Here is a 57,037-nt window from a genome sequence, read left to right on the forward strand (position 1 = left end):
TGTCGGTTGCAGCAAACGTCGAGAAGAGCAAACTTAAAATCCGTCAAGTGTCGGTTCGAGTCCGACTGGGGGCACCACGTAGATCCTCCTGCACATTGAATCGAAAAACCCCGCTCGTCCTCTTCGGGCGGGCGGGGCTTTCCGTGGAGCAGCGACTGACCACCAAGTGGCTACTGAGCCCAGACGGTCGTCCCTGCAGGAGCATTCAGCGTGTTGACGAGATCGATGCCGGCTACGACAGCCGCGCCGCCGCCGCCGAGGATCGTTCCGGCGACACCGCCGATTCCGGCGCCTGTTGCGAGGCCACCCAGGCACAGTGCCGCGGCGACGGGGAGTCCGACGATGGTCAAGCCCAGCGGAGCGCCGACAGCGCAACCGATTCCGGCGCCGACGATGGTGCCGAGCAGGCTGCCGACCTGAGTGCCGAGTCCGAGTTGGCTCTGGAAGTGCGCAATCGCCCGATCATTCTCCTCGGGCGAGGCGACGGGCGTCCATTCCTTTGCCGCAGGCGCACTCTCGGGTCGAGGTGTTGCCTTCGCCGAATCGGTGATCGGTGTCAGCGTGAGGGTCTTACCGTCTTCACTGATCGTGCGATCGAAGGGGAACTGTAGATCCCCGAGGTTGTATGCGAGAGGCAGGGAAACAAGGTCGGCTCCCTTGCTGTCCTGCAAGACGACGGACTTGCCGTCGCCGGACACCTTGAACAGCCCGGCGTCGATGGTGGTGACGATCGACTTGTCGACGACCTTCGCTTCGTAATTCACGTCGGTCGACGGATCAGCTGATGCGATCCCTGTTGATGCTCCGACTGCAGCGACCGCTAGAGCAGTCACAGCCGCCTTCTTGAAGAAACCCATAGTTCAACCCCGTGTTCGCCTGCGTGTGCTCGCAGAAACTCGACAACTTCGGACATTGGTAAACCCCCGACAAAGCCTTCGTATTAAAGCAGACCGAAGTGACGGAAGGGATAGTTGCGCTCGGGCCGACCGGAAGCGGCCGGTGTAATCGAATGTGCAGCGTGCAGTACCAAGTTGTCGAACATGTGTGCGAAAATGTGGAGATGCGGTTGACCGAGCAATCCCCGGACTGCTGCCCCAACGGACACCGGCTCACGGCGAACACATGCCTTGTCGGTTGGGAGGTCTGCGGGTGTGCCTCGACGGAGAATGGCGGACATAGGACCCATTACTGCAGGCGATGTGGTGAAACTGTCCGGACTCCGGAGTGTGTCGGCGTGGATCCGCAGAAAAGTCGGTGGAGTTGAAGTGCTGTTACGTTGTGTTTCAAAGAGATTCGCGAGAGCCTCACCCGGCGGATCGGTGCCGGGTGAGGCTTGTGGATCAGGTAGGCGGGGCGACGGGTGCGTCGCTGCTTCCTCCCGAGCTCCCGCTCGACGAGCCGGTGCCGAACAGTAGGCTGAAGAAGCCGGAGATTGCGCCGAAGAAATCGAACATGGGCGAGCCTTTCGCGAGGACGAATGCGGTCGCGACAAGTGGCCGACTTGTGGTGGTGTTCAGAGAAGTTCCGTCGACATTGACGGTAAAGGCGTCGGACGAAGGCCGACTGCCGGATGAAATGTACGATTCGTCCCCGTTTGATACAAGTCTTTCCCGAGTAACAGTTACTTGAGGCTTAAATTATCGGGGGTGCCTGCCTGATCTGGGGGGCCTGCCTGATCTGGGGTGCCCTGCCTGCTTGGGTGGGGCAACCAGGCAGGGCAGTGGTTGGCCGTCCCTCTCAATACCGACCTACGGCGAACCATCGGCGTTGAAACTACCCACAGTTCGTGACGTGCGCCACTTACGTACCGGTACCTTCGTTAGCCGAGGTCGGACGTTGCGGCGAAGGCGGTCGTCGACGTCCCCGCGGGGACGTGGTTCATCGAGAAATCGCGGTCCCGATCAGGGTTGACGACGCTTGCCAACAGGAGCATGGCGGCGACAAAGAGAACTCCTGCGGCGAGGTAGGCGATTCTCACGGGCAGGCGCGGGCGTCGATCTGAATTCGTGGACATTCACGTTCTCCATCGGTGCATGTTGGACGAACGCCTAGTTTAACGATCAACTAATGAAAGGGTGCGAACAGTGACGCAAGATACGAAAAGGCCCTCGATCTCGGGGGAAATCGAGGGCCTTTCCGGTCGAACGTCGGCGCCGCCAAGCACATAGCGTCACCGACCCACTATCGGTGTCGAGCGTGACCCCTCATGTCCGACCCCACTTCTCGACACTATCCAGTAACTTGCGACATTGTGGATGATTCGGACATTGTCGTTCGGATGGGGGAGATCCCGTCCGCAGCCCCTACTTTCGTCCGGCAGCCCATTTCATTCCCCAGTTGTAGGCCCGATCGAGATCTGACTGACTGCCGTTGATGTACTGAACTTCGCGCGTCACCGTCACGCCTTGACCTGAACTCTGGATGAGAGCGATCGCGCACAGTCGCTCCTGGTTGCTGGCGGAGTCGAGTCGCACTTCCACCTCCGGCCCGTTGGTGGGATACAAGGTGACGACGCCGTCCACCGCCGCCCAGTTGGGAGCGCCGTCGTAGATCATCGCGAAGATCAGGATTCGCCGGAAAGCGCTTGGGTCACCAAGATTGACGTGCATGTTCTCGCCGCCGGTGTTCGCACCACTGCGGTCGTCGCCGTCGAGGGAGATGTAGGGCGGAGAAGTCAGTGAACCGAAACTGTTACCCAAGGCCTGAACTACTCCCTTGGACCCGTCGGCAAGTTCGTAGAGGCATCCGAGGTCCAGGTCGACCGCACCAGAGCCTGCGCCGGCGAGCTTGGCGAGAAAACCGGTCTTCTTCGGTGGTGCCCCCTGTGACCAGTTGAGGTTCACGCGCATATTGCCTTGTCGTTCACCCGCCTTCGCGAGGTTGACCGTCGGTGCCGATTTGGTGAGCGTGATCTTGCTCAGGCTGACCGGTGCTTGCGACGGAGTGGACTCGCCGGAACGTCGGGTGTAGTCGATTGCCATCGTGATAGTCCTTGTCTGAACTCGAATGAGTCCGATCGTGTTACCCGTCGAGGAATCTCCACCGACGTGATCGGCGATCTCCGGCCATTGTCCCTCATTGCTGATTTCAACCCATGGGCATCAAACTTGCGGCGCCAACTTGCGGCAGACCAGCAGTTTGCTGATTACTGTGTCTGTGGGCAGACGCGACTCCGAAATAGGGTGGACGCACTGGTTGACACGGCAACGTCCAATTACGGAAGAATTGCTGAGTCGGACGTCCGATTCAATTGCGTCGTGGGAGCGGGAGGTAAGTGATGCCAGTCCTGTCGCTTCTGCAACCCCGCCAGAGAGAAAGACTGACGCCCGCCCAACGTGATGACGTAACTCGTGAGCAGATAGCCGTCACCTTCGGCGTGCTGCCATGGGCCGCTGCCGTCCACCTCGTCGTCACACTCGGGCTGACGTTGTATGTAATTCCCCCGGACGGCGGACCGCTGCCGCGTGTGTGGCCATTGCTGTCCGGCGTGATCGGGTTGGTGGGGATGTGCGTGGGTCTCGCCATTCATTTCAACCTGATCACACCCACGTACCGGATGTCCTACGCGTTTCTCATCGTCGAATTTGCTGTAGTCGGGATCCTGTATTCCTCGCTCGCCCTGGTCCTGTACCCGATCCTGGACGATTCCGGCGATCTGATCCTGATAGCGGTCACCACATCGATCACCGGTGCCGGAGCCGTGGCCACCGCGATGTTGCGAGTGGTGGGGGTCACCTGGGTCCTGTCCAATCTGATAATCCTCGGGGTGGCATTCTGGCTTCAGCCGGGACCCGAGTTCGAACGAATTCTCATTGGAATGATCGCCTATGGCGCGGCTCTGATCGGCGGCACGATAGTGGTCTCGGGCAACCTGGAATCTCGCTATCGAGCTGAATTGAGCGCCGCGTCGGAACGATCGGTCGTGCAGATGCTTCTCGAAGACTTCGAAGGCAACGCCGGGGACTTCGTGTGGGAGACGGACCAGAAAGGCAAGTTCAACCGAATCCCGACGCGGCTCGCGGTCGAAGCGGGGCTGGACTCCACCGAGTTGCAGGGAACGGCGTGGCAGGACCTGTTCATGGAGTTGGGCACCCTACGGATCCCCGGCGGGATCGATGCGCTCATGGAGTTGCAGCAGGCCCGCCACACGAAGACCGCATTCGTCGACGTGCTCGTTCCGGTCCGAGTTCACGGTGAAATTCGGTGGTGGCAGATCTCCGGACGCCCGCGCCCCGGCCGTACACCCGACGAGTTCGTCTGGCGAGGAGTCGGTTCCGACGTCACGGAAGTAAAACTGCAGAGTGACGAGATCGTGCGGATGGGTCGTGTGGACGCACTCACCGGTATGCCGAACCGGCACAGCTTCTGGACCGAGCTCGAGCGACTGCTGCGCGAGCCGTACACAAGCGAAAGTGGTCTCGCGTTGGCCATGCTCGACCTCGACAACTTCAAGTCGGTCAACGACACACTGGGACACACCGTTGGCGACGCGGTTCTGCGAGAGGTCGCGGATCGCCTGTCCGAAGCCGGCGGAGTGTCACAGTTGTTCGCACGTCTGGGGGGAGACGAGTTCGCGGTTCTTTTCACCGATGTGGGTGACAGCTCACAAGTTCGTACTCTGCTCGGCCGCTACATCGAAACTCTGCACGAGCCGATCACAGTGGCCGGTACGCGGTTGGAGATCGGATGCAGCATCGGGTACTACCTCCCCGACGAGCTGCCGTCCTCCGCCGACGAGATGATGGGCGCTGCGGACCTGGCTTTGTTCGCGGCAAAGGAATCCGGGCGCGGGGCCGTACGTGAATATCGAGACTCGATGAAGTCCGTGGCCGATCGGCGGGCCCGCCTGCTCGAAGATCTGGGAAACACTGTCGCGGAGAAGGACCTCGAACTCGAGCTGTTGCCCAGGATCGACGTGGTTTCCCGCGAGATCGTGGCCGTGGAAGTCCGCGTGATCTGGCACAACGCCCGCCTCGGTGCCGTTACGTCCGCCGAATTCATGAGCGTCGCAGACGACACCGGTTTGGCGTACTCACTGGGGACTACCGTCTTCGAGTTGGCCTGCGAGGCGGCGTCCCGCCTTCCTGATCACCTGCGGGTAGCCGTCGCGGTATCGACGCGTCAGCTCGAATCGGATTCCTTTGTCGTCGCGATAGGGGACTCGCTTCGACGATCAGGTGTCAGTGCACATCAGCTCGAGCTCCAACTCAACGAATCATCGGCGATCACCGACGAGTCCAAGTTTGCGTTGCACGCCATCGCGGACATGGGAATCGCGCTGACCGTGGACGAGTTCGGCGCCGGATTCTCCTCGCTCGCATCACTGTCCGGCCTTCCGTTCACCCGAGTCCGGATAGAACGCTCCATTTCGGGTGCAGTGCCTGGTGGACGGTCGATCCTCGAAGCTGTCGTGGATCTGGTCGACGCGTTGGGAATGGAGGTCGTCGTCTCGGGAGTCGACGGTGAGGAAGACTTGAAGTCCGTGGCCGCTGCAAGGGTGAGGACTGTTCAGGGATACATCGCCGGCGGAGCCATGTCGGTCGACGCGGTCGCAGCGGCGGTAGCAGGCCGACGTGGATGACCCGGCAGTACTCCGTAGGCGTCGCGTCGGGACGTCGGTGCGCAAACTCGGTCGCAGCGGCACGGAACAACACCTCTCGGATTACGATCGCCGTCGCCTACTCGATCGACGACTGCGGTTCACCGCGCGCGTACTGCCGTGGTCGTTTCTGACCGCGGCGGTTGCCTTGTCAGCGATCGTGGTGCTTCTGCCGGTGGATGCCGGATGGTTCACCTTCGCCTGGTCGAGCGTCATGCTGTTGTCGAGCGCTGGATTCAGTGTGTATTGGCTCCGGCGCTCGCGTCTCGGCGTCTCCGAGTCCCAGACCACCGAACTGGTGGTACTCACAGTCGAAATCATTGTCTGGGGAGTGCTCCTGGCGTGCTTGGCTCTCGTTCTCTTCCCGATGCTCGATCCTCGTGACGAGTTGGTACTGAGCTCGACCTTGATCGGTGGGATCGCGGTCGGCGTGTTTCCCACCATGATGTTTCGCGGAATCACTGTGGTCTGGATCAGCCTGGTGGGAGTCGGGTTGGCCGGGGCGTTCTGGACGGAACCGGGCACATCGCGTTTCGTGCTGATCGGGGTGCTGGTCGTCTTTGTAGGTTCGCTCTACAGCGGAACTTTGCTGTTGGCCAAACTTTTCGAGAGACGGCTACGCGCCGAACTCATAGCCGAGGACGAACGAGATCTCGTCGAGTTGTTGCTCAACGATCTCGAAGACGGAGCACAGGATTGGCTCTGGGAAACCGATTCGCGCGGTATCGCCAGTACCGTGTCGTATCGATTCGCCGAGCAGGTCGGTTTGCCGGCAGCACAGATTCGGGGCCGCACAATGCACGAGATCCTGATCGGGATCGGCGCGTCCCGAACAGATGTGGGCAGGAAGTCCCTTGATCTCCTCGCCGCGAATTTTCAAGCCGGGACGGCGTTTCGGGACCTCACCATGCAGGTCGTCGTACGGGGCGATACTCGCTGGTGGTCGATGTCAGGTCACCCGGGCAGTGGCGATGGGGCGACCTACGGGTGGCGCGGTGTCGGATCCGATATCACGCACTCGTATCACCAGCGCCAGAACATCTTGCGATTGGCAGAAATCGATTCGTTGACCGGGCTCAGAAATCGGTACAGCTTCAACGCTCAACTGTCTTCGCGGATTCGGGACGGACACAGGGTGTGGCTGGCAATTCTGGATCTGGACAACTTCAAGTCGATCAACGACCGGTTGGGACACCACATCGGAGACGACGTGCTTCGCGATGTTGCCGGCAGACTGCACAGCGTTCTGCGATCGAACGAGATCTGTGGCCGACTGGGGGGTGACGAGTTCGCCATCGCCTTCGACGACCTAGCCTTCGACGACATCGGGAGTGCAGATGAGGTGGAGAAGAGATTCCAAACGATTCTCGACTCATTCGAACGACCATTTTCACTGGTCGGCAACCAGATTCGCATTCGTGCCAGTCTGGGGTACGGCTCGATGCCCGACGACGCCGACAGCCTCGAAGACCTGGTGATTGTCGCGGACCTCGCGCTTTACCACGCAAAGGAGAGCGGTCGGAACCAGATTCGCGCCTTCGATGCGACTTTGCGGGATCGTGCGACGGGTAGGGCCAGGGCATTGTTGGATCTTCGTCGTGCGTTGATCGACGAAGAGTTCGAGTTGGTTTATCAGCCACAGGTCTCGGCCGCGACGGGAGTTGTCGTCGGGTTCGAGGCTCTGCTGCGGTGGAACCATCCGACTTCAGGTCTCGTCTCGCCGGGAGACTTCATTTCGGTCGCCGAGGAAACCGGCTTGATCGTGCCGATCGGTGCAGGTGTTCTGAGGGCTGCCTGCACGGCGGCGACAACGTGGCCGGAGGACATTCGGGTTGCCGTCAATGTTTCTCAGGTGCAACTGCGTTCGAGTCGATACGTCGACTCGGTACGCCGGACACTGATCGAGGTGAACCTCCACCCCAGCCGACTCGAGATCGAGGTGACCGAATCGTTGGTCATCGACGACGCCGACCGAGATGTGTTGGTACAGCTCTCGGCGCTCGGCATCGCCATTGCGATGGACGACTTCGGCACCGGGTTCTCCTCGGTTGCCAGCTTGGCCCGGCTGCCGCTCGATCGGTTGAAGATCGATCGGGCGTTCGTCGCACCGCTGGACGCGGATCCCTCGAATTCGAGGTTCGCTGTCTTGCGAGCCGTCATCGCGATTGCCAAGTCTCTGGGGCTGGACACCGTCGCCGAGGGCGTGGAGACGGAGAGGCAGCGCGCGATAGTGACCGAGTGCGGATGTGACGTGATCCAGGGGTACCTCGAGGGAATGCCGATACGGGCAGCCGAGATTCCGCACTATTTGAATGGGCGACTCGGCGGTTCGAGCAGGTGGGGTGTCGCGGCTACCACTGAGTGAGAACTTTGCGCCCGTTTTGCCGTTCGATGTGTGACGGTACGCCGAAGTGCTTCACATCGAACTGCAGAAGGGTGTCTTCGTGGTGGTCGGATCGGCGTACTCCCCAGGGCCGATGTTGGTGGGTAAGAAGGCAGTGGTCACAGGCGGTTCCCAGGGAATCGGCGCAGCGATTGTTCGAGCATTTGCATCGCATGGCGCGTCAGTTCTGGTTGTCGACGTGGCTCCTCTTGGCGACGTCGAATTCGACTCGGCTGCAGGTGGTTCGATCAACTATCTCGAGTACGACGTGCGGACGCGGGAAGTCCCCGCCGCGTTGACCGAGTTCGCCCCGGACGTCCTTGTGAACAATGTGGGTCATTTCCTGAACCCGCCGACAGAGTTCACCGGTACGGATCCCGGTTTTTGGTCCGAGGCCGGCAGCATCAATTTCGATCACGTCGTGCGTCTGACCCATGCCCTGCTTCCCGGCTTGATCGACCGCGGTTTGGGTGGATCGATCGTGAACCTGACGACGGTGGAGGCGCATCGAGCGATCCCGGGCCACACGATGTACTCGGCATACAAGGCCGCGCTGACACAGTTCACCAGGAGCCTTGGTGTGGAGATCGGTCGAACCGGAGTGCGCGTCAACGCCATTGCCCCGGATCTGATCGAGTCGGTACAGGTGCCGTATCGCACGATCGTTCCCGCCGACGACTGGGACAAGTGGCCGGGGTGGGCACCGTTGGGCGGACCGGGCCAGCCGGTCGACATTGCCGGCCCCGCACTGTTCCTGGCTTCCGACCTGGCGAGATACATCACCGGAACCGTGATCCACGTCGACGGCGGCTCGCACGCTGCCGGAGGCTGGTTCCCCACAGAAGAGGGTGGCTGGACCAACCGGCCCCGAAAGGCTTGACACATGACAACTTTCAGTCTGAACGTTCCCAACTTCGGCACCACTCTCGCGGAGGACTCCTACGCGAAACTCGTGCAGGTCTGTCAGAACGCGGAAGCTGCCGGCTTCGACCGGGTCCTCGTCACCGATCACGTGGTGATGGGCTCGGACAACTCGGCGTACACGTGGTCGGCGTTCCCCACCGAGCCCGACGCCAACTGGCTCGAGCCGCTGACCGTCCTGGCTTTTGTTGCCGGACAGACGAAGACAATTCGCTTGGGGACCGGAATCGTCATCGCGGCGCTGCGCGGGGGAGCGGTACTGGCCAAGACGGCCGCGACACTCGATCTGCTCTCCGGGGGCCGACTCGACCTGGGCGTCGGAACAGGTTGGCAGGAACGTGAATACGAGGCGGCAGGTATGGACTTCGGTAAAAGGGGACCACTGCTCGACGACGCTCTCGCAGTGTGCCGGGCCCTGTGGAGTTCGGCGCCGGCGAGCATCGACACCCCTCGTCTGAAGTTCGACGACGTGTACTGCGCGCCCCGTCCGGCCGCTGGAATCCCGATCTGGGTGTCCGGTTCGCTCTCCAAGGCCGTTGTACGACGCGTCGCAACCTGGGGTGACGGGTGGATTCCGATCATGGGTGCCGCGGACGACGACCTACGTGAAGGGATCGACGTCATCGGCAAAGCGATGGCGGATCTCGGACGCGATCCAGCGGAATTGCAGGTCCGTGGGCGACTGACCGTCGTACGCGGGTCCGACGGTTCGATCGACCTCCCGGCGACGATGATCGGCGCCGAGCAGCTGCTCGAATCCGGTGCCACCGATGTGCTGGTTGCGCTGGCAGCAGTAGATCCGGATCCGGATGCGGCGATGGCAGAGTTCGGCGAGCTGGTGGCGGCCTTCGCAAAGGTGACCCGCTGACGATTGCGTCGAGGCGGTAGTTCTATCGTGCGAAGTGTTGTAGTGCAGCCTGATCGAGGAGAGAACACATGACCGAGAGCATCGTCGTGGATACGAGCCTGGAAGCGTTGCTCGACGCCCGGATCAGCTGCCGCGCCTACGAGGACCGTCAGGTGCCACGTGAGGTGATCGAGGAGATCCTTCGCCTGGCGCAGAAGACGCCGTCGTGGTGCAACACGCAACCGTGGCAGGTCGCGATCACCGAAGGGGAGGGCACCGAGCGATTCCGCGCCGGCCTCGGTGAGTACGTGATGGCCAACGCCCAGGAGTCGGACTTCGAGTTCCCGCGCGCGTACCAGGGCATCTACAAGTCGCGTCGGTTCGACTGCGCGATGGCGCTGTATTCGAGCGTCGGAATCGAGCACGGTGACCGCGCCGGATCCGCGGCACAGACGATGAAGAATTTCGAGCTCTTCGGCGCTCCCCACGTCGCGATCATCACCACCGACGAGGCATTGGGCACCTACGGCGCAGTCGACTGCGGGTTGTACGTGAACAGCTTCCTGCTCGCGGCCCAGAGTCTGGGGGTCGCCACCATTCCGCAGGCGGCGCTCGCGGGCAGCTCCAAGTTCATTCACGAGCATTTCGGTATCGACGACACTCGCAAGGTTGTCTGCGCGATCTCGTTCGGATACCCCGACGCCGACCACCCGGTGAACGGATTCCGCACCGAACGCGAAACCGTCGACAACGTCGTGCAGTGGATGTCGAACTGACAGGGATGTCGAACTGATCACCTGCTGGTCGGGGGATTGAGTGTTGCGTAGTTCCACCTGAAAGACTGGTGGCATGTCCGACACACCCGAACTGTTCGATCGTCTGCGCCGATTCCCCGATGTCGAGGCACCCAATCTCTTTGCCGTCGATGCGGCTGATCGTCTGATCCTCGACGAGGCCGCCGACGCTCTTGCCGCGGCACCGGCGGGCACCGTCGTCGTGATCGGCGATCACTACGGTGCGCTGACTGCCGGTGTTGCGCTCGTGCACGGAATCGCCGCCGTGCGCGTTCACCAGGATCCGCTCACCGGAGAGCTGGCCCTCGCGAACAATGCGCGCGAACTCGGATTCAGTGACGCCTTCACCTCGCACGGACTGGACGAGGAGTTGCTCAGCGGCGCCCGCGTCGTGCTTATGCAATTGCCGCGTAGCCTCGCCGAACTTGCCGAGATCGCCCAGCTGATCGCGCTTCACGCCGACCCGGCGGTTCGTGTCTTCGCCGGTGGGCGTGACAAGCACATCACCCCGGCGATGAACAAGGTTCTCGGCGAATCGTTTTCCGACGTCAGCGCCTCGCGTGGGCGTCAGAAGTCCCGCGTACTCAAGGCTTCGGAACCGAAGCCCGATGTTGCTATCACGTTCCCGGTGACCGAACGCCTCGACGAATTCGACCTCGACGTCGTTGCTCACGGCGCAGTGTTTGCCGGTGCGAGCCTGGACATCGGCACCCGGTTGCTCCTGGAGAACCTCGGAAAGATTGCGGTCGATCCGCTGAGCGACGTGATCGATCTGGGTTGTGGCAGCGGCATTCTCGCGGCGGCGATCGCGCGGAAGTTCCCGGACGTGCACGTGATCGCAACGGATCAGTCCTCGGCAGCCGTCGCTTCGGCTCTGGCGACCGCGTCCGCAAATGGCGTCGGCGATCGAGTGAGCGGCCTGCGCGACGACGCCGTGAGTTCGTTGCCCAGTGCGAGCGCGGATCTGGTTCTGTTGAACCCGCCGTTCCACGTCGGCGCGGCGGTCCACACCGGCGGAGCACTCAAGATGTTCGAAGCTGCCGGCCGTGTCCTGCGTCCCGGTGGCGAGTTGTGGACTGTTCACAACGCGCATCTGGGGTATCGCGAACCGTTGAAAGCCGCGGTGGGTCCGAGCGAGGCGATGGCGAAGAACGCGAAGTTCATCGTGATGAAGTCGGTCAAACCGTCCTAGTATCGAAAAGGGACGAGTGTCGAAGAGTGTTGATCTTCCGGAAATGCGCCGGGAACTACAACCGAAGCTTCGACGTTGTAAATTACGAGTGCTTTACTTTTAGTCAGGTACACGGACCGTGTCGGAAACTCGGATCCGTCCGGCGAACCCGCGACGCACCCGTCGTAGGCCACCACGATGAAGGGATGATCACGGTGCGCACCACCAGCAACCCGGTGTTCCGCAATCTGCCCAAGCAAGAGGGCAACGGATACGCCTCGTTCGGATCTGCGACGGCGGGCGCCTCGCAGGCAACCCAGCAGTTCGGTCAGCCGCAGTACGCTCCGGCCGAGCCGTACCAGACCGGTCCCACCTCGCGGGCCATGACGATCGACGACGTCGTCACCAAGACGGGCATCACGCTCGGTGTGCTGACGATCTCGGCACTGGTGTCGTACTTCCTGGTCAACAACAACGCCGACCTCGCAGCCCCGCTGGTCATCGGCGGCGGTCTCGTCGGCCTCGTTCTGGTTCTGGTCGCTACGTTCGGCCGCAAGATGGACAACCCGGCAATCGTGTTGGCGTACGCCGCGGCCGAGGGCCTGTTCCTCGGTGCGCTGTCGTTCATGTTCACCTTCCAACTCCAAGGCGCTGACGCGTCGATGCTGATTGCGCAGGCGGTCCTCGGAACCTTCGGCGTGTTCTTCGGCATGTTGGTCGTCTACAAGACCGGTGCGATTCGGGTGACACCTCGTCTGACGCGAATGATCATCGGTGCGTTGATCGGTGTTGTCGTTCTGGCGCTCGGTAACCTCGTCGCGAGCTTCTTCACCGAGGGCGGACTGGGACTGCGTGACGGTGGAACCGTCGCCATCATCTTCAGCCTCGTCTGCATCGGCATCGCAGCCTTCAGCTTCCTGCTCGACTTCGACGCCGCTGATCAGCTGATCCGCGCACAGGCGCCCGAGAAGGCAGCCTGGGGCGTCGCATTCGGCCTCACCGTCACCTTGGTCTGGCTGTACGTCGAGATCCTGCGTCTGCTGAGCTACTTCAACAACGACTAGTTCTCGAGTCGATCCGTAACACGAAGAAGGGCCCCGCGAGGGGCCCTTCTTTTGTCGTCTGTGGACGGTTACGGTGCTTGGATACCTAGCAACTGCTTGGTTTGGAACGAAGGGGAGCGAATGTCGACAAACACCTCTGAACCCATCCTGGTCGCGGATGCCGGAGCAGTGCGAACGCTGACCTTCAATAATCCGAGTCGCCTGAACGCATTTGATGCAGCCGGTTTTCGAGCGTTCACCAAAGCGCTCGACGACGCGGCGTCGGACGAAGCCGTGGCCGTGGTGATCGTCGAGGGCGCAGGCAAGGCATTTTCCAGTGGCGTCGACCTACGCGCACTCGCCGAACCAGGCGCAGACAACGCCGACTTCGGCCACGCATTCGCGCCGCTGATCGTCGCGCTGGTGGAGTTCCCGAAGCCATTGATCGCCGCGGTACACGGCGCTGCCGTCGGCATCGGCCTGACCATGCTGCTTTACTGCGACGTCGTCTACGTTGCCGAGGACGCACGTCTGCGGGCACCGTTCACTTCGCTGGGTACCGCTCCCGAAGCTGCCAGTAGTTGGTTGCTGCCCAAGGTGATCGGAACGCAGCGAGCCGCCGAGCTGATCCTGTCGGCCCGGTGGCTCAGCGGCGTCGAAGCGGCCGACTACGGACTGGCGAACGTGGCCGTACCGGCCGAAGAGGTTCACATCCGTGCTCGGGAGAGCGCCGAGCAGATTGCCGCCAACGTCGGACCGGCAGTTCTTGCCGCCAAACGACTGCTCCGTCACGGATGGGCGGACGAAGCTCGCGCTGCCGTGCAGCGTGAGGACGACGCTGCGCGAGAGTTGATTCGCGAGTTGGGGAGTTTTGCTCGGAAGTTCACGACTACCTGAAACCCGACCACACGAAAGCGGCCGCCCGGCAGAAGCCGGGCGGCCGCTTTCGACGTGCTCAGGGGATCAGCTGAGGCGCTCGATCACCATTGCCATGCCCTGTCCGCCGCCGACACACATGGTCTCGACGCCGAAGGTCTTGTCCTGCTCCTGCAGGTTGTTGATCAGGGTGTTGGTGATACGGGCACCGGTCATACCGAAGGGGTGACCCAGCGCGATCGCGCCACCGGAGATGTTGAGCTTGTCCTCTTCGATGCCCAGTTCGCGAGCGGATCCGAGGACCTGCACTGCGAATGCCTCGTTGATCTCGAACAGGTCGATGTCGGAGATCGACTTGCCGGCGATCTTCAGGGCGTTCTTGACGGCCTGGATCGGGCCGAGGCCCATGATCTCGGGGGACAGGCCCGAGACGCCGGTGGAGACGATGCGAGCGAGCGGGGTCAGGCCGAGTGCCTTTGCCTTGGTGTCGGACATGATCACCAGTGCGGCTGCGCCGTCGTTGAGCGGGCAGGCATTGCCGGCGGTGACGGTGCCATCGGGGCGGAAGACGGGCTTGAGGCCGCTGATGCCCTCGTAGGTGGTGCCGGCGCGGGGGCCGTCGTCCTTGGAGACGACGGTGCCGTCGGCGAGCGTGACGGGCGTGATCTCACGCTCGAAGAAGCCGCGCGCGATGGCTTCCTCGGCGCGGTTCTGGCTGCGAACTGCCCAGCGGTCCTGGTCTTCGCGGGTGATGCCGGTGGCCGAAGCGACGTTCTCGGCGGTCTGGCCCATGCCCAGGTACACGTCGGGGATCAGGCCCTCTTCGCGAGGATCGGTCCAGGCGACTCCACCTTCGGCGAGCTTGGCGCTACGGGCCTGCGCTGCGTCGAAGAGCGGATTCTTGGTGTTGGGGAGGCCGTCGGCGTTGCCGGTGATGAAGCTGGAGACGGACTCGACGCCGGCGGAGATGAAGACGTCGCCCTCGCCTGCGCGGATGGCGTGCAGCGCCATGCGGGTGGTCTGCAGCGAGGAGGAACAGTAACGGTTGACCGTGACACCGGGGAGGAAGTCGTAGCCGAGCTGGACGGCGACGACGCGGGCGATGTTGAAGCCCGACTGACCGGCGGGCTGGCCGCAACCGAGCATGAGGTCGTCGATCTCGGTGGGGTCGAGCTCGGGGATCTTTGCCAACGCGGCGGCAACCATCTGAGTTGCGAGGTCATCCGGGCGGATGTCCTTGAGCGAACCCTTCATTGCGCGGCCGATGGGCGACCGTACTGCTGAGACGATTACTGCCTCGGGCATGAAAACTCCTTTTGTGTACTGCTCGAGGGCGGCTTGAAACGCCGTCGAGCAGGGCAAGTTGAATGCAGCTTCGACTTACAATTTACGTTGCCGCTCCCAGATGGTGGTCACGCAGTCTCACTCAGTTGACGTCGGGGCGCTGACCTGCAGGTTTGGTGCGTCTCGCGAAGGCTTTCCACTGGGTTGCCGCCGCCGTCAGTCGGGCCGCGACGGTGCGGGCTTGCGCCGCCTCCGAGACGTGGGGGAGTTCGGGTAGCGGGCCACCCTGCCATTCACCCAGAGCCGACGCGAGAACCGGGACGATCTGCTTCGCCGCGAGTTCGTATCCGGCCGCGGACGGATGGAAACGGTCGGCCGAGAACATCGTGTCGGGCGAGGCCAGGAATTCCTTGGCCAGCAGGTCGGCCAGTGGAACGGGATGACCCCCGGCGTTTCTGGTCGCGGCCGCCTGGGCGAGTGCGAGGCGATGGCCCCATTCGCGCACCACGGAGCGCAGAGGTTGCGGGATCGCCGTGACCACCCCCAGATCCGGGCAGGTGCCGACAACAACGACGGCGCCGCTCTCGCGTAAGCGTCGAACCGCGTCGCCGAGGCGTTTAGCCGACGCGTGAATCGCGTTCTTGGCGGTGACGTCGTTGGCGCCGATCAGGATCACCGCAGCGTCCGGGGGAGGACCGGCGACGAACATGGCGTCGACCTGCCCACTCAACCCGCGGGAGGTGGCGCCCCCGATGGCCTTGGTGCTCAAACGGATTCGCTTCCCGGTTTCACTCGCAAGCAGCTTCGCGACCTGAACACCCGGAACTTCCGAGGCCGTCAGCGCGCCCACGCCGGCCGCAGACGAATCGCCGAAGATCATCAAGTGGAGATCGAAGGGCACGGCCCGCCACCAGAGTTCCGGGTTGTCGGCGCCGGGCGCGTACACCCCGTCCGCCTCGGGTGGCTTGGCGATATTGCGACCGATCACCCCGCGGGCCGCCCCCGCCTGCGACATCAGATAGTTGTAGCCCAACCAGGAGAGCGTGCCTGCACTCGATCCGGCCACCACCGTGGCCACCGACGCTTTCAGTCCGGTTCGACTCACACTTGCCAATCTAGCCGGATTGCACCACCTTCGCCCGACGTCCGCGCGCACCGTTTTCTTTCATCTGGGAACATGGACGAATGCGCATCGCGGAACACGTCGTCGACCTCATCGGCAACACCCCACTCGTCAAGCTCACGTCCGTCACGGGCGAAAACTTCGGCACGGTGGCAGCCAAGGTCGAATACCTCAACCCTGGCGGTAGCTCCAAGGACCGCATCGCCGTCAAGATGATCGACGCAGCCGAGGCTTCGGGTGAACTGAAGCCGGGCGGCACCATCGTCGAGCCGACCTCGGGCAACACCGGAATCGGCTTGGCGCTCGTGGCGCAAAAGCGTGGATACAAGTGCGTTTTCGTCTGCCCAGACAAGGTCAGCGAAGACAAGCGCAACGTCCTGCGCGCCTACGGCGCCGAGGTGGTCGTGTGCCCCACGGCCGTCGCGCCGGACAACCCGAACAGCTACTACAGCGTCTCCGACCGTCTCACCCGTGAGATCCCCGGCGCCTGGAAGCCCAACCAGTACTCCAACCCGGGCGGACCGGAGAGCCACTACGAGACCACCGGCCCCGAGATCTGGGCCGACACCGACGGCAAGATCACGCACTTCGTCGCGGGCGTCGGCACCGGCGGCACCATCACCGGCACCGGCCGCTACCTCAAGGAAGTTTCGGGCGGCAAGGTCAAGGTCATCGGCGCAGACCCCGAGGGCTCCGTCTACTCCGGCGGCACCGGTCGTCCGTATCTGGTCGAAGGCGTCGGCGAAGACTTCTGGCCGTCGGCATACGACCCGTCCATCCCGGACGAGATCATCGCCGTCTCGGATGCCGATTCCTTCGAGATGACGCGTCGCCTCGCCCGCGAGGAGGGACTGCTGGTCGGCGGTTCCTGCGGTATGGCCGTCGTCGCTGCCCTCGAAGTAGCCAAGCGTGAGGGCCCCGACGCCCTGATCGTCGTCCTCCTCCCGGACGGTGGCCGCGGCTACCTGTCCAAGATCTTCAACGATCAGTGGATGGCGTCGTACGGATTCCTGCGCACCCCACTCGACGGCAAGACCAACGTCCCCACCGTCGGCGACGTTCTGCGTGGTAAGTCGGGCGAGCTGCCGGACCTCGTTCACACCCACCCGTCGGAGACCCTGCGCGACGCGATCGAGATCCTGCGCGAGTACGGCGTGTCCCAGATGCCCGTCGTGGGTGCGGAACCGCCGGTCATGGCAGGCGAGGTCGCCGGAAGTGTGTCCGAGCGGGATCTGCTGAGCGCGGTCTTCGAAGGCCGTGCGCACCTTGCGGATTCCGTCGAGAAGCACATGAGCAAGCCGTTCCCGCTCATCGGTTCCGGCGAGCCGGTCTCGGCTGCCACGAAGGCGCTCGGGGACACCGACGCACTCATGGTCGTCGACGACGGCAAGCCGGTCGGTGTCATCACGCGCCACGATCTCCTGGGTTTCCTGAGTTCGGATTCCTGAGTTCGGATTCCTGCGCCGGCACCGGCGCCATTAGGCTGGGGACCATGAGTGAGCAACGCAGCAAGGCCGACAACATCAGCTGGCAGGGTTTCTCCACGAAAGCGGTGCATGCGGGTTACGAACCCGATCCGCTGACCGGTGCGGTCAACGTGCCGATCTACGCGAGTTCCACCTTCGCCCAGGACGGCGTCGGTGGAATGCGCAGTGGCTTCGAGTACGCGCGAACGGGTAACCCCACCCGTCGCCCACTCGAGGCGAACCTCGCCGCGCTCGAATCTGGAACCTACGGCCGAGCGTTCAGTTCGGGAATGGCGGCCACCGACTGCCTGCTCCGTTCGGTACTTCGACCCGGCGATCACCTGGTCATCCCCGACGACGCGTACGGCGGAACCTTCCGTCTCATCGACAAGGTGTTCACGCAGTGGGGGATCGAGTACACCCCGGCTCCGGTGTCCGACGTCGATGCGGTGCGCGCGGCGATGAAGTCCAACACCAAGCTGGTCTGGGTCGAGACGCCCACGAACCCGCTGCTCAATATCGGTGACATCGAGCTCCTTGCCGAGGTCGCCCACGAGGGCAACGCAAAGATCGTGGTGGACAACACCTTCGCCTCGCCGTACCTGCAGCAGCCGCTGCAGCTCGGTGCCGACATCGCGCTGCACTCCACGACCAAGTACATCGGCGGACACTCCGACGTGGTCGGTGGCGCTCTCGTCTGCAACGACGAAGAACTGGACACCGCGTTTGCCTTCCTGCAGAACGGATCCGGCGGCGTTCCCGGCCCCTTCGACGCGTTCCTGACGTTGCGCGGAATCAAGACACTGGCGCTGCGCATGGAGCGTCACAGTGACAACGCGGAGAAGGTCGTCGAATTGCTCGACGGCCACCCCGCGGTTGCCGGCGTCATCTACCCCGGACTGGCTTCGCATCCGTCGCACAAGGTCGCGGCCAAGCAGATGCGACGCTTCGGCGGCATGATCTCCGTCCGCCTCAAGGGCGGCAAGGCGGCAGCTCTCGACCTGTGCTCGCGCACCGAGATCTTCACGCTGGCAGAATCTCTCGGCGGAGTCGAATCCCTCATCGAATTCCCCGGTGCGATGACCCACGCCTCGACGGCCGGTTCCGCTCTCGAGGTTCCCGACGATCTGGTTCGCCTGTCGGTCGGCATCGAAGACGCCTCCGATCTGGTCGGCGACATCGAGCAAGCGCTGTCCTGATCTTCGCTCTACAGTAATTCGACTTCGAATCTGCAGTGCGCCTTCACACCTCACGAGGGTGTGGAGGCGCACTTTCTGGAGGCATGCGTGAATCTCGAACAGATAAAGGCTGCACAGCAACTGCTCGCCCCGGTCATGCGACGCACCCCGGTCGTGGCCTCGCGAGTGTTGTCCGAAACCACCGGCTTCGCCGTGAGTTTGAAATGTGAAAATCTGCAGCGCACCGGCTCTTTCAAACCGCGCGGTGCGTACAACCGCATTGCCAATCTTTCCGCAGAGGAACGGGCAGCGGGCGTGGTGGCGGCCAGTGCCGGTAACCATGCGCAGGGAGTTGCCTGGTCTGCAACAGAATTGGGAATCAAGTCGACCGTCTTCATGCCGACGGGTGCGCCGCTGCCGAAGTTGGTGGCCACCAAGGCATATGGAGCTCAGGTCCACCTGCACGGTTCGACTGTCGACGAAGCGCTCGTGGCCGCTCGCGAATTCGCGGACCGAACCGGAGCAGTTCTGGTCCACCCGTTCGACCACGAGGACGTCGTGGCGGGGCAGGGGACTGTGGGGCTCGAAATCCTCGAGCAACTGCCTGAGGTCGGCACGATCCTCGTTCCCACCGGCGGCGGCGGTTTGATCGCCGGAGTGGCTGCAGCCGTCAAAGCTGTGCGCCCGCAGGTCCGCATCGTCGGAGTGCAAGCCGAGACCGCGGCTGCCTGGCCGGCGTCGTTGGCAGCCGGGAAGCCGACCGCCTTGGCGTCGATGTCCACGATGGCAGACGGTATCGCCGTTGGCTGCCCGGGCGAGGTTCCGTTCGCCGAAGTTGCCGCCCATGTCGACGCCGTGGTGACGGTCAGCGAGGAAGCGCTGTCCAAAGCGCTCCTGCTGTGCCTCGAACGCGCCAAGCTCATCGTCGAACCGGCCGGCGTCGCGGCCGTCGCGGCCTTGATGACCTGTACTCCGGAGGAGCTGGGACTGACAGGGCCGGTGTGCGCCGTGCTTTCCGGCGGCAACATCGATCCGCTACTTCTCACGCACGTCATCTCGCACGGTCTGCGAGCGGCCGGACGGTTCCTCGGAGTTCACATCACCATCGACGATCGGCCGGGCGCACTGGTCTCGTTGCTCGAAGTGGTTCGAGCGAACGGCGCCAGCGTGGTCGATGTCATCCATTCCCGTACCGGTGGCGAACTTGCACTCGACGAAGTGGAAGTCTTCCTCACCGTCGAGACGCGTGGTCCGGACAACAAGGCGGAACTTCTGACGGCCTTCGACCGCGCCGGTTACGCAGTACGACTGCAGAACTGAGGCGAGTTACTCGTCAGGCCAGCCGCCCAGAACCGTCACGCGGTACTCCTGGTCGACCAGCCTGGCGGGTACGTCGAGTTGATGTAGCCAGTCGATGGCCGAACCGCCCATGCCGACCGCAACCCGACTGAATGCGGCGGCCTGAGCGCAGGAGGATGCAATCACCGACACCGTGCGCCACATCGGCGTCGCCGTCGATTCGCGGTGCAGTGGCTTGACGGTGCTGGCCGTGGCGATCCCGCAGTCGGACGGAAGTGCTACCTGGCAGGTCGGGTCGCCGGGCAGGTCTTGCACCTGAATCTGCCAGCCGTCTTCCGGCGCCGGGCCGGCAACCGCGATGTCCCCGCCGAGGCCGACCAGCACGCCACACCCGAGAAGAGTCGCAGTGGACGCGGCACAGTGGTCCGCTGAACTGGCGCGGGCCGTCGCGGACAGATCGAGAACGACGTCGTCCGGGCTGTACACGCGGTTGTTCTCGACGCGAATCTTCCACCAGGAGTGAGGGTCTGCCGACCCGGCCGTCGGCGTGAGTTTGCCGTCGGTCAGTCGTGCGACAGCCAACGCGTCTTCGAGGAAGTGCGCGAACATCGGGGTCACGGCGACGCCGTCGACGTTGCTCGCGGCGCTGACATAGGTACGAATCTCGGAGTCGGCACGATCTCGATTGGTGGCGGCGTCGGCAGCGGTGAGGTACCCGCGAACCAGGCTGGCCGCGGAGGGAAGGACTTCAGGGTCGGTGACGACGACCCGGGCCTGAACCCCCCACGTGAGCCACTCGGAGGCCGAGCGCGGAGTACTCACGAACCGTTGGAGACGGCGTCCGGGGTTCCGAATCCGGCGACCACGACGGGCCGCTTCGCTACGGGATTCTTGGTGTGAGAAGCCGACGTGTCCGGTGCGAGTGCCGTGGCAGTGGGAGAAGAAACGAGTGAAAGTCCGCCGCTTGCGAGTGCTCCCGCCACAGCCGTGGCTGCGAGGGCGAGGCGAACGGGTCGATACACCGTAGTGCGTCCCCGGGCGGGTCGTGGCCGATCGTCGCTCATGGACTCAGCTTGCACGCCGAACCTGAGAAAAGCCTTGGCGTCTGTAGTCATTTGCGTAACGCCCGCCGAGATAAATGAGACATTGGTTACAGGAGTCGCGAGACTGAGCCGTGTCGAATGCATGTTCGAAAGAGTAGATGTTCGCACCGACAAGTTTCGGGTACGACCACGTACGTGGATTTTCAGAGGTTTATCGGAGGTTCGGATGGCAGTCGGTGTCCTGGCGATCGCTGTGTCGATCGGCACCGCACTGGGCGTGATGAGTGGAACTCTCGGAGCGCCCGCACAAGTCGAGAAGAACGAGTCTTCGAATGCTGCAGTCTCACTTGCAGCCTGGAACGGACCGGCACGAACTCAGGACACACCTGAGGGAATCGTGCCTTCCGTACCCTCCAACTTTCCGGGAGCGACATTGGCGCCCGTGGGAGCGGTGGCAGTGTTCGCGCCGTGGATCAAAAAGGCCGGTGCTCTGTGCTCGGAGATCACGCCCGCGGTGATCGCCTCGCTGTACTCGGTCGAGAACGGATTCAAGTACGGACCCGATACCGACATCTCACCGGAAGGTGGGCGCGGGCCTGGCCGCTTCACCACCGCAGCGTGGACGGCATACGGCAAGGACGGTGACGGCGACGGAAAGATGGACATCCTGGGCGTTGCCGATCCGGTGATGACAACCGGATACCGGTTGTGCGATCTCGTGAAGCAAGCGCAGTCCTGGCAGAAGTCCGGTGAGGTCGAGGGCGATACCGTCGACCTCGCGCTCGCTGCCTACGACGTCGGGCCGGACGCAGTTCGCGAAGCGGGCGGCGTTCCGGCAGACAAGTCGGGCGAGGTTCCTGCGGAGCAGGCGGTCGCCGCTCCGTTCGTCGCCCAGATCAAATCGTTGCAGGACTCGTTCGCCCTGATGCTTGCGCCCTTCGACTACAACAACCTCGCCGCAGCGGTGGGCGGCGTCGTCGAGGCCGGTCTGAAGTTTCTCGGATTGCCGTACGTGTGGGGTGGCGGAAACATCAACGGGCCGTCGATGGGCGGGTTCGACTGCTCGGGGCTGACGTCGTACGCGATCCACGCGGCCACCGGGGTGACTCTGCCCCGGACCTCGGAGACGCAGTGGGGTGTCGGCGTCGAGATCCCGCTGGATCAGGCGCAGCCCGGTGACCTGTTGTTCGGCAACTGGCAGGCAGGCGGCCCCGGCCACGTGGCGATCTACGTCGGCAACGGTCAGATGCTTCACGCACCCACGTTCGGCGACGTGGTGAAGGTCGGCCCGATCTTCGCCGGCATGAAGGCTCGCCGCGTGGTGTGAGTGGGCAGGAAACGGCGAGCGTCGACAGAGCAAGAAGCGCCACCCGACCGAGTCGGGTGGCGCTTCTTTTCAGAGCTGGTACAGCCGATCAGCTGTGGTAAGGCTCCGCGCTCAGCAGCGTGACCTTCATGGTGCTGCCGTTGGGCAGGTTGTACTCACGCGTGTCGCCGACCTTGGCTTCGAGCAGCGCGCCGCCCAGCGGTGAGTTCGGCGAGTAGACCTCGAGCTTGGCGTCACGTGCGCCTTCTTCGCGGGTAGCGATCAGGAACGTCTCGGTGTCACTCTCGTCGCCGTCGTAGTAGACCTTGACTACGGATCCGGGCAGTGCGACACCGGACTGAGTGGGGGCCTCGCCGACCTTTGCGCTGTTCAGCAGCTCCTGGAGCTGGCGAATGCGGGCTTCCTGCTGACCCTGCTCTTCGCGGGCAGCGTGGTAGCCGCCGTTCTCCTTCAGGTCGCCCTCTTCGCGACGCTCGTTGATCTCGGCGGCGATGACCGGGCGATTGGCGATGAGCTGGTCGAGTTCGTTCTTGAGCCTGTCATGTGATTCCTGGGTAAGCCAGGTCACCTGGGTCTCGGTCATCTCGATCACTCCCTAGTAGTCGGAGCCGGGGGCTCCCTCGACGATCGCTGCAACAGCAGCGAACAACGACAACAGAAGCACCACCAGGGATGCAACCTTGCCGTCAAACCTTGCGTCAATGCAGCAATACACGGTTCCACCCGGAACCGTGTATCGGGCAATTCTATCACGCATGACTACCCGCCCTGTCCGGCGTCAAACGTCCGGCAGGGTGGGTGCGTTCCGAGGTCAGCTCTTGGTCAGGTACTCCGGAACGTCGAAGCTGCAGCCGTAGACGTCGGCCATGCCTGGCGGCTGGGACGTCTTGACCTCGGTGTTGAACTCGAGGGTCTGATGTTCCGACGACGGGACGTAGACCTCACGTCGACCGGTTTCGGAGCCGTCCTTCGAGCGTGCGCGCACGATGCACATCGCTTCACGCGACGAGTCGTCGCGTGTGACGGTGAAACGGATCTTCACCGTGGAGTCGTTGGCGATGTCGAACGAGATGGTCTCGGTCTCGATTTCCTTGACCGCAAATTTTCCGTACGCGTAGTACGCGATTCCGCCGCCTACGACGATGACGAGAGCGGTCAGAGCCCACACCATCCACTTGCGGGGACTGCCCGTGCGAGTTGTGCTCGGGTACCGATCTTGGGGAAGCGGTTTGCTCATCACTCTGCTCTCGAAGACTCGAGTTCGCGTGTCGTGCAGCAACTGACTGTGTCCCGCCGGATTACCGAAGGGGTCACGGCTGCGCCAGGAACTCTCGGGTGGAACTATAGAGGACGTATCCCGTCGCGCCGTCGGTAGGTTTGTCGGCAGTCGGTACGTTTGACGGCAACGGCCCGGAGTAATCCGAGCGGTGCACAGCGTGTGATTCGAAGACTGCCGGTGACGGCTACAGGTGAACTGCCGGTGACGGCTACAGGTGAACTGCCGGCAACGGCTACAGGTGAAGTTGAGGTGAACGAACACGTGAGCGGATTCCGGCTCATGGCCGTCCATGCCCATCCCGACGACGAGTCGAGCAAGGGTGCGGCCACCACCGCCCGTTATGCAGCCGAAGGCCACGAAGTGATGGTCCTGACGCTCACCGGGGGTGAGCGTGGCGACATTCTCAACCCGGCCATGGACGTTCCCGGTGTCCGCGATCGAATCAGCGAAGTTCGCCAGGAGGAGATGGCCGAGGCCGCTCGCATCCTGGGCGTGAAGCAGCGCTGGCTCGGTTTCGTCGATTCCGGGCTTCCCGAGGGCGACCCTCTTCCGCCGCTGCCCGAAGGGTGCTTCGCCCTCGTTCCGCTCGAAGAGTCGACGCGCGCTCTGGTGAAGGTGATTCGCGAGTTCCGTCCCCACGTCGTCACGACGTACGACGAGAACGGCGGATACCCGCACCCGGATCACATCCGGTGCCACGAGGTGACGATGGCAGCCTACGAAGCCGCCGCCGATCCCGAGTACTTCCCCGAGGACGGTCAGCCGTGGGAAATCAAGAAGGTCTACTACTCGCACGGATTCATCCGTAAGCGCCTCGAACTCTTCCAGGAGGAGTACGAGCGTCGCGGAGAGCCGTTCCCGATGGCGGACTGGCTCAAGAAGTGGAAGACCGAACGCGGCGACATGATGGTCCGGGTGACCACTCAGGTCACGTGCGGCGACTACTTTCCCCAGCGTGACGATGCTCTGCGCGCACACGCGACGCAGATCGATCCCAACGGTTCGTTCTTCGCTGTGCCGCTCGACATTCAGCAGAAGATCTGGCCCACCGAGGAATTCGAGCTCGCCAAGACGCGGGTCACCACGTCCATTCCGGAAACCGACCTGTTCGCAGGTCTCGAAGAGGACGCTCAGAAGTGAATGCTCTGTCCGCCGAGGTAGTTCTCGGCACCACACAATTTCTTGCTCAGACGCCCAGTAACCCATCCGGCCCGGAGTTCGGAAAGTCGTCTCCGGTCGGCCTGCTGGTGATTCTTGCGCTGCTCATCGGTGTGATCCTCCTGGTTCGGTCAATGAACCGCCAGCTCAAGAAGCTGCCGGAGACGTTCGAACCGGATCATCCCGAACTCGATCAGCAGGCAGACGAAGGCACCGACCGGGGAGCTATCACTGCTCCGAGCCCGGCGGAACCCAACGTCTCTACCGAGAAGAAGCCCAAGCAAGAATCCTGAGACGAACGAGGTAGCGGCGATGGACCCACGGATGCGGAACAACCTGGGTGGGTCCTCGAGCCCTTACCTGCGTCAGCACGCCGACAATCCGGTCCACTGGCAACAGTGGGGCGAAGAAGCGATGGAGTGGGCGCGCGAGCGCAACGTGCCGATTCTCCTCTCGATCGGATACTCGGCGTGCCACTGGTGCCACGTCATGGCGCACGAGTCGTTCGAGAACGACGAGATCGCGGCCGTCATGAACGCGAACTTCGTCTGTGTGAAGGTGGACCGAGAAGAACGTCCCGACATCGACGCCGTCTACATGAATGCGACAGTTGCGATGACCGGCCAGGGCGGCTGGCCCATGACCTGTTTCCTGACTCCCGACGGTTCACCGTTCTACTGCGGCACGTACTACCCGCCGACGCCTCGCGGCGGAATGCCTTCGTTCACACAGCTTCTCGAAGCGATAGTCGACACCTTCACGAATCGGCGCGACGAGGTCGACAACGCGGCGCAGTCGATCGTCACGGAACTTCAGCGCGCGTCGGGCGGGATTCCGTACGGCGGAGCACCCATCGACGCCGAGCTGCTGAACGCGGCGGGCCGGTCGATCCTCGGCGACGAGGACGTCCCGCGCGGGGGATTCGGTGGGGCACCGAAGTTTCCACCGTCGGCACTACTGGAGGGGCTGCTCCGACAGTACGAGCGAACGGGTTCGGGCGAGATCCTCGGCGGCATCGAGCGCACCGCCGAAGCAATGGCACGTGGCGGGATCTACGACCAGTTGGGTGGCGGTTTCTCGCGGTACTCGGTCGATGCCGAGTGGGTGGTTCCGCACTTCGAGAAGATGCTCTACGACAATGCGCTGCTCCTGCGGTTCTACGCGCACTGGGCGCGGCGCACCGGATCGGACCTCGCCACTCGCGTCACCGAGGAGACCGCAAGGTTCCTGCTCTCCGATCTGCTGACCGAGAACGGTTGCTTCGCTTCGGCTCTCGATGCCGACACCGACGGCGTCGAAGGCCTCACGTACGTATGGACGCCGACGCAGCTGGTCGAGATTCTCGGCGCGGAGGACGGGCAGTGGGCGTCGGAGTTGTTCCGGGTCACCGATACCGGAACCTTCGAAGAGGGTGCGTCGGTACTGCAGTTGCTCCGTGACCCCGACGACTGGTCGCGCTGGCAGACGGTCTCCGACGCTCTCCGTGCCGCCCGGGCTCAGCGTCCACAGCCTGGCCGCGACGACAAGGTGGTGACGGCCTGGAACGGGTTGACCGTCACGGCCTTGACGGAAGCCGGACTTGCCCTGGACCGACCCGACTGGATCACCGCGGCGGCCGAGTGCGCAGGCGCTCTTCTCGACCTTCACCTGGTGGACGGTCACTTGCGTCGCGCTTCCCTCGGCGGGGCTGTCGGCGCCCCGACGGGCGTGCTCGAGGATTACGCAATGTTGGCCACCGGCCTCCTGGCTCTATACCAGGCAACGGGATTGGCGCGGTGGCTCGATGCGGCGCAGCAGTTGCTCGACGTCACTGTCGACCACTTCGCTGATCCGGCCGAGCCGGGAAGCTGGTTCGACACGGCCGATTTCGCCGAGTCGCTCGTGACTCGGCCCCGAGACCCGTTGGACGGCGCGACGCCGTCCGGTGCGTCGAGCGTCGCGGAGGCGCTGTTGACCGCGGCGGCGTTGACCGATGCCGATCGATCGTCTCGTTACGCCCAGGCCGCGGCGGACGCGTTGGCGAGGGCCACGCTGCCGCTCGAGCGTGCGCCTCGGTCGGCGGGGCACTGGCTCGCGGTGGCGGAAGCGTCGTTGCGTGGTCCGATACAGGTGGCCGTCGTCGGGGAAGGTTCGCTGTTGGCCTATGCCCGACGGCTTGCCCCGGGTGGTGCAGTGGTTGTCGGGGGTGCCCCGGATTCTTCACCGCTGCTTGCAGATCGACCCCTCGTCGACGGTGGTGAAGCCGCGTACATCTGTCGGGGATTCGTGTGTGATCGGCCGGTGACGACGGTGGTGGAACTGGCGAGTCAGTTGAACACGACGAGCCATACCGCGATGTAGTGGCAGATCGCTGCGACGACCGTCGCGGCGTGGAAGAACTCGTGATGCCCGAACGTCGTGGGCCACGGGTTTGGCCATTTCGTCGCGTACAGAATTGCGCCGACGCTGTAGAAGATTCCGCCGACGAGCAGCAGCACCATCGGCGCCACACCGACCTGGTGCGTCAGTTCACCGACCACGGGAACGATCGCCCAACCGAGGAGCAGGTAGAGCGGGACGCCCACCCATTTCGGGGCGGTGGGCCAGAGCATCTTGAGTGCGACGCCGGCGAGCGCGCCTGCCCACACGATCGCGAGGATGATCTTGCCGGTGTGAGTCGGGAGGCCGAGCATGGCGAACGGTGTGTAGCTGCCGGCGATGAAGAGAAAGATCATCGAATGGTCCGCACGCTTCATCCACGTACGGCCCTTGACCGTCTGCCACTGGATGCGGTGATACGTCGCACTGATGCCGAAGAGGCCGCAGATCGTGACGCTGTAGATCGCGGTTGCCCAAGCCGCTTTGGCGCCGACCTGAGCGCCGGCTACGGAGACGAGAACGATGCCCGCGACGACGGAGACACCGAGCGCCCACAGATGGATCCAACCGCGCATGCGTGGTTTGACCGGAAGCTCGTCGAGCCCGAATGCCGTCATGTGCAACCCCTCTCGTTCCGTACTGTTGCGAACCGCGTAACCTACGGTACCGTAGGTTACGCATCAGTAGCATAACCTACCTGCGGGTTTTCGACGCGTACAAAAACCGTGACGGCGCTCGCATGTGGCTGTCACTGCCGGGCGTAGTCTTTGACACCATGGTGATGTCACGGTGAATCTGCGCGGACTGCTGTACAGCATCTACGAGCGACGACTCCTCAGTCATCTCGACGGTCTCGCGCACCCACGGCACGTAGCCGTGATGTGTGACGGAAATCGGCGATGGGCTCGCGAGAACGGCTTCACCGATGTCAGTCACGGGCACCGCATGGGCGCGCTCAAAATTGCCGAATTGCTCGAGTGGTGCGACGCCGCCGGAATCGAGATGGCAACCATCTACCTGCTCTCGACCGAGAACCTGCGCCGCGAGCCGGAAGAGCTCGACACCCTCCTCGAAATCATCACCGACGTCGTCGAAGAGATCTCCGGGCCCGGCAAGAACTGGAGTGTGCAGATCGTCGGTGCTCTCGATCTTCTGCCTCCCGAGCAGTCCAGGCGCTTGCGGGAAGCGGCGGCGGGGACGAGCGGCCGAACCGGGACACATGTCAACGTCGCGATCGGATACGGCGGGCGTCAGGAGATCGCCGACGCCGTCCAATCGCTCCTGCGCGACAAGATCGGTGCGGGTCTGAGCGGAGACGAACTGATCCAGGCCGTCACGGTCGACGGCATCGACGGGCATCTGTACACGTCGGGACAGCCCGATCCGGATCTGGTGATCCGAACCTCCGGCGAGCAGCGGCTCTCCGGATTCCTGTTGTGGCAGAGCGCCTATTCGGAGATCTGGTTCACCGAGGCGTACTGGCCCGAGTTCCGTCGAGTCGACTTTCTTCGAGCCTTGCGCGATTACGCGGCGCGCCACCGCCGGTTCGGCGCCTGAGCCGTCTCAGAGCTTGCGCAGCCGCAGCCGGTTGATCGTGTGGTCGGCGTCCTTGCGCAGCACCAGGGTTGCGCGGGGACGGGTGGGGAGAATGTTCTCCACCAGGTTCGGGTGATTGATCGAGTTCCAGATCTCCTTCGCCGCGATGGTCGCGTCACGGTCGGAGAGGCCGGAGTAGTGGTGAAAGTGGGCGTTCGGATCGGCGAACGACGTGTTGCGTAGCGCGAGGAACCGCTGGATGTACCAGGCTTCGATGTCCTCGATGCGGGCGTCGACGTAGATCGAGAAGTCGAACAGATCGGAGACCATCAGACGCGGGCCGGTCTGCAGGACGTTGAGGCCCTCGATGATGAGGATGTCGGGCTGGCGGATCAGGTGGTACTGGCCCGGGATGATGTCGTACGACGTGTGCGAATAGACCGGTGCCGCTACCTCTTCCGCCCCGGACTTGACTTCGGTGACGAAGCGCAACAGCTTGCGGCGATCGTAGCTTTCGGGAAAACCCTTGCGGTGCATGATGCCCCGACGCTGGAGTTCCCTGGTCGGATAGAGGAATCCGTCCGTGGTGACGAGGTCGACGCGCGGATGGTGATCCCAGCGGGCCAGGAGAGCTTGCAGCACACGAGCAGTCGTGGATTTTCCGACCGCGACCGAACCGGCGACGCCGATGACGAAGGGCACCTGACGGTCGGGATGCTTCTCGCCGAGGAAGGTCGCGGTGGCCGCGAACAGTCGTTGGCGTGCCGCTACCTGTAGGTGGATCAGACGTGCGAGGGGGAGATAAACCTCGGCAACTTCTTCGAGATCGATCTGCTCGCCGAGACCACGCAGGCCGTACAACTCGTCCTCGGTCAACACCAGTGGCGTCGACTTACGCAGTGTCCGCCACTGCTTGCGGTCGAACTCGACGTAGGGACTCGATTCGTTGGTGCGCGCCATCAGCCCAGCTCACCGGCACGTAGTGAACCCGGGGCCCGGCGGACGAAACAGCTATGCGAGCAAGCCAGGCGCGTGTGCGCACGATCCGAGTGCATAGTCGGATTGTGCTCGGTGCCACGTCCGGGACTTTCGCCGGGTGGCATTCCGGAGCGAGCGACTAGGCTCGGTCGTTATGGATCCAGACACACTTGTTCGCCAATACCTGCTGCTCGGACTGGGTTTCGACCGTCTCGAAGACGGGTTCGTCGACGCGTTCACCGGTGACCCGGCGCTGCGAAAGCAGATCGAGAGCGCCCCGAAGCCCGATCCGCGTGAACTTGCCCGCACGGCACGTGAATTGCGGGGCGAGTTGGCCGGAAGTGGTCTAAATGCCGAACGCTCCCACTTCGTCGACGTACACCTTCGCGCCCTGGAATGCTCCGGGCGCAAGTTCGCGGGTGAGGACATCGGCTTCGTGGACGAGGTCGAGGCGTACTTCGACGTCCGAATCGAGAAGGGAAACGAGGACGCCTACAGCGACGCTCACCGGTTGATGGGTGAAGTTCTGCCCGGTCCGGGACCGTTGGCCGAGCGGGTGCAGGCCCATCGCAAGGCCGACGAGATCCCCGCGGCGAAACTGAACGAATGCGTCGAGGCAATGTCGAGTGCGCTGCGCGATCTGGTCCGCGGCACGTTCGGGCTTCCCGCGTCGGAAACCGTCGAATACGAAGTGGTGGGGGACAAGCCGTGGTCCGGCTTCAACTACTACCTCGGTGACTACCGCTCCAAGGTTGCGATCAATTCGGATCTGCCGCAGTTCATGGCCAACCTGCCGCGGCTGATCGCGCACGAGTCCTACCCCGGCCATCACACCGAGCATTGCCGTAAGGAAGCCGGTCTGGTCGGTTCGGGCCAGCTCGAGCAGACACTGTTCCTGGTCAACACGCCGCAGTGCATCATGGCCGAAGGCCTCGCGGATTTGGCGCTGGAAGCGATTGTCGGCCCGGACTGGGGTTTGTGGGCGCAGGACATCTACGCCGATCTCGGCTTGTCTTTCGACGGGGAAAAGGCGCAACGGCTCTCCGCCGCGTCGGGGCAACTGCTGAGTGTCCGGCAGGATGCGGCGCTGATGTTGCACGACGAGGGGCGCAGCCTCGACGACGTGGCGCTGTTCCTCGAACGGTGGTCGCTGTCGACGCCGGAACGCGCTCGCCAATCGCTCAAGTTCCTGTCTTCGCCGCTGTGGCGGGCATACACCAGCACGTATGTCGAGGGATACCGGCTGCTCGGGGGCTGGCTGGACGAGGTGCCGGTGGGCGCGGAGCGCACCGAACGCTTCCGCAGGCTGCTCGACGAGCCGCTGGTCCCCAGCTCTCTGCGTGCTGCCTAGTGCCGGGTGGAGACGGCGGGAGCGAACTTCGTAGACTGGACGCATTCGTTTCCGCATCCAGCTTGGAGATTCCTCGATGACCGCTGTGCCCGGCTCCGACGTCAACTCTGCATCACTCGCCGAACTCGACCCCGAAGTCGCCGAGGCGATGGCTGGTGAATTGGCTCGTCAGCGCGACACGCTCGAGATGATCGCGTCGGAGAACTTCGTTCCCCGCTCGGTTCTGCAGGCTCAGGGCAGCGTCCTGACCAACAAGTACGCCGAGGGCTACCCGGGACGTCGTTACTACGGCGGTTGCGAGCACGTCGACGTCATCGAGGATCTGGCGCGCAACCGTGCGAAGGAACTCTTCGGTGCAGAGTTCGCGAACGTTCAGCCGCACTCGGGCGCACAGGCCAACGCTGCTGTTCTGATGGCACTGATGAACCCGGGTGAGAAGCTGCTCGGCCTCGACCTTGCACACGGCGGTCACCTCACGCACGGCATGAAGCTCAACTTCTCCGGCAAGTTGTACGACGTCGCGTCCTACGGCGTCAGCAAGGAAGATCACCGCATCGACATGGACGAGGTGCGCTCGATCGCCCTCGCCGAGAAGCCGAAGGTCATCGTTGCCGGTTGGTCCGCATACCCGCGTCAGCAGGACTTCGCGGCGTTCCGTGCGATCGCCGACGAGGTCGGCGCGTACCTGTGGGTGGACATGGCTCACTTCGCCGGACTGGTTGCCGCAGGCCTGCACCCGTCGCCCGTCCCGTACGCAGACGTCGTCTCCTCGACCGTCCACAAGACCCTCGGTGGTCCGCGTTCGGGCCTGATCCTGGCGAAGAAAGAGTGGGCCAAGAAGCTCAACTCCGCTGTCTTCCCCGGTCAGCAGGGTGGACCGCTCATGCACGCCATCGCGGCCAAGGCAGTCACCTTCAAGATCGCTGCCGGTGAAGAGTTCAAGGATCGTCAGGCACGCACCCTTTCCGGTGCGCGCATCCTTGCCGAGCGTCTGGGCAACAAGGACGTCGCAGACCAGGGCATCAGCGTCCTGACCGGCGGCACTGACGTCCACCTCGTGCTCGTGGACCTGCGTAACTCGCAGCTCGACGGCCAGCAGGGTGAGGACCTTCTGCACGAAATCGGCATCACGGTCAACCGCAACGCTGTTCCGTTCGATCCCCGCCCGCCGATGACCACCTCCGGTCTGCGTATCGGTACCGCAGCGTTGGCCACTCGCGGATTCGGCGATGCCGAGTTCACCGAGGTCGCCGACATCATCGGTACCGCTCTGGCCGGCAACGCGGATCTGCCGGCGCTGCGTGCGCGCGTCGCCAAGCTCGCTCTCGACCTTCCGCTGTACGACGGTCTCGAGAACTGGGGCCTGCTCAGCAAGAACGTCTAGGAATTCCTTCACCGACGGCCCGGTCCCTTTTTAGGGGCCGGGCCGCTGGTTTTTTGCCAGTCGCGGATTGTGGCATCGGTCACATGACCGATGGTGGCTGAGTTCGGTGCTTCCTAGCCTGAGAGCATCACCCCTCCGGCGAAGGAAACCCCATGACCGAACAGAATCTGCATTGGCTCTCCGCTACCGAGATGGCGGCGTCGGTCGCGTCGAACAATCTCTCGCCCAACGAGATTGCCGAAGCGATGATCCAGCGCGTCGACGCCGTCAATCCGTCGATCAACGCGATAGTGCAGTTCGATCGCGAGCAGGTGACGCGCGATGCGGCCGAACTCTCACGGCAACAGGAAGCGGGCGAGAAGCTCGGCCCGCTGCACGGCGTTCCGTTCACGATCAAAGATCTGACGGCAGTCGACGGGCTGCCGACCACGTTCGGGATGAAGCCGATGGCCGACAACATCGCGACGGGAAATGCCGTCGTCGTGGACAGGCTGCGAGGCGCCGGCGGACTGTTCCTGGGAAAGACGAACACTCCCGAAAGTGGTTACTACGGTGGCACGGACAACCACCTGTACGGGCCGACGCACAACCCGTGGAAGCTCGGCAACAGCGCGGGCGGGTCCAGTGGCGGTGCGTCGGCTGCCGTGGCTGCAGGCCTCGGGCCACTCGCCGAGGGCAGTGACGGCGCGGGATCGGTGCGTATCCCGTCGGCGCTCTGCGGGGTCGTCGGGTTGAAGCCGACCACCGGCGTCATCCCGCAGACCATCCTGGCCGGGCGCTTCTACAACTGGGCGTATCACGGTCCGATCACCCGGACTGTTGCCGACAACGCGCTGATGCTCGACATCATGGCCGGGCCGGACAATGCGGACCCGCTCTCGATCGAGCGTGCCGAGACCTCGTACGTCGAAGCCTCGAAGGGCGACGTGAAGGGCCTTCGCGTGGCGTGGTCGCCGAATCTCGGTCTCGGCCATGTTGATCCGGAGGTGCTGGCAGTGTGCCTCGACGCGCTGGCGGCATTCGAGGAATTGGGTGCCCAGATCACCGAGGCGACCCCGCAGTGGGGAAATCCGTCGGAGTCGATGTGGAACGGCATCTGGGTTCCCGGTTTCGCTTCCGAATACGACTTGCTCGACTGGGAGAACCAGCGCGGCGAGGTCGACGACAACCTGATCGAGATCATGCACGAGGCCGAGCGGCTCACCGGTGTCGACGTCGGGCGGGCCGACGCATTCCGCGGCGTCATGTGGGACACGTGGACGACGTTCATGAACGACTACGACGTGTTGGTCTCGCCGACCCTGGCTTCGGCCACGTTCCCGCTCAGTCAGTTCGCGCCGTCGTGGCTCGAAGGTGCGTCGCTGCGTGAGCAGTTGCTCGATTGGCTCTTCACCTACCCGTACAACATGCTCAACAATCCGGCGATCACCGTGCCCGCCGGATTCACCGCCGACGGTCGACCGGTGGGGCTGCAGATCGCCGCACGTCACCGCCGGGACGCACTGGTCTTGCGGACTGCCGCGAACTTCGAAGCGGTGCGTCCGTGGGCGGACAAGAAGCCGGCCGATTCACTGGTCGTGGCCTAGCTCACACAATTGGCTAGATTGGTGTGATGACGTCTGTACTGCCTGATCGCGGCGCTGGACCTGACATGTTCGCGCCGCGATCGCCGGCGGCCGGGGCGTACGGCATTCTCGGCCTGTGCGCCGAAGAACTCCGCGCACGTGGACTCGCGTACTCGGCTGCGGCGGTCACGTACCGAGACCCGTCGAGCGGAAGACATCGGGCTCTGGCGAGTTCCGGATACGACGCCAGGGTGCTCGAGTTCCTGCTCGAGGACTTCGTCGCCGATCGCAATCTCTTCGGCATCATTCGCGAGGCTTCGGGCGTGCCCGTGTTCTGGCAGGACGTGCCACGATTCGAGCAGGTCGAGATGGTCACCGATGTTCTGCGGCCGTCCGGGTACGCCGAGGGTGCGTCGGTCGCATTGGGGTTCTCCGGCCGTGAGGTGACCGGATTGCTGCACATGAGCTTCGCGGATTCCGGCGTCGTCGATCGCGTACGGGAGGTGGTGGCGGCGTCCAGCGCAGCCTGCTCGCGCGTCGTGGGGGACCAGGTGGCGCTCGATCGTGTCCATCTGAGCCCACGGGAGATCCAAGTACTGCAATTGGTGGCCAGGGGCGCGGGCAATGTAGAGATCGCCGAGGAGTTGTTCGTCAGCCGTCGCACCGTCGCCACCCATCTCGAGAACATCTTCGTCAAGACCGGAACCAATTCGCGGGTTCAGGCAGCGGTGCGCGCCGCGAAGTGGGGTCTGATCGAGTCCTGAGTGACGCCGAATCACACGAGTGGCATTTTGTTACCTGGCGTTCACCAGATGTGCGGCTCGTTCCGTGGCGCGAGTGTCCGATCCGCAGTACCGTCGGCAGTAACGAGTAACCAGAAGTTACTTGTGCGGGAGGTTCTGATCGTGACTGAAACACTCAGTACGAGAGGGCCGGCGCCCGGCCCTTGTTTCAGCTGACACAGCGTCACCTGACACCAGAGCCGTCCGGCCCAGCGAGCTGAGTTTGCGCGGGTGCCGCGCAGACCTAGGAGCCCAACGTGACTGCATCACGCTCCGTCTCTGCCCACTCGGCCCGGGCTGATCTATCAGCCGGGAATCATTCGGGAGATGCACTTCGCACGTACGTCTTGGATACCTCGGTACTACTGTCCGATCCATGGGCTGTCACTCGATTCGCCGAACACCACGTGGTACTCCCACTGGTCGTGATCAGTGAACTCGAAGGCAAACGGCACCACCACGAACTGGGATGGTTCGCCCGAGAATCGCTCCGCATGCTCGACGATCTACGGATCGAATACAGCCGCCTCGACCGTCCGGTGCCGATCGGCACCGAGAACGGGACACTGCAGGTCGAACTCAATCACACCGACCCTGCGGTCCTGCCCGTCGGATTCCGCACGGACAGTAACGATTCGAGGATTCTGGCGTGTGCGCTGAATCTTGCTGCGGAGGGCAAGGATGTAGTCCTCGTCAGCAAGGACATTCCGCTTCGTGTGAAGGCAGGCGCGGTGGGACTACCTGCCGACGAGTACCACGCTCACGACGTCGTGCCATCCGGATGGACGGGCATGACTGAGCTGGACGTCGCCTCGACGGACATCGACGAGCTGTTCAACGAGGGTTTCCTGGACCTCGACGAAGCGCGAGATCTACCGTGTCACACGGGTCTTCGCCTGCTCGGTGGTTCGTCGAGCGCCCTCGGTCGGGTGACTCCCGACAAGCGCATCCAGTTGGTGCGCGGTGAGCGCGAGGCGTTCGGGTTGCACGGCCGCTCCGCCGAGCAGCGCATTGCGCTCGATCTCCTCATGGACGAGAGCATCGGCATCATCTCTCTCGGTGGTAAGGCGGGCACCGGTAAGTCGGCCTTGGCTCTGACAGCAGGTTTGGAAGCCGTTCTCGAGCGCCGCACTCAGCGCAAGGTTGTCGTCTTCCGTCCGTTGTATGCCGTTGGCGGACAAGAACTCGGCTACCTTCCCGGTAGTGAGAGCGAGAAGATGGGCCCGTGGGCTCAGGCCGTTTTCGACACTCTCGACGGGTTGGCCTCGCCAGAGGTTCTCGAAGAGGTTCTCGCCCGCGGAATGCTGGAAGTGTTGCCGCTGACGCACATTCGCGGTCGGTCGCTGCACGATTCGTTCGTGATCGTCGACGAAGCGCAGTCGCTCGAACGAAATGTTCTGCTGACAGTGCTTTCTCGTCTGGGAACCGGCTCGCGAGTGGTCCTCACGCACGACGTCGCGCAGCGTGACAACCTGCGAGTGGGCAGGCACGACGGAGTTGCGGCCGTCATCGAAAAGCTCAAGGGGCACCCGCTTTTTGCGCACATCACACTCACGCGCAGTGAGCGTTCGCCGATCGCCGAGTTGGTGACCGACATGCTCGAGGAGTTCGGCCCCACTTCCTGAGAAGTGATCTCCCCGTGCGGACTTCGGTCTGCACGGGGAGATGCCTGGGTTTGAAGTTGTTCAGTTTTGCAGCGGTCCCAGTTCGTTGTCGAGAACTTCCTGCACGACACGCATCGCCGCCAGCCCCGCCGGAGCGCCGCAATACGCGCTCGCGTGGATCACGGTTTCGACGATCTCGGTGCGCGTCAAGCCGTTTCGCAATGCCCCACGTACGTGGCCTTTGAGTTCGTTCTCGGCGCGCAGCGCGATCAGCATCCCCAGATTGATCAGACTGCGACTGCGGCGATCGAGTCCGGGACGCGTCCATACCGAACCCCAGACGTTGGCCGTCACGAAGTTCTGCAGTTCTTCGCTGTCCGTTCCCCGGGTGCGCTCGAAGGCGGCGTCGACGAAATCGGCCCCCATGACTTCGGTGCGCACAGCCAATCCGGCGTCGAAGGAGTCAGGCGTGGTGTTTTCGGACATGGCAGGTTCGCTCGCTTTCGGCAGGTGATTTCAGGCCGGAGCAAGCCTACTTCGTGTCCCGGTCCCGACGACTGCGCGGCCGACCGCGGTCACCACGCCCCACGCGACGTCTCGCAGACTGAAGTAGTCCCGCCAGACGCAGACCTTGCCGTCGCGCAGTTCGAAAGTTCCGCATACCCAGAACTCGATGCGCAGCGGTCCGACGGTGAGGATGTCGGTGCGTTCGGTGAGCACCGTGGACTCGTCGCCGACGATGTGGTGCATCTCCGCCTCGAATTTCAGTGAAGGCTTGGTGACCAGACGTAGCGCTCGCACGACGGTCTTCTTGCCTCGCAGGGTGGGGAGCGAGACGTTCTGCCAGACGATGTCGTCTGTCATCAATTCGGCTGCGGCGTCCACGTCGAAATCGGTGAGGGCCGCGAACATTGCGTTCACCGTGGCTGTCGAACTACTCATGGGGTGTCCTTGGCTGATTATTCGGCCGGTGTTGCCCGGATGAAGGTACCGAGATGATCGTGATCGAAGTACTCCAAGGTTAGCGAGTTTCCGTCGAAGGTGGCCTTCGAGACCGTCCCGGCCGGTGCGTTCTCGCCGCTGAGCGGGAACGTGAAGGTGTTTCCGTCCCAGTGGGTCAGAGGGTACGTCGCGGCCGCGGGACCCATGGTCAAGGTCAGCGCACCGTTCTGCTGCGTCACGAGCGCGGGACCCCAGTACGGATTGCCGTAGTCGCCGGTCAATTGGTCTGTCGGTGGCGCGGGAGCGGGGGAGGCCGGCGGCGTCCTCCCGGCAAGTTCGCCCTCAGGGTCGGCCTGTGAGGCAAAGGACGCTTCGTACAGCGGGCGCCACTCGCGGGTGATCTTCCCGAACTGCACCAGATCGGCGAATTCGGCGGTCAAAGTCTCTGCGACGCCGGTGGGCGTGCCGTTGGTCAGAACGACTATGCCGACGTCAGCGGAGGGAATCGTCACGAAATTGGTCCCGGCACCGAGCAGGAAGGCGCCGGAGTGGCTGGCGGTCACACGGCCTGCCGCGCTGTCGGAAACGTTGAACCCGTAGCCGTAGAAGCCGGAGCGTTCCCCGATTTCCTGCGCATGGCGCGAGACGATTTCCGGGTTGACTGCGGGCACGAGCGCCTCCGTCTGAACGACCTGCTGCCCCTGATACCGACCGCCCGCCAGCACCATGTCCAACCACTTGGCCATGTCGTTCACCGAGGAGCTGACTCCACCGGCGGGGGATTGGGCGTCGGCGTCCCGAACCGGCCCTACCTTGTACTTTCCGTCTTCGAGGATGTGGCCGACTGTTCGATTTTCTCGGGCTTGGTAATCGGCGAACCGCGAAGACGTCGAAGTCATACCGAGCGGACCGTAGATCGTGTTTTGCGACAGCGTTTCCCAATCGGTGCCCGCCGCGGCTGCAACGGCCTCTGCACCGGCTGTGACGCCGAAGTTCGTGTACTCGTATGTGATTCGGAATGGATTGAGCGGTAGTTGGCGAAGTTTTTCGAGTACCTGAGCCCGGTTGTAGCCCAGGTCCTCCAGCCCGTCGCCGGCGTGGTCCGGTAACCCCGACCGATGCGTGTAGAGATCGGAGATCGTGAGGTGGTCGGTCACCCACGGATCGGCAAGCGCAAACCCCGGCAGTTTCGAGATCACCGGAGTGTCCCAGTCGACGGTCCCGATTCCGACTTCGTGGGCGACCACCGTGGCCCCGACCGATTTCGACACCGATGCCAGTTGGAACACGGTGTCGGCATCGACGGTGGCGCTCTTACCCAACTCGCGAACCCCGAATCCCTTTGCGTACACAGTCTTACCTCCGTGCACCACGGCCACCGCCATGCCGGGAACACCGGAACTTGCCATGAGGTCGTTCGCGAGGCCGTCGAGCTTCCCGACCGCGTCGTCGATTTGCCCGTCCGGGATCGGCACCCCGGCGTCGAGACCCGGGCTGGCGTCGCTGACGACCGGCCCGGGCGCCGAGGTGGTGTCTGAATCGGACGAGCATCCGGCGAGCAGGGCGACCGTCAGTACTACCGGAACCGCCGCTGCCGACAGTCGCGAGCTGTTTCTACTGGTGATGGACACGAGATTCTCCCTAGCAGGGTTGTCGTCGGTACCACTCGGTCAATCCAGTATCGGGGAACGGCGGGCTGATATTGGGACAAATCGGGAAACCTTGTAGCTACTTCGGGGTCTTGGTTGTCAGACTGCCGAGAATGGAGCCTTCCGTGACCGGCTTCCAAGGGAGCAACAACGCGACCAGCAGAGCGGTGATCAATGCTGCTCCGACCGTGAAGTACGACGCGATGGCGAAGCCTTCCAGGCATGCGGTCTTCATCGTGTAGATCAGACTGTCCTTCTGCTGCTCGAAGAGCGGACTGATGTCGCGGGAGCGGATTTCGATGACGCTGAGCACGGACTCACGAGCGAAGCCTTTCTCCTGCGCCGACATCACGGCGTCGGGAATGGCGTCGACGATCGGAGCCACCTTGGACGTGTAGTACGAGGCGACGATCGAACCGATGACGGCGACGCCCAGGGTCCCGCCGAGCTCACGCGTCGTGTCGTTGACTGCCGAACCTGCGCCCGCTTCGTCGAGGGGCACCGAGGACATGATGGAGTCGGTCGCCGGTCCCTGGACAATTGCGAGGCCCAGACCCATGAGGACCATCGAGATCACGACGGGTCCGAGGTAGGGCGTCTCGACGGTCGTCCGACCCGCCAGGAACATCCCGCCGCTGAGTACCAGGAGGCCGAACACCATCACTGCAGTCGTGCCGAGTCTCTGTGCCGCCAAGGTGGCGACTGGGGCGCCCACGGCGACAGCTGCAGCGAAAGGCAAAGAGTGGATGCCGAATTCGAGCGGCGAGTACTCCCGAACGCCCTGGAAGTACTGCGTGATCAGGAACAAGAATCCGAACATGCTGAAGTAGCTGACAGCAATAGCCAAGGCGGGGAAAGAAAACCGCCGGATTCGGAAGAGATTCATGTTCAGGATCGGCGCGTCGGTGCGCAGTTCCCATGCGACGAATGCGGCCAAAAACACTGTCGCAGAGAGGTATCCCGTGATGCTGAATGTCGACACCCATCCGCGATGTGGTGCGTCGATGATGGTCCACACCAGAATGACGATGCCCAGTAGCGACAAGATTGTTCCGACGAAATCGAATCGGCCGACGTGGAGCGCCTTCGATTCCGGAACAACCAGCAGCACACCCACGATGACCAACAATGCTGCCGGAACGTTCATCCAGAACACCGAGTGCCAGGAGAAGTGCTCGAGAAGCCAGCCGCCCGCAGTCGGGCCGATGGCAATCGCGAAGCCGGCCATTGCGGTCCAGGCCGCGATGGCGATGGCTCGTTCTCTGGCGTCGGTGAAGATGTTGGTGATCATGGCCAACGTAGCCGGAAAGACAGCTGCGGCAAAGACACCCATGGCGGCTCGCGCCATGATCACCTGTTCGAGGTTGGAAGCCAAAGCGCCGACGAGCGACATCGCACCGACGCCGATCAAGCCGATGATCATCACTCGGCGGCGTCCGAAGCGGTCACCCAGGTGGCCGAAAGTGAGTAGGAACCCGGCGAAGGTCAACGTGTACGCGTCGACGATCCACTGCAGGTCGCTGACGCTGGCGAACAAGTCGACGCTCATCGTCGGCAGTGCGACGTTGACCACTGTGTTGTCCAGCACGACAAGGAGTTCGGCGAGGCAGATAAAGATCAGCGCAGTGAATCGACGGGACTTGGTCATCATGGGCGCCGAGGGCGCCGGTGCAAGTGTGTGAGACATGTTTGTACGCCATCTCTGCTCCTGCGCGGACGGCAGCAGCGGTTGGAAGAAAGAGGGTTGGTCAGCTCGGGGCCGAGACCAGAGCCTTGAGGTGAGCGCCGATGCGATCGAGAGGCGCCGTGGTGTGCTGAGCTTTTGCCATCAGCGTCGCGCCTTCGATTGACGCGATCACGACGGTTGCCCACTGTGCTGCAGTCTCGGACGGCTGTCCCTGCTGCCAGAAGAACGATGTGAGAAGCGATTCCCACGAGGTGAAGGATTCGCCCGCAGCAGTTAATGCCGCCGGCGTCGACGCGCCCTCCACTGCCGCGGCTGCGACCGGACAGGAGGAGGTGAAATCGCTCTCTACCAAGCTGTTTCGAAATATCGTGACAACCGCGTCGATGATCTCCGGTGGGGAAGACTGAGCGATCATCGAACTGATGGCGGCACTGACGCCCCGGCCGAAGTAGGCAACTGCTTCGCCGGCCAGCTGTCCTTTGCCCTCGGGAAAGTAGTGGTACACCGACCCGCGGGGAGCTCCCGAGCGTTCGACGATCTCGGTGAGCGAGGTCGTCGCGATCCCGTGTTCACGGAAGGCATTGATGGCGCCGACCAGCATCAGAGTGCGGGAATCGGAGTCGGCCATCCCGCCATCGTATGCAATCGCAGTGCTGTTCGAATCATCTGGTGCCGCTGATTCTCTTGGTACTCCCCACTTGCGACGCGCTGCGGCGATCGGACAACGCGTCTGCGGGCCGGTCATGGCAACGAGGCGTCTCGAGGTGTGTTCATCACTGCCTCCCAGTATGTCGATCGGTATAGGAACGAATCTGAGACTAGATGTAACCGACAGACACAGTCAAGTGTTGTGTGCAGGTGGTGGGTATCGACGGAGATTCTTGGTGGCAAAACTCCCCGAACAGTGGTTATATCGTGCGGTATAGAGCTGTTGTTTCGAGCACCAGCTTCGGAGGAGAGGAAACGACATGCCGGTACCGACGTCAGTTGCACGAAAACGAAGAATCGAAGTCGCAGTCGGGAAGTATTTCGCCAATCCGCTGGTCACCGGATTGAATCGGATCGGTTTGATGCCGTCGTTGATGACCGAGATCGAGACGGTTGGACGCCGAACCGGTCTGACCCGCCGAGTGCCCGTTGCGATCACCTACGACGGTGACGAGGCGTGGGTCATTGCGCAGCATGGCACCGGCACGGGGTGGGGTGCCAATATCTCTGCGACGCCGAAGGTTCGGATCCGTCGCCGCGGCGAGTGGGTGGACGGACAGGCCCAGATCATGCCGGACGACGACGTGCCGGCACGGGTGAAGACATTTGCGTCGGGGAAGATCAGATCGGCGCTGACGGCCTCTGCCTTTCGCGGATTGCAGACCGACCCGGTCAGTGTTCGCATCAGACTTGAACTCGATCCGTCAACCGATTGAATCAACGGGAGTTGAAATGGCCGGTGCGGAATGACCCGGTGCGTTCTCGTCGTTGACGAATGCAGCGGTGGCGCGATCGCCACTCCACACGACGAAGGAGCAGGATCATGCGCATCGGAATCATCGGAGCCGGTCAGATCGGTGGCACGCTCACACGTAGGCTCGCTGCGCTCGGTCACGACGTGCGCGTCTCGAACTCGCGGACACCGGACACCCTTGCAGAACTGGAAGCGGAGACGGGCGCGAAGGCAGTCCGCAGCACCGAGGCCGCCGAGGGTGCCGAGCTGGTCATCGTGAGCATTCCGCAGAAGAACGTGGTCGATCTACCGGCGGGGATCCTCAGCGGTGCGGTCGCCGGTGCCCCCGTCATCGAGACCAACAACTACTACCCGCAACAGCGTGACGGTCTGATCTCGGCCATCGAGGACGGACAGACCGAAAGCGGATGGGTGCAGGAACACCTGGGTGTACCGGTATTCAAGGCGTTCAACGGAATCTGGTGGAAGCATCTCCTCGAGAAGGGCCTTCCCGAAGGTGCAGAGGGGCGCATTGCGCTACCCATCGCCGGCGACGACGACGCGAACAAGCAGGTCGTCTTCGATCTGATCAATCAGTTGGGCTTCGATCCCGTCGATGCGGGAACGATCGACGATTCCTGGCGTCAGCAGCCGGGAACTCCCGTGTACGGCAAGGATTTCGATCGCGAAGCGACGCTGAAAGCATTGGCCGAGGCGAGTCCCGATCGCACCGACGAGTGGCGGGCAACCGCTGCGGTGTGAGTGCAAGGGTGGCGGTTTCCGAAGTGGAAACCGCCACTCTTTTGTTTGTTCAGTCCTTGACCTTCGCCATCGCCAGAACGTCGAGACGCTTGTCGAGTTCTTCCTCGCTCAGCTTGTCCGGGACGAGTCCGCGCTCGATGACGACCTGACGGATCGTCTTCTTCTCCTTGAGTGCCTGCTTCGCGACGGCTGCGGCTTCCTCGTAACCGATTGCCGAGTTGAGGGGCGTCACGATCGACGGCGACGATTCGGCGAGTGTCTTGAGGTGCTCCTCGTGCGCGACCAGTCCGCTGACGCACTTGTCGGCGAACAGTCGAGAGACGTTGGCCAGCAAGGTGAACGACTCCAGCAGGTTGCGGGCCATGACCGGGATGTAGACGTTGAGTTCGAAAGCTCCGGCGGCGCCACCCCACGCGATGGCGGCGTCGTTTCCGATCACCTGAGCCGCAACCTGAGTGGTTGCCTCGGGCAGGACCGGGTTCACCTTTCCGGGCATGATCGAGCTTCCCGGCTGCAGATCAGGGAGTGCGATCTCGCCGAGTCCGGTCAGCGGACCCGATCCCATCCACCGAATGTCGTTGGCAATCTTCGTCAGTGAGACGGCGATGGTCCGCAGCGCGCCCGATGCCTCGACCAGTCCGTCACGCGCGGCCTGCGCTTCGAAGCTGTTCTTCGCCGGAGTCAGCGCGTCGACGCCGGTCGACTTGACCAGTTCGGCAACAACTTTGGGGCCGAATCCATCCGGAGCATTGAGGCCGGTGCCGACTGCTGTTCCGCCGATCGGCAGCTCGCCGAGGCGGGGGAGTGTTGCGTTGACGCGCTCGATGCCGGCCTCGATCTGACGTGCGTAGCCGCCGAACTCCTGACCGAGCGTGACCGGCACAGCGTCCATCAGATGGGTGCGTCCGGATTTGACGACGGTCTTCCACTCGGTCGCCTTCGTGGCAAGCGCAGCATGCAGATGTTCCAGTGCCGGAACAAGATCGGTGACCGCTGCTTCGGCGGCTGCGACATGCGTGGCGGTGGGGAAGGTGTCGTTGGAGGACTGCGACATGTTGACGTGATCATTGGGATGTACGTCCACACCGGCGGCCTTCGCGATGGATGCGATGACCTCGTTGGCGTTCATGTTCGAACTGGTTCCCGAGCCGGTCTGGAAGACGTCGATGGGGAACTGATCGTCGTGCTTGCCTTCGGCGATCTCGTTCGCGGCGGCTATGATTGCGTCGGCCTTGTCCGCGTCGAGGAGTCCGAGGTCCTTGTTGACCTGCGCACACGCTGCTTTCAGCAGGCCCATTGCGCGGATCTGGGTGCGCTCGAGCGGGCGCCCGCTGATCGGGAAGTTCTCGACTGCACGCTGGGTCTGTGCTCGCCACAGTGCGTCGATGGGCACCCGAACTTCGCCCATGGTGTCGTGTTCGATTCGGAACTGTTGATCGTTGCTCTCCGTCATGGCTCCACATTGCCACTTTTCGAGAGCGGGTAGGGGACTACGTCCCCCGTGAGCGGTTGAGGAGTGCAGGGACTCCCTAACCACTCACGGGGCGGAGCCCATCAGAACGTCGGGGGAACCGCGCCCTCTTCGCCGTCGAAGTCGACGGAGCTGTACTCGCGCAGCTTCTCGAGACGGTGGTACGCGTCGATCATGCGAACGGTGCCGGACTTGCTACGCATCACGATGGACTGCGTGCTGGCGCCACCGCCGTAGTAGCGGACGCCGCGCAGGAGGTCACCGTCGGTGACGCCGGTGGCGCAGAAGAAGACGTTCTCGCCCGAGACGAGATCTTCGGTGGACAGGATCCGATCGAGATCGTGACCGGCGTCGATGGCCTTCTGACGCTCTTCGTCGTCGGTGGGGGCCAGCTTGCCCTGCAACGATCCACCCATGCAGCGCATGGCTGCTGCGGCGATGATGCCCTCTGGCGTTCCGCCGATGCCCACGAGCATGTCGGTGCCGGACTCCGGACGCGCTGCGGCGATCGCGCCGGCAACGTCACCATCGGAGATCAGACGGATACGAGCGCCGGTGTCGCGAACGTCCTGGATCAGCTGGTTGTGACGCGGGCGGTCCAGGATGCAGATCGTGATGTCGGAGACCGACGCCTTCTTGACCTTGGCTACGCGCTTGATGTTCTCGGCGATCGGTGCGCTGATGTCGATGACATCTGCGGCATCCGGCCCGACAGCGATCTTCTCCATGTAGAACACGGCCGACGGATCGAACATCGCGCCGCGCTCGGCAACAGCCAGAACAGAGATTGCGTTGGGCATGCCCTTGGACATCAAGGTGGTGCCGTCGACCGGGTCGACGGCGAAGTCACAGTCGGGGCCGTCGCCGTTTCCGACCTCTTCGCCGTTGAACAGCATCGGCGCTTCGTCCTTCTCGCCTTCACCGATGACGACGATGCCGCGCATCGAGACTGACGAGACGAGCTGACGCATGGCGTCGACGGCTGCTCCGTCGCCGCCTTCCTTGTCGCCGCGGCCTACCCAGCGGCCGGCAGCCATAGCACCGGCTTCGGTGACTCGGACCAATTCGAGTGCGAGGTTACGGTCCGGGGTCTCACGATGAGTGCTGCTGGCCGTCATGTGCGGTGCCTCCTGGCGCGGTCGCGGTCGACGGGGTGTGTCGACGCAGTGGTTTCTTCAGGCGTCATTGTCCCAGATGGGAGCGGCTACGTGCGCTGTCGGGTCGCCGCAGAGACGTTTTGTCTCGCTCGAGGGGGACCGGGAATCGTATCTACTGCGGAGTACCTGGATACTGGGGGTGTGGCATCGAAGAAACCCCGCATTCTCGAAGACAACAAAGACATGGTCTGGTCTCTCGTACCGTTGGTGCTGTTCTGCATCATCATTGCGGGCATCGCCAGCCAGTGCACGTTCAGTCCTGGCGGCCCGACGCAGGGGCCTATCCCGAGCGTCGACGTGGACGCAGCTCTGAACTACGACGCGAAGGAACTCGGATTTCCCATTCGTAATCCCGGTGTTCCGGACGGGTGGACTCCGAACTCCGGCAGTCGCAAGATCATCTCCGGCGACGGCGGCGGAGATTCGAGCACTGTGGGATTCATCACGACCAGTGGTCGCTACATCCAGCTGACACAGAGCAACGCCGAGGAATTCCCGTTGGTGTCACATGTTGCCGGTGGACAGCGATTCGCGACCGGAGTCGAGACCGTCGGTGCCGATACGTGGAACGTCTTCGGCGGCGAAGGTGTCGAGTCGATCTGGGTCACCGACGTCGGGGATGTTCGCCTGTTGCTCACGGGCGCGGCGACGCCGGAAGAGTTCCGGATTCTTGCCGAGAAGGTCGGCGCAGCGCAGCCGATCACGCCATAGGATTTGCGGTCGGAGCGGACGTTACTCGTCCGCTTCGGCCAGAGCCTTTTCGACGCGGGCCCTCGCGCCGGCCAAGTGCTCTTCACAGCGCTTGGCCAACGCTTCGCCTCGCTCCCACAGTGAGAGTGACGCGTCGAGGTCCAGACCGCCCTGTTCGAGAATCTTCACGACGCTCACCAATTCGTCGCGGGCTGCTTCGTAGCCGAGCTCGTTGATGTCGGTGTCGGTGGCGTTGCTCATTTTTCTCTTCCCATCACTGCGGCGCGAACGGCGCCGTCTGCAAGTCGAACTCGAATCTGGGTACCGGGTGGCGCGTCCTCGACCGAGCGCAGAACCTCCGGATCGCCGTCGGCGACAACACGTTGTACGACTGCGTATCCGCGGGCCAGCGTCGCGGCGGGGCCCAGCGTGGTGAGCCGGGCGCGCAGATGCTCGATCGTTCGGGACTCGGAGTCGATCAACCGAGTCACATCGCGTCGCCCGGCGGCTTGGAGCCTTTCGACCTCCTCGGCGCGACGGTCCACCGCGAGCAGCGGTGATGCCATGACCGGTCGAGTGCGCAACTGTTCGATCAGATGAGACTCACGCTTGACCCAGCTGCGCAGTGCCGCAGCGCTGCGGTCACGCAGATCCGCAACCAGGGCAGCTTCCGCAACCGCGTCGGGTACGACGCGCTTGGCAGCGTCCGTGGGTGTGGCTGCGCGCAGGTCGGCGACGTGGTCACTGAGCGGGCTGTCCGGCTCGTGTCCGATGGCACTGACGATCGGCGTCGTGCAGGCCACGATGGCGCGGCACAGCGCTTCGTCGGAAAACGGCAGGAGATCCTCGACGCTACCGCCGCCGCGAGCGAGGATGATGACGTCGACTACCGGGTTGGCGTCGAGTTCCTTCAGCGCTTCGATGATCTGGGGAACAGCAGTCGGACCCTGAACCGCGGTGTTACGCACTGCGATGGCAACTGCTGGCCAACGACGATGGGCGACTGAGACGACATCCTTCTCGGCCGCACTGGCTCGGCCCGTGATCAGGCCGATCGTGCCGGGCAGAAACGGAAGCGGCCGTTTGAGCCGCGGATCGAACAAGCCCTCGGCGGCGAGCAAGGCGCGCAGTCTCTCGATGCGGGCAAGCAGCTCACCGATACCCACGGCGCGAATCTCGGTGACACGCAACGACACCGTTCCGCGTCCGGTGTAGAACGAGAGCTTGCCGAACATCACGACTCGCGAGCCCTCGGTCAACGGCACCGGGGAGTTGTGCAACAACTGCGGTGAGCACGTGATCGACAGCGACATGTCTGCCGACGGATCACGCAGGACGAGAAAGGCCGTTCGGGTGCCGGGGCGTGCATTGATCTGGGTGATCTGACCTTCGACCCAGATACTGCCGAGCCGATCGATCCAGCCGGCGACCTTGGCGGAAACCGTGCGGACCGGCCACGGCTGCTCAGCGCTACTGGCGCCGGACGATCGCTGCGATGAAGCGGGGGGCGTTGCGGAAGTCACTTTGCCTTGGCTGTGGTGATGCGGTTAGTGAGCATGGTCTGGAACGGTGCGCGAGCGAGCGTCGCATTCTCGTAGTCCAGGACTGCGGTCAGCTCGTCGATGCTGAGCGTCCGGATGCGCGCACGGAGCTGTGCGAGTGTGAGGTTGGGGTAGTCGAGTTCGGTGACGATCTCGGGCTCTTCGGCAGGTCCGTCCGTCGTAGCTGCCGTGGATTCGGACTCGGCGACGGGTGCGGGTTCCTCGATGGGGGCAGTCGGCTCGAGCGAGTAGAGCGCGAAGCGACCGGCGTTGGTCGGGGTGTCAGCGGTGGTCGATCCGGTGGAAGGCGTCGGGTCAGCAGGCGCATCGACGTCTTCGTCGAAGACCGCCCACTCGGGCTGTTCGTCCTCGGAAGACCAGTTGATCAGTGCAAATGCCTGATCGCCCTTGATCGCCAGCGAGGTGATCGACTGCTGCACGCGCATGCTTGTCTGCAGCATCTGGCTCACGGCGGTCATCGGCAGGGCGACGGCGGTGGTGGGCAACTTCTTTGCCTCTTCCATCGCGGTGACGGCGAGTCCCGCGGCAACGCGCGCCACGAACGGTGGTCGGATCATTCCCACAGCTTGCCGCAAAGCTCCGACAATCGGTAGCCGACTTGCCTGTGACGGCCGTACTCGTTTACTTCGGAACCTTCGATCGGAGCCCGAAACCGAGGTGTTCACGTTTGCCGGAGTGTCTCACGTTCGAGGTGCCAGTAGGCTGGTCACATGTCTTCGGCTGTTCCTCTCAATCTCGGTATCGCGCACTCGGCTGATTCGCCGTCCACCCGCAAGGGCAGCGCCAAGCGCGTGCTCCTCGCCGAGCCTCGCGGCTACTGCGCCGGCGTCGACCGCGCGGTCGAGACCGTGGAGAAGGCCCTCGAGAAGCACGGCGCACCCATCTACGTGCGTAAGGAGATCGTCCACAATCGCCACGTCGTCGAGACGCTCGAAGATCAGGGCGTGATCTTCGTCGACGAAACCGACGAGGTTCCCGAGGGATCGTTGCTCGTGTTCTCGGCGCACGGTGTGTCGCCGGCCGTCCACGACTCGGCTGCCGAGCGGAACCTGCGAACGATCGACGCGACGTGCCCCCTGGTCACGAAGGTGCACCAGGAAGCGAAGCGATTCGCCCGCGACGATTACGACATTCTGCTCATCGGCCACGAAGGCCACGAGGAGGTCGAGGGCACCGCAGGTGAGGCTCCCGATCACGTCACCATCGTCGACGGCCCGGATTCGGTCGACGCGGTCACGGTTCGTGACGAGTCGAAGGTCATCTGGCTTTCCCAGACCACACTGAGCGTCGACGAGACGATGCAGACCGTCGCGCGCCTGCGTGAGCGCTTCCCCAATCTGCAGGACCCGCCGTCCGACGACATCTGCTACGCCACGCAGAACCGTCAGGTCGCGGTCAAGGCGATGGCTCCCGAGTGCGATCTCGTGATCGTGGTGGGTTCGCGGAACTCGTCCAACTCGGTTCGCCTGGTCGAGGTCGCGCTCGGGGCGGGCGCTGCCGCGTCGTACCTGGTCGACTACGCCCGTGAGGTCGATCTCGCGTGGCTCGAGGGTGTCCAGACAGTCGGCATCACGTCAGGCGCATCGGTACCCGAGGTGCTCGTGCGCGGCGTGATCGAACTTCTTGCCGAGCACGGATACAACGACGTTCAACCCGTCACCACTGCCAACGAGACTCTGGTGTTCGCCCTTCCCCGTGAATTGCGAGCAGCGCGCACGTCCTGAATCAAGAAAATGCGGGGCACCTTCCATCTGGAAGGTGCCCCGCATTTTTTGTGCTACCGGGCGCGTCTGTTCAGGGCTCTTCGCGATCGCGGTACCGAACTCGCGGCGGCGGATACGCGGGAAGATCGACTCCGGGTGGGCGGCGGCGAGGGGGCAGCGGCGGCGATACGTCGTCACCCGAAGCGAAGAAGGGCTCCATCCGCTCCTCACGTCTGGGCGACGGAGTGGGCTCGGGCGCCCGGCGGCGACCGTACGACGGGTAGTCGTCGTCTGCCACGGGCCGACTGTCGGGCTGGGGGCGACGCGTAGGCGGTTGGTGCGTGCGATCGACCCTGGGTGGCTGAGGGCTTCTCCGAGGCGGCAGCGGACGCTCGTCCTGGATCGGCTCGCGCCTGGGGGTGCTTCGGTAGGCGGGCTGCTCGTCCACCTCGGGGGCGCGGCGACGCGGGGGCCCGGGGACGGGCGCGTCCGAGACTCTGCGTCGACGCCCGGTCTCGGGTGCGGGTTGTTCTCGCGTGGCAGCCGCAGAGGAGTCACGAGTGGTGGCCGCCGAGCGGCGGGAGCGGGTCGAGCGCGCGGGCCCGGTGGGGCGCTGATTGAGCAGGAAGTACCGGAAGCCACCGATGATCAGCACGACCACGGTTGCGGCCAACATGATCGGAAAGCGGTTGACCAACGGGTACGCGATGTTGATCGCGATATCGCGCAGCGCGGTGCTGTTGTCCTTGCCGATGAGCGTGTGCCCGATCGGCACCGCAGCGAAGAGCAGCAACGGCGGTTGGGCCATCGCGGTGAAGAGGGCCTTGTTCGAAGCGGCAACCACAGCGAAGAGACAGCCCAGGAAGTAGAACGTCGAGAACACCGCGGTGAGCTCTCCGCCGCCTCCGGTGGCATCGATCAGTACGCCGACGGCGGTCACACCGGCAGCAAGCAGGATCACTCCCCACCAGGGCAGGCCGGGGACGGTCACGATGAGCGATCGCTTGTCCAGCGGTACCCCGGAGCGAGCACGTTGGGTTGCAGACACATAACGACATTAGCGGTTCTTGCGTTGTCGGCCGTGTTTGTGCGGGTCGTGGCTGGCGCATTTATCGACGCGATGGCGCGATGGTTTCGGGTTCTTCGTCAAACGAACCGGACGGATTGTGTGCAGGGTCACCGGACGCTCGTGGGTTGGGGCACACCGACGAAGCCGTCAGCGTGGGAGATCGGCGGTGTCGGTGGGCTGCTCTACCGTCGGATTCATGAAGATTCTGCACACCTCCGATTGGCATATAGGTCGCACCTTTCACGGCGTCGATCTGTTGGCCGATCAGGCGAGTGTGCTCGGTTCCATCGCAGATTCCGTCCGTGAACACGGCGTCGACGTCGTGGTCGTGCCGGGCGACATCTACGACCGCTCGATTCCCAGTTCCGACGCGGTCACCGTGTGCAATCGAGGCTTCGAGGCAATCCGGGCGGCGGGGGCGGTCATCGTCGCGACGTCCGGCAATCACGATTCCGCGGTGCGGCTCGGAGCCGGGGCATCCTTTGCCGCTGCCGGCGGCTTGCACTTGATCACTCGCGTCGGCCAGATCGGTACTCCGGTGATGCTGAGCGATCAGTTCGGGCCCGTCGCCTTTTACGGGATTCCGTACCTCGAGCCGGAGATCACGCGCGTCGAGTTGGACGTGCCCCGGGCTCGTACTCATTCCGACATCCTCGGAGCGGCCATGTCGCGTGTTCGGCGAGATCTCGCCGAACGAACGGCTGCCGACCCCGCGACTCGATCGGTATTGCTCGCCCATGCCTTCGTCGTGGGCGGTGAGGCCTCTGAATCGGAACGCTCCATCTCGGTCGGCGGAGTGGAGACCGTCGCAGTGGGCGAGTTCGACGGCGTCGACTACGTCGCCCTCGGACACCTGCATTCTCCGCAGATGCTCTCGGAGAGTGTGCGGTACTCGGGTTCACCGTTGCCGTATTCGTTCGGTGAACGCAGCCACCGTAAGGCGGCGCTGCTGATAGAACTCGACGCAGCCGGCCTGTCGTCGGTGCAGCGCCTGGATCTCCCGGTCATTCGGGGGCTGAGCCAGGTGACGGGAACTCTCGAGGAACTACTCGGTGAGTCGAAGTACACCGATTCCGAGCAGTGCTACCTCTCCGCATTGCTCACTGATCCGGTTCGTCCCGTCGATGCCATGAGGCAACTTCAGGCGCGTTTTCCCTTTGCCGTTCATCTCGAATGGCAAAGGCCGGAAGGGCAATCGGATCTCAAGTACCGTGACGCGGTACGGGGTCGATCCGACATGGAGATCGCCCGCGGCTTTGTCTCGGCAGTGCGTAGTGACCCGTCCGAGCGTGAGGTCACGCTGATGGCCGAAGCGCTCAGCGCTGCCGCGCGCGCCGAGGAGTCCACGGTAGAACTGAGTGAAACCGCGTGAGGCTGCACAAACTCGAAGTCAGCTCTTTCGGGCCCTTCGCCGACACGGTCGAAGTCGACTTCGACCGTTTGGGTGCAGACGGGCTGTTCCTTCTGCACGGCGACACCGGTGCAGGCAAGACCACGATCCTCGACGCGGTTGCGTTTGCCCTGTACGGGCGGGTGCCGGGTGCGCGCAACGAGGGCAAGCGATTGTTGTCCGATCACGCGCCCGCCGGTTCGGTGCCGCGCGTGGAACTCGAAGCGACCATCAGTGGTCGCAGAATCAAACTTGTTCGTAGTCCAGAGTATTCGCGTCCGAAGAAGCGCGGGACCGGTTCGATCACAGAGAATGCAAAGGCCACACTGACGTGGCTGGACGGCCGCGGCGAGAATCTTTCGCGCATCCCTGACATCGGTGACGAGATCAACCGCCTCATGGGCATGAGCGCTGATCAGTTCTTCCAGGTGGTGCTCTTGCCGCAGGGTGAGTTCGCCAAATTCCTGCGTGCCGAGAGTGACGAGCGAGGCAAACTGCTCGAGCGTCTGTTCGACACCAAGCGTTTTGTCTCCGTCGAGGCATGGTTCGACGCCAAGCGAAAGGCAAGTGCGACCGCGCTCGCGGCAAGGGAGCAATCCGTGCGGCTGCTGCTCGCGAAGGTCGAGACAGCTGCGGGACTCGAGGTAGGCGCCGAGGCACACCCACTGGAATGGTCGCGCAAACTCCTCGCCGAGGCTCAGGACACCCGCGATACAAGTCTTGCGGAGCTGGTGACCGCGAAAGATGCAGCAGCCGAGGCTAATCGGGTGCTCACCGTTGCGCAGCGAACCGCAGATCTGGTCGCTCGCCGTAATCGTGCGACCGCTGAACTCGCAGCATTCAATACGGGCGCCGCCCAAAGAGCTGTGATCGGCGCTGAACTCGAGACAGCCAAGCGCGCACTGCCGGTGGCCGCTGTCGCCGGCGATGTGGACGCTGCCGGCTTGCACCTCGCTGCCGCAGTCGAATCGATGACCGCAGCGATGTCGACCTACTCCGCAACGGGCGGTCCGGAGATTTTCGTGCCGGAGGTGTGGCCACCCACCGACGACGAGCGTCAACGCGTCGTAGCTCGGATCCGGACCTGGCGTGACGAGATCGTTCGCCTGGACGCAATGGCGGAGGATGCCCGCAGAGCCGATGCGGCAGAAGCCGAGATCGAGAAACTCGGAGTTCGGCGAGACGCTCTGTCCGAGCGCATCGATGCCATCGCGGTTGAACGCACTCAACTGCCAGAAATGGTGCGCTCGGCCGGCCAACGACTGGAGGATGCGCAACGCGCGCACGCGGCTCTGCCCGGCCTCGAAGCTGCACTGGCCAAAGCATCGGATGCTGCGGCAGCGGCTCATGAATTCGTCTCTCTGCGTGCGCAAGCCGAGAAGATTCGTGTGCAGGTGTTGGATGCGCGCGACGCCCATCAGAGTGCTCGCGGGCGCTGGCTCGACCTCGTGCAGAAGCGTATCGAGGGCATGGCTGCGGAGTTGGCGAGTTCACTCGCGCCCGGTGACCCATGCCAGGTGTGTGGTTCGCGTGAACACCCTGCGCCGGCGCAGTCTGATGTCGTGACGGTCACCGAGCCCGATCTGGAAGTCGCGTCCGCAGCCGAGCGTGCGGCCGAGAAAGCCCTGAGCAAGGTAGTCGACCGCCAGGTAACCGTCGACCGTGACATCGACCGGGTGATCGCCCGCGGCGGGGACGGCGACGTCGCAGAACTCGACAGGCTCCGCGCCGCGGCTCGGAACGCCGTTGACGAGGCGACCCACTCTGCCGGTCAGGTTGGAGGGTTGGCCGACAAGCTCGGGCATCTCAACGAGCGTGACGGCGAGCTGCAACAGGAATCCGCTTCTCTGACGGCCGAATTGGCGGCACTGACCGAGCGTACGACGACTCTGTCGGCCACGGTCGAGCAGATTCGAGCGGCGATCGTCGCTGCGGTGGGAGAAGATTCGACCATCGCTGCTCAGCGCTCGCGGTTCGAAAGGCTTGCCTCCGCTGCCTCGGCGGCGTCTGAGATGCGTGACGACGCCGTTCGTGCGCAGGCGCGATCGGCGGAACTGTCGACCAAACTGGCCGCTGCGGCGGCCGCTGCTGGATTCGATTCGGTCGAGGCTGCGATCGAAGGGGTGAGATCGCCGGCCCGAATCGCAGCGATCGAAACGGAACTCGCCAAAGCACGCGACCTCGAGGTGGCCGCTCGGACGGTCCTCGACGACCCCGAGGTCGTTGCGGTGAGCGAAGTCGAGACAGTCGACGTCGACGGTCCTCGCGAGCGTGCTCTTCAGTGCGCCGAGGTGGTGAACTCGGCTGTTGCAGCTGCTTCCCTGGCCGAGAACCGTGTGTCGGATCTCGAACGGTTCAGCGGACAACTCGAGAAGGCATACGAAGCGGTTGCACCTGAGCGTGAACTGCACGACGAACTCGCGGCGCTTGCCGACGTGATCGCCGGCAAAGGTCAGAACAGTCGCAAGATGTCGCTGCGAGCGTATGTGCTCGCGTCGCGGTTGGAAGAGATCGCCGTGTCGGCATCGGTTCGGCTGCAGCGGATGTCCGGGGGCAGATACGAGTTCGTGCACAGTGACGAGGCAGGTTCTCGGGGTCGCCGCGGCGGTCTGGGGCTCGACATCCGGGACGACTTCACGGGTGTCGTTCGCTCGGCGAAGACGCTCTCGGGCGGTGAATCATTCTTGGCGTCATTGTCTTTGGCCCTCGGACTTGCCGATGTGGTTGCGGCGGAGTCCGGCGGAATCGTTCTCGACACGATGTTCATCGACGAAGGATTCGGCACTCTCGACGCCGACACCCTCGACTCGGTGATGGCTGTGTTGGACGAGCTTCGCGACGGTGGACGAGTGGTGGGCATCGTCAGTCACGTGGACGAGATGAGGCAGCGAATCCCGAGTCGCCTGCACGTCATTCGCGGACGTGCAGGCTCCTCGGTGAAGGTGATCGCGGGCTGATCAGGCCTTTTTGTTCTCTACCTCTGACTCGGCGTCGTCGTCTTGATCCTCGAGGATGTCCGACGCATCGCCGGCGGGCATCGGCTCGTTGTCGCTTGCGCGTTCGTCGATCTGCTCGCCGATGTACCGGATGACAACTGCTGCCACAGCGGCGACGGGCACTGCGAGGAACGCGCCGACGATGCCGTACAGCGAGCTACCGGCGGCCACGGCAAGCAGCACGATGACGGCGTGGAGTTTCATCGACTTGCTCTGCAGCACAGGCTGAAGGACGTTTCCTTCGATCTGCTGAACGGCCAGGATGATGATCAACACGATGATGGCGGTGGTGAGACCGTTGGCCACCAGCGCAACCAACACGGCCAGGGCGCCGGCGACAAAGGCACCGACGATCGGGATGAAGCCACCGATGAACGTGAGAATTGCCAGCACCGGTGCCAGCGGGACCCCGAGTATCAGCAGTCCGGCGCCGATGAAGACCGCGTCGATCAGACTCACCAGTGCTTGTGTCCTGATGAATCCGCCGAGCGTGTCCCACATGCGGGTGAGGACCTCTTCGAGATGCCGACCGGCACGGCCGCCGCCGACAGCGTGGAGCCAGGGGATGAACCTCGGTCCGTCCTTGATGAAGAAGAAAGCGAGAATCAGGACCAAACCGAGCGTGACCAACAACGAGCTCGCTGTGCTCACGCCGCTGAAAACGCCTGAAGCGATGGCGGTTCCACTTTCCTGCACCTTGGTGATGACGGCATGGACGGCGTTGTCGATCTGGTCGTCCTTCAGGTTCAGCGGCGGACCCTGGAGCCAGTCCTGAACCTGGTTGATGCCCTCGGTGGTCTTGTTCGCGAGCTCGGGGGCCTGGCTGACCACTGACGGAACGATACCGGCGATCACACCGGCCAGGATTCCGATCGAGAGCACCAGGGTGATGCCGGCTGCCGCGGCCGGTGGCATCCCGCGCTTGATCATGCCGCGGGTCGGCGGCCACATGACTGTCGCAACAACGATAGCCAGAGCCACCGGCAGGATGATGACCCAGAGCTTTTCGATCAGCCAGCCGAAAATCCAGGCGCCCAGCGAAATCGACGCCAACACCAACGACCATTTTGCGAGCCACATACCCCCTTGCCCGATGATCTCGCCGCGGTCGCGCTTGCGCACCACTGCGGACGTCCCCTTGTCTTGCTCGCTCACTGATCGTCCTTTCCGTCGGCGCAGGGATCTCCTCGCCGATGTGCGAATCCGGTGATCTAGCTGAGCTGATCGTAACGACTGCATGCGATAACTCGTGTGTTGCGCTGCAATACTGTGTTTTGAAGCATGCTGATCGGACTAACATTTCCGTCATGAGAATCGCAGCAGCAGTCGGGGCAGCAGCAATCGTCGTTCTCGGGCTCACCGCGTGTAGCACCGAGGATCAGGACAACGCGCAGAACAAGATCAGCGAGGCAGTCACGAGCGGGCAACAGGCGCTCGAGACGGCGAAACAGTCAGCGGGCAACGCCATCGATCAGGGCAAGACGGCGCTGTTCGTCGCCACGTTCCGTGGGGCTTACGCACCGTTGGCGGAGAACCGCGACGACGCAGACATCGAGGAGATCTTGACGACCACGTGTACCGAGGTCGCCAACGGCACGGACGAGGCGGAGGTCAAGACCAAGATCACCGACCTGGCCGAGAACAACGGCAACAAGCCCACCGACGAGCAGGCCGGCCACATTTACGAACTCGCGAAGGCCACCTGCCCCTGACCGGATTCAGCAGCAGCGGGCGCCTGGGTTGGCGTCGGCTGCTGCGTGTCGGCGGCGCCAGAACTCTCGTTCGCTGATCACCGGTGAGTCGGCGTGGTGGCGTCGGGTGTGCTCGACGTAGCGCTGATAGTCGAGATCACCCATCACCGAGCGAACCCACCACAGCGTTCCGCGGAACGCTGTGGTGAGTTTTGCCGTCATGGTCGCCGTCGTCATGGTCAGTGCCCACCTCCGTGTGCGGCGCCGGGCGCCCGGACTTTCCCGGCTTTGATCAGCTCGTCCCATTCTTTCTGGATTTCCTTCTCCGCGGGCGTCGGAATGAAGCTGGCGGGTCCGAAGATTTTCGACGGTTCTTCCGGGGACTCGGTGGTCGGCAGCCCGCCCGCTCGGATTGCCTTGGCACATACGATGATCCCGGCGATGACCACGACGATCACCAGTGACGCGAAGATGATCG

General features: G+C 63.5%; 54 protein-coding genes (1 of these 54 cut by a window edge). 28 read left to right on the plus strand and 26 right to left on the minus strand.

From position 1 onward, the window contains the following. Positions 1-170: 170 nt before the first annotated feature. From PCS43_RS25330 to PCS43_RS25340, 3 genes are all read right to left on the minus strand, one after another. The gene (locus tag PCS43_RS25330; RefSeq protein WP_007728826.1) at positions 171-857 is read right to left on the minus strand and encodes a hypothetical protein; all 687 of its coding nucleotides are present in this window, start codon (positions 855-857) and stop codon (positions 171-173) included. Positions 858-1,819: 962 nt separating this feature from the next. Continuing rightward, a complete protein-coding gene (locus PCS43_RS25335) occupies positions 1,820-2,014 on the minus strand; it encodes a hypothetical protein (RefSeq protein WP_007728824.1) in 195 nt (64 codons plus the stop codon). Between the two features lie 289 nt (positions 2,015-2,303). Beyond that, positions 2,304-2,981 (minus strand): TerD family protein, encoded by a 678-nt coding sequence (locus tag PCS43_RS25340; RefSeq protein WP_007728823.1) that lies wholly within the window; start codon positions 2,979-2,981, stop codon positions 2,304-2,306. A gap of 296 nt (positions 2,982-3,277) precedes the next feature. Here PCS43_RS25340 and PCS43_RS25345 point away from each other — a divergent pair, with 296 nt between their 5' ends. The 8 genes from PCS43_RS25345 to PCS43_RS25380 all read left to right on the plus strand — a co-directional run bounded on the left by PCS43_RS25345 (position 3,278) and on the right by PCS43_RS25380 (position 13,655). Beyond that, the gene (locus PCS43_RS25345; protein WP_225320105.1) at positions 3,278-5,581 is read left to right on the plus strand and encodes a putative bifunctional diguanylate cyclase/phosphodiesterase; all 2,304 of its coding nucleotides are present in this window, start codon (positions 3,278-3,280) and stop codon (positions 5,579-5,581) included. Continuing rightward, positions 5,574-7,964: a putative bifunctional diguanylate cyclase/phosphodiesterase gene (locus PCS43_RS25350; protein WP_165639610.1), complete on the plus strand. Its 2,391-nt coding sequence runs from the start codon at positions 5,574-5,576 to the stop codon at positions 7,962-7,964. The genes PCS43_RS25345 and PCS43_RS25350 overlap by 8 nt, the downstream gene beginning before the upstream one ends. A 46-nt stretch (positions 7,965-8,010) precedes the next feature. Beyond that, entirely contained in the window at positions 8,011-8,862 is an 852-nt protein-coding gene (locus tag PCS43_RS25355; RefSeq protein ID WP_209909330.1) for an SDR family NAD(P)-dependent oxidoreductase, read from the plus strand. Positions 8,863-8,865: 3 nt separating this feature from the next. Beyond that, positions 8,866-9,771 (plus strand): TIGR03619 family F420-dependent LLM class oxidoreductase, encoded by a 906-nt coding sequence (locus PCS43_RS25360; RefSeq protein ID WP_003943284.1) that lies wholly within the window; start codon positions 8,866-8,868, stop codon positions 9,769-9,771. A gap of 68 nt (positions 9,772-9,839) precedes the next feature. Then, the gene (locus PCS43_RS25365) at positions 9,840-10,526 is read left to right on the plus strand and encodes a nitroreductase (protein WP_003943290.1); all 687 of its coding nucleotides are present in this window, start codon (positions 9,840-9,842) and stop codon (positions 10,524-10,526) included. A 73-nt stretch (positions 10,527-10,599) separates the two neighbouring features. After that, positions 10,600-11,736 (plus strand): class I SAM-dependent methyltransferase, encoded by a 1,137-nt coding sequence (locus PCS43_RS25370; RefSeq protein WP_007728811.1) that lies wholly within the window; start codon positions 10,600-10,602, stop codon positions 11,734-11,736. Positions 11,737-11,930: 194 nt separating this feature from the next. Continuing rightward, positions 11,931-12,779 carry a Bax inhibitor-1/YccA family protein gene (locus tag PCS43_RS25375; RefSeq protein ID WP_020970268.1) on the plus strand — a complete coding sequence of 283 codons (849 nt, stop codon included), beginning with the start codon at positions 11,931-11,933 and terminating at the stop codon, positions 12,777-12,779. A 120-nt stretch (positions 12,780-12,899) separates the two neighbouring features. After that, positions 12,900-13,655 (plus strand): enoyl-CoA hydratase/isomerase family protein, encoded by a 756-nt coding sequence (locus PCS43_RS25380; RefSeq protein WP_007728809.1) that lies wholly within the window; start codon positions 12,900-12,902, stop codon positions 13,653-13,655. A 66-nt stretch (positions 13,656-13,721) separates the two neighbouring features. Here PCS43_RS25380 and PCS43_RS25385 read toward each other — a convergent pair whose 3' ends face one another. Then, positions 13,722-14,939, minus strand: coding sequence for an acetyl-CoA C-acetyltransferase (locus tag PCS43_RS25385; RefSeq protein ID WP_019744600.1), 1,218 nt, complete (start codon positions 14,937-14,939; stop codon positions 13,722-13,724). Positions 14,940-15,060: 121 nt separating this feature from the next. Further along, positions 15,061-16,032, minus strand: coding sequence for an SGNH/GDSL hydrolase family protein (locus tag PCS43_RS25390; protein ID WP_042448870.1), 972 nt, complete (start codon positions 16,030-16,032; stop codon positions 15,061-15,063). A 71-nt stretch (positions 16,033-16,103) separates the two neighbouring features. On the opposite strand from PCS43_RS25390, the gene PCS43_RS25395 reads away from it, so the two are divergent. From PCS43_RS25395 to ilvA, 3 genes are all read left to right on the plus strand, one after another. After that, complete coding sequence (locus PCS43_RS25395) at positions 16,104-17,489, plus strand: cystathionine beta-synthase (protein ID WP_003943292.1); 1,386 nt, start codon at positions 16,104-16,106, stop codon at positions 17,487-17,489. Positions 17,490-17,533: 44 nt separating this feature from the next. Then, on the plus strand, positions 17,534-18,706 hold the full coding sequence (locus PCS43_RS25400) for a cystathionine gamma-synthase (RefSeq protein ID WP_003943272.1): 1,173 nt from the start codon (positions 17,534-17,536) through the stop codon (positions 18,704-18,706). A 135-nt stretch (positions 18,707-18,841) separates the two neighbouring features. Continuing rightward, positions 18,842-20,005: a threonine ammonia-lyase gene (gene ilvA, locus PCS43_RS25405; RefSeq protein ID WP_223304414.1), complete on the plus strand. Its 1,164-nt coding sequence runs from the start codon at positions 18,842-18,844 to the stop codon at positions 20,003-20,005. Positions 20,006-20,011: 6 nt separating this feature from the next. Here ilvA and PCS43_RS25410 read toward each other — a convergent pair whose 3' ends face one another. Together PCS43_RS25410 and PCS43_RS25415 are read right to left on the minus strand one after the other, a co-directional pair. Beyond that, positions 20,012-20,806 (minus strand): FAD:protein FMN transferase, encoded by a 795-nt coding sequence (locus PCS43_RS25410; RefSeq protein ID WP_003943281.1) that lies wholly within the window; start codon positions 20,804-20,806, stop codon positions 20,012-20,014. Further along, complete coding sequence (locus tag PCS43_RS25415) at positions 20,803-21,048, minus strand: hypothetical protein (RefSeq protein WP_153211881.1); 246 nt, start codon at positions 21,046-21,048, stop codon at positions 20,803-20,805. The genes PCS43_RS25410 and PCS43_RS25415 overlap by 4 nt, the downstream gene beginning before the upstream one ends. A gap of 205 nt (positions 21,049-21,253) precedes the next feature. On the opposite strand from PCS43_RS25415, the gene PCS43_RS25420 reads away from it, so the two are divergent. Further along, positions 21,254-22,354 (plus strand): C40 family peptidase, encoded by a 1,101-nt coding sequence (locus PCS43_RS25420; protein ID WP_003943296.1) that lies wholly within the window; start codon positions 21,254-21,256, stop codon positions 22,352-22,354. A gap of 88 nt (positions 22,355-22,442) precedes the next feature. Here the strand turns inward: PCS43_RS25420 and greA are convergent, their stop codons facing one another. The 3 genes from greA to PCS43_RS25435 are packed head-to-tail and all read right to left on the minus strand — an operon-like array spanning position 22,443 to position 23,591. Beyond that, complete coding sequence (greA, locus tag PCS43_RS25425; RefSeq protein ID WP_007726385.1) at positions 22,443-22,937, minus strand: transcription elongation factor GreA; 495 nt, start codon at positions 22,935-22,937, stop codon at positions 22,443-22,445. A gap of 12 nt (positions 22,938-22,949) precedes the next feature. Beyond that, positions 22,950-23,111: a hypothetical protein gene (locus PCS43_RS25430; RefSeq protein WP_209909327.1), complete on the minus strand. Its 162-nt coding sequence runs from the start codon at positions 23,109-23,111 to the stop codon at positions 22,950-22,952. 54 nt (positions 23,112-23,165) lie between these two features. Then, the gene (locus PCS43_RS25435) at positions 23,166-23,591 is read right to left on the minus strand and encodes a DUF4307 domain-containing protein (protein WP_007726384.1); all 426 of its coding nucleotides are present in this window, start codon (positions 23,589-23,591) and stop codon (positions 23,166-23,168) included. Positions 23,592-23,894: 303 nt separating this feature from the next. On the opposite strand from PCS43_RS25435, the gene mca reads away from it, so the two are divergent. Genes mca through PCS43_RS25450 form a run of 3 tightly spaced genes read left to right on the plus strand, consistent with a single transcriptional unit; the run spans position 23,895 to position 27,131 of the window. Further along, the gene (mca, locus tag PCS43_RS25440) at positions 23,895-24,773 is read left to right on the plus strand and encodes a mycothiol conjugate amidase Mca (protein WP_007726383.1); all 879 of its coding nucleotides are present in this window, start codon (positions 23,895-23,897) and stop codon (positions 24,771-24,773) included. Beyond that, positions 24,770-25,084, plus strand: a complete 315-nt coding sequence (locus PCS43_RS25445; protein WP_007726381.1) for a hypothetical protein — start codon at positions 24,770-24,772, stop codon at positions 25,082-25,084. Before mca ends, PCS43_RS25445 begins: the two co-directional genes overlap by 4 nt. Before the next feature lie 19 nt (positions 25,085-25,103). Next, positions 25,104-27,131 carry a thioredoxin domain-containing protein gene (locus tag PCS43_RS25450; protein ID WP_039972674.1) on the plus strand — a complete coding sequence of 676 codons (2,028 nt, stop codon included), beginning with the start codon at positions 25,104-25,106 and terminating at the stop codon, positions 27,129-27,131. Here PCS43_RS25450 and trhA read toward each other — a convergent pair. Continuing rightward, positions 27,098-27,766, minus strand: coding sequence for a PAQR family membrane homeostasis protein TrhA (gene trhA, locus PCS43_RS25455; protein ID WP_003945269.1), 669 nt, complete (start codon positions 27,764-27,766; stop codon positions 27,098-27,100). The two genes, PCS43_RS25450 and trhA, sit on opposite strands and share 34 nt — an antisense overlap. Before the next feature lie 172 nt (positions 27,767-27,938). Between trhA and PCS43_RS25460 the strand changes: the two genes are divergently transcribed. Continuing rightward, positions 27,939-28,706 carry an isoprenyl transferase gene (locus tag PCS43_RS25460; protein WP_003945211.1) on the plus strand — a complete coding sequence of 256 codons (768 nt, stop codon included), beginning with the start codon at positions 27,939-27,941 and terminating at the stop codon, positions 28,704-28,706. A 6-nt stretch (positions 28,707-28,712) separates the two neighbouring features. Here the strand turns inward: PCS43_RS25460 and coaA are convergent, their stop codons facing one another. Continuing rightward, positions 28,713-29,645 (minus strand): type I pantothenate kinase, encoded by a 933-nt coding sequence (coaA, locus tag PCS43_RS25465; RefSeq protein ID WP_003945270.1) that lies wholly within the window; start codon positions 29,643-29,645, stop codon positions 28,713-28,715. Positions 29,646-29,817: 172 nt separating this feature from the next. Here coaA and PCS43_RS25470 point away from each other — a divergent pair, with 172 nt between their 5' ends. The 5 genes from PCS43_RS25470 to PCS43_RS25490 all read left to right on the plus strand — a co-directional run bounded on the left by PCS43_RS25470 (position 29,818) and on the right by PCS43_RS25490 (position 36,370). Continuing rightward, positions 29,818-31,014: a hypothetical protein gene (locus PCS43_RS25470; RefSeq protein WP_007726370.1), complete on the plus strand. Its 1,197-nt coding sequence runs from the start codon at positions 29,818-29,820 to the stop codon at positions 31,012-31,014. Positions 31,015-31,090: 76 nt separating this feature from the next. Continuing rightward, a complete protein-coding gene (gene glyA / locus PCS43_RS25475; protein WP_003945195.1) occupies positions 31,091-32,398 on the plus strand; it encodes a serine hydroxymethyltransferase in 1,308 nt (435 codons plus the stop codon). Between the two features lie 152 nt (positions 32,399-32,550). Next, the gene (locus tag PCS43_RS25480) at positions 32,551-33,984 is read left to right on the plus strand and encodes an amidase (protein ID WP_042448855.1); all 1,434 of its coding nucleotides are present in this window, start codon (positions 32,551-32,553) and stop codon (positions 33,982-33,984) included. 26 nt (positions 33,985-34,010) lie between these two features. Then, a complete protein-coding gene (locus tag PCS43_RS25485; protein ID WP_030536254.1) occupies positions 34,011-34,727 on the plus strand; it encodes a helix-turn-helix transcriptional regulator in 717 nt (238 codons plus the stop codon). 275 nt (positions 34,728-35,002) lie between these two features. Continuing rightward, positions 35,003-36,370 (plus strand): PhoH family protein, encoded by a 1,368-nt coding sequence (locus PCS43_RS25490; RefSeq protein WP_003945274.1) that lies wholly within the window; start codon positions 35,003-35,005, stop codon positions 36,368-36,370. 60 nt (positions 36,371-36,430) lie between these two features. On the opposite strand, the gene PCS43_RS25495 is transcribed toward PCS43_RS25490, so the two are convergent. From PCS43_RS25495 to PCS43_RS25515, 5 genes are all read right to left on the minus strand, one after another. Continuing rightward, positions 36,431-36,835, minus strand: a complete 405-nt coding sequence (locus PCS43_RS25495) for a carboxymuconolactone decarboxylase family protein (RefSeq protein ID WP_003945227.1) — start codon at positions 36,833-36,835, stop codon at positions 36,431-36,433. Positions 36,836-36,865: 30 nt separating this feature from the next. Beyond that, entirely contained in the window at positions 36,866-37,291 is a 426-nt protein-coding gene (locus PCS43_RS25500; protein ID WP_007726363.1) for a limonene-1,2-epoxide hydrolase family protein, read from the minus strand. 17 nt (positions 37,292-37,308) lie between these two features. Further along, positions 37,309-38,922 carry a serine hydrolase gene (locus PCS43_RS25505; RefSeq protein WP_042448850.1) on the minus strand — a complete coding sequence of 538 codons (1,614 nt, stop codon included), beginning with the start codon at positions 38,920-38,922 and terminating at the stop codon, positions 37,309-37,311. Between the two features lie 97 nt (positions 38,923-39,019). Continuing rightward, entirely contained in the window at positions 39,020-40,591 is a 1,572-nt protein-coding gene (locus tag PCS43_RS25510) for an MFS transporter (protein WP_030536252.1), read from the minus strand. Between the two features lie 97 nt (positions 40,592-40,688). Then, complete coding sequence (locus PCS43_RS25515) at positions 40,689-41,255, minus strand: TetR/AcrR family transcriptional regulator (protein ID WP_003945239.1); 567 nt, start codon at positions 41,253-41,255, stop codon at positions 40,689-40,691. A 340-nt stretch (positions 41,256-41,595) separates the two neighbouring features. Between PCS43_RS25515 and PCS43_RS25520 the strand changes: the two genes are divergently transcribed. Continuing rightward, positions 41,596-42,051: a nitroreductase family deazaflavin-dependent oxidoreductase gene (locus PCS43_RS25520; RefSeq protein WP_007726357.1), complete on the plus strand. Its 456-nt coding sequence runs from the start codon at positions 41,596-41,598 to the stop codon at positions 42,049-42,051. A gap of 59 nt (positions 42,052-42,110) precedes the next feature. Further along, a complete protein-coding gene (locus PCS43_RS25525) occupies positions 42,111-42,830 on the plus strand; it encodes an NADPH-dependent F420 reductase (protein WP_074447084.1) in 720 nt (239 codons plus the stop codon). A gap of 49 nt (positions 42,831-42,879) precedes the next feature. On the opposite strand, the gene PCS43_RS25530 is transcribed toward PCS43_RS25525, so the two are convergent. Then, entirely contained in the window at positions 42,880-44,283 is a 1,404-nt protein-coding gene (locus PCS43_RS25530; RefSeq protein WP_007726353.1) for a class II fumarate hydratase, read from the minus strand. 101 nt (positions 44,284-44,384) lie between these two features. Continuing rightward, a complete protein-coding gene (gene glpX / locus PCS43_RS25535) occupies positions 44,385-45,419 on the minus strand; it encodes a class II fructose-bisphosphatase (protein ID WP_003945202.1) in 1,035 nt (344 codons plus the stop codon). Between the two features lie 180 nt (positions 45,420-45,599). On the opposite strand from glpX, the gene PCS43_RS25540 reads away from it, so the two are divergent. Further along, positions 45,600-46,169 carry a DUF4245 domain-containing protein gene (locus tag PCS43_RS25540; protein WP_003945206.1) on the plus strand — a complete coding sequence of 190 codons (570 nt, stop codon included), beginning with the start codon at positions 45,600-45,602 and terminating at the stop codon, positions 46,167-46,169. Positions 46,170-46,190: 21 nt separating this feature from the next. Here PCS43_RS25540 and PCS43_RS25545 read toward each other — a convergent pair whose 3' ends face one another. Genes PCS43_RS25545 through PCS43_RS25555 form a run of 3 tightly spaced genes read right to left on the minus strand, consistent with a single transcriptional unit; the run spans position 46,191 to position 48,267 of the window. Continuing rightward, a complete protein-coding gene (locus PCS43_RS25545) occupies positions 46,191-46,409 on the minus strand; it encodes an exodeoxyribonuclease VII small subunit (protein WP_003945276.1) in 219 nt (72 codons plus the stop codon). After that, positions 46,406-47,671, minus strand: a complete 1,266-nt coding sequence (gene xseA, locus PCS43_RS25550) for an exodeoxyribonuclease VII large subunit (protein WP_003945258.1) — start codon at positions 47,669-47,671, stop codon at positions 46,406-46,408. The genes PCS43_RS25545 and xseA overlap by 4 nt, the downstream gene beginning before the upstream one ends. After that, positions 47,668-48,267: a lipid droplet-associated protein gene (locus PCS43_RS25555; RefSeq protein ID WP_030536251.1), complete on the minus strand. Its 600-nt coding sequence runs from the start codon at positions 48,265-48,267 to the stop codon at positions 47,668-47,670. Before PCS43_RS25555 ends, xseA begins: the two co-directional genes overlap by 4 nt. A gap of 153 nt (positions 48,268-48,420) precedes the next feature. Between PCS43_RS25555 and PCS43_RS25560 the strand changes: the two genes are divergently transcribed. Further along, on the plus strand, positions 48,421-49,434 hold the full coding sequence (locus tag PCS43_RS25560; RefSeq protein ID WP_003945273.1) for a 4-hydroxy-3-methylbut-2-enyl diphosphate reductase: 1,014 nt from the start codon (positions 48,421-48,423) through the stop codon (positions 49,432-49,434). Positions 49,435-49,504: 70 nt separating this feature from the next. Here the strand turns inward: PCS43_RS25560 and PCS43_RS25565 are convergent, their stop codons facing one another. Continuing rightward, complete coding sequence (locus PCS43_RS25565) at positions 49,505-50,461, minus strand: DUF6542 domain-containing protein (RefSeq protein ID WP_042448843.1); 957 nt, start codon at positions 50,459-50,461, stop codon at positions 49,505-49,507. Positions 50,462-50,678: 217 nt separating this feature from the next. On the opposite strand from PCS43_RS25565, the gene PCS43_RS25570 reads away from it, so the two are divergent. Together PCS43_RS25570 and PCS43_RS25575 are read left to right on the plus strand one after the other, a co-directional pair. After that, complete coding sequence (locus PCS43_RS25570; protein ID WP_054826655.1) at positions 50,679-51,854, plus strand: exonuclease SbcCD subunit D; 1,176 nt, start codon at positions 50,679-50,681, stop codon at positions 51,852-51,854. Then, positions 51,851-54,829, plus strand: a complete 2,979-nt coding sequence (locus PCS43_RS25575) for an AAA family ATPase (RefSeq protein ID WP_058226020.1) — start codon at positions 51,851-51,853, stop codon at positions 54,827-54,829. Before PCS43_RS25570 ends, PCS43_RS25575 begins: the two co-directional genes overlap by 4 nt. On the opposite strand, the gene PCS43_RS25580 is transcribed toward PCS43_RS25575, so the two are convergent. Continuing rightward, positions 54,830-56,023 carry an AI-2E family transporter gene (locus PCS43_RS25580; RefSeq protein ID WP_065455435.1) on the minus strand — a complete coding sequence of 398 codons (1,194 nt, stop codon included), beginning with the start codon at positions 56,021-56,023 and terminating at the stop codon, positions 54,830-54,832. It abuts the gene before it with no gap. Positions 56,024-56,175: 152 nt separating this feature from the next. On the opposite strand from PCS43_RS25580, the gene PCS43_RS25585 reads away from it, so the two are divergent. Beyond that, the gene (locus PCS43_RS25585) at positions 56,176-56,580 is read left to right on the plus strand and encodes a hypothetical protein (protein ID WP_003945253.1); all 405 of its coding nucleotides are present in this window, start codon (positions 56,176-56,178) and stop codon (positions 56,578-56,580) included. 6 nt (positions 56,581-56,586) lie between these two features. On the opposite strand, the gene PCS43_RS25590 is transcribed toward PCS43_RS25585, so the two are convergent. After that, positions 56,587-56,796 (minus strand): YbdD/YjiX family protein, encoded by a 210-nt coding sequence (locus PCS43_RS25590; protein ID WP_003945213.1) that lies wholly within the window; start codon positions 56,794-56,796, stop codon positions 56,587-56,589. Between the two features lie 2 nt (positions 56,797-56,798). Then, a protein-coding gene (locus PCS43_RS25595) for a carbon starvation CstA family protein (RefSeq protein ID WP_007726338.1) crosses the window boundary here: on the minus strand, positions 56,799-57,037 show its end. Its footprint extends 2,044 nt past the window's final position; the window shows 239 of its 2,283 coding nt (coding positions 2,045-2,283); the start codon falls outside the window, past its right edge — the gene reads right to left on this strand; it ends in the stop codon at positions 56,799-56,801.

It is taken from the genome of Rhodococcus sp. C-2, assembly GCF_027854095.1.
GTDB lineage: Bacteria > Actinomycetota > Actinomycetes > Mycobacteriales > Mycobacteriaceae > Rhodococcus_F > Rhodococcus_F qingshengii.

What these genes read in the sequence shown, in the direction of transcription:
- PCS43_RS25545 (WP_003945276.1), bottom strand. Translation starts at nt 46,409, where the DNA reads ATGAGCAACGCCACCGACACCGACATCAACGAGCTCGGCTACGAAGCA.
- PCS43_RS25330 (WP_007728826.1), bottom strand. Translation starts at nt 857, where the DNA reads ATGGGTTTCTTCAAGAAGGCGGCTGTGACTGCTCTAGCGGTCGCTGCA.
- PCS43_RS25470 (WP_007726370.1), top strand. Translation starts at nt 29,818, where the DNA reads ATGGATCCAGACACACTTGTTCGCCAATACCTGCTGCTCGGACTGGGT.
- PCS43_RS25395 (WP_003943292.1), top strand. Translation starts at nt 16,104, where the DNA reads ATGCGCATCGCGGAACACGTCGTCGACCTCATCGGCAACACCCCACTC.
- PCS43_RS25510 (WP_030536252.1), bottom strand. Translation starts at nt 40,591, where the DNA reads ATGATGACCAAGTCCCGTCGATTCACTGCGCTGATCTTTATCTGCCTC.
- PCS43_RS25345 (WP_225320105.1), top strand. Translation starts at nt 3,278, where the DNA reads ATGCCAGTCCTGTCGCTTCTGCAACCCCGCCAGAGAGAAAGACTGACG.
- PCS43_RS25435 (WP_007726384.1), bottom strand. Translation starts at nt 23,591, where the DNA reads ATGAGCAAACCGCTTCCCCAAGATCGGTACCCGAGCACAACTCGCACG.
- PCS43_RS25370 (WP_007728811.1), top strand. Translation starts at nt 10,600, where the DNA reads ATGTCCGACACACCCGAACTGTTCGATCGTCTGCGCCGATTCCCCGAT.
- PCS43_RS25520 (WP_007726357.1), top strand. Translation starts at nt 41,596, where the DNA reads ATGCCGGTACCGACGTCAGTTGCACGAAAACGAAGAATCGAAGTCGCA.
- ilvA (WP_223304414.1), top strand. Translation starts at nt 18,842, where the DNA reads ATGCGACGCACCCCGGTCGTGGCCTCGCGAGTGTTGTCCGAAACCACC.
- glyA (WP_003945195.1), top strand. Translation starts at nt 31,091, where the DNA reads ATGACCGCTGTGCCCGGCTCCGACGTCAACTCTGCATCACTCGCCGAA.
- PCS43_RS25485 (WP_030536254.1), top strand. Translation starts at nt 34,011, where the DNA reads ATGACGTCTGTACTGCCTGATCGCGGCGCTGGACCTGACATGTTCGCG.
- PCS43_RS25590 (WP_003945213.1), bottom strand. Translation starts at nt 56,796, where the DNA reads ATGACGACGGCGACCATGACGGCAAAACTCACCACAGCGTTCCGCGGA.
- glpX (WP_003945202.1), bottom strand. Translation starts at nt 45,419, where the DNA reads ATGACGGCCAGCAGCACTCATCGTGAGACCCCGGACCGTAACCTCGCA.
- PCS43_RS25365 (WP_003943290.1), top strand. Translation starts at nt 9,840, where the DNA reads ATGACCGAGAGCATCGTCGTGGATACGAGCCTGGAAGCGTTGCTCGAC.
- trhA (WP_003945269.1), bottom strand. Translation starts at nt 27,766, where the DNA reads ATGACGGCATTCGGGCTCGACGAGCTTCCGGTCAAACCACGCATGCGC.
- PCS43_RS25335 (WP_007728824.1), bottom strand. Translation starts at nt 2,014, where the DNA reads ATGTCCACGAATTCAGATCGACGCCCGCGCCTGCCCGTGAGAATCGCC.
- PCS43_RS25420 (WP_003943296.1), top strand. Translation starts at nt 21,254, where the DNA reads ATGGCAGTCGGTGTCCTGGCGATCGCTGTGTCGATCGGCACCGCACTG.
- PCS43_RS25495 (WP_003945227.1), bottom strand. Translation starts at nt 36,835, where the DNA reads ATGTCCGAAAACACCACGCCTGACTCCTTCGACGCCGGATTGGCTGTG.
- PCS43_RS25400 (WP_003943272.1), top strand. Translation starts at nt 17,534, where the DNA reads ATGAGTGAGCAACGCAGCAAGGCCGACAACATCAGCTGGCAGGGTTTC.
- coaA (WP_003945270.1), bottom strand. Translation starts at nt 29,645, where the DNA reads ATGGCGCGCACCAACGAATCGAGTCCCTACGTCGAGTTCGACCGCAAG.
- PCS43_RS25555 (WP_030536251.1), bottom strand. Translation starts at nt 48,267, where the DNA reads ATGATCCGACCACCGTTCGTGGCGCGCGTTGCCGCGGGACTCGCCGTC.
- PCS43_RS25525 (WP_074447084.1), top strand. Translation starts at nt 42,111, where the DNA reads ATGCAGCGGTGGCGCGATCGCCACTCCACACGACGAAGGAGCAGGATC.
- PCS43_RS25340 (WP_007728823.1), bottom strand. Translation starts at nt 2,981, where the DNA reads ATGGCAATCGACTACACCCGACGTTCCGGCGAGTCCACTCCGTCGCAA.
- PCS43_RS25515 (WP_003945239.1), bottom strand. Translation starts at nt 41,255, where the DNA reads ATGGCCGACTCCGATTCCCGCACTCTGATGCTGGTCGGCGCCATCAAT.
- PCS43_RS25385 (WP_019744600.1), bottom strand. Translation starts at nt 14,939, where the DNA reads ATGCCCGAGGCAGTAATCGTCTCAGCAGTACGGTCGCCCATCGGCCGC.
- PCS43_RS25530 (WP_007726353.1), bottom strand. Translation starts at nt 44,283, where the DNA reads ATGACGGAGAGCAACGATCAACAGTTCCGAATCGAACACGACACCATG.
- PCS43_RS25430 (WP_209909327.1), bottom strand. Translation starts at nt 23,111, where the DNA reads ATGCGTGATAGAATTGCCCGATACACGGTTCCGGGTGGAACCGTGTAT.
- greA (WP_007726385.1), bottom strand. Translation starts at nt 22,937, where the DNA reads ATGACCGAGACCCAGGTGACCTGGCTTACCCAGGAATCACATGACAGG.
- PCS43_RS25570 (WP_054826655.1), top strand. Translation starts at nt 50,679, where the DNA reads ATGAAGATTCTGCACACCTCCGATTGGCATATAGGTCGCACCTTTCAC.
- PCS43_RS25360 (WP_003943284.1), top strand. Translation starts at nt 8,866, where the DNA reads ATGACAACTTTCAGTCTGAACGTTCCCAACTTCGGCACCACTCTCGCG.
- PCS43_RS25480 (WP_042448855.1), top strand. Translation starts at nt 32,551, where the DNA reads ATGACCGAACAGAATCTGCATTGGCTCTCCGCTACCGAGATGGCGGCG.
- PCS43_RS25500 (WP_007726363.1), bottom strand. Translation starts at nt 37,291, where the DNA reads ATGAGTAGTTCGACAGCCACGGTGAACGCAATGTTCGCGGCCCTCACC.
- PCS43_RS25415 (WP_153211881.1), bottom strand. Translation starts at nt 21,048, where the DNA reads ATGAGCGACGATCGGCCACGACCCGCCCGGGGACGCACTACGGTGTAT.
- PCS43_RS25380 (WP_007728809.1), top strand. Translation starts at nt 12,900, where the DNA reads ATGTCGACAAACACCTCTGAACCCATCCTGGTCGCGGATGCCGGAGCA.
- PCS43_RS25450 (WP_039972674.1), top strand. Translation starts at nt 25,104, where the DNA reads ATGGACCCACGGATGCGGAACAACCTGGGTGGGTCCTCGAGCCCTTAC.
- PCS43_RS25585 (WP_003945253.1), top strand. Translation starts at nt 56,176, where the DNA reads ATGAGAATCGCAGCAGCAGTCGGGGCAGCAGCAATCGTCGTTCTCGGG.
- PCS43_RS25560 (WP_003945273.1), top strand. Translation starts at nt 48,421, where the DNA reads ATGTCTTCGGCTGTTCCTCTCAATCTCGGTATCGCGCACTCGGCTGAT.